The 57,671-nt window shown below is 47.6% G+C and carries 53 protein-coding genes and 1 riboswitch (1 of these 54 cut by a window edge); of the genes, 10 read left to right on the forward strand and 43 right to left on the reverse strand.

Annotated features, from left to right (window positions below; all coding sequences use genetic code 11):
* From HPY31_RS20330 to HPY31_RS20370, 9 genes are all read right to left on the reverse strand, one after another.
* Positions 1-206 carry the 5' portion of a sigma-70 family RNA polymerase sigma factor gene (locus tag HPY31_RS20330; protein ID WP_172142211.1) on the reverse strand. The gene continues 133 nt to the left of window position 1, outside the view, so only the first 206 of its 339 coding nucleotides appear in the window; it begins with the start codon at positions 204-206; its stop codon lies beyond the left edge, outside the window.
* 379 nt (positions 207-585) lie between these two features.
* Entirely contained in the window at positions 586-1,062 is a 477-nt protein-coding gene (locus HPY31_RS20335) for a DinB family protein (RefSeq protein WP_016741321.1), read from the reverse strand.
* 28 nt (positions 1,063-1,090) lie between these two features.
* Entirely contained in the window at positions 1,091-1,648 is a 558-nt protein-coding gene (locus HPY31_RS20340; RefSeq protein ID WP_172142212.1) for a DNA-3-methyladenine glycosylase I, read from the reverse strand.
* 123 nt (positions 1,649-1,771) lie between these two features.
* Positions 1,772-2,515, reverse strand: coding sequence for a type I methionyl aminopeptidase (gene map / locus HPY31_RS20345; RefSeq protein WP_172142213.1), 744 nt, complete (start codon positions 2,513-2,515; stop codon positions 1,772-1,774).
* Between the two features lie 134 nt (positions 2,516-2,649).
* Positions 2,650-2,979 (reverse strand): DUF2085 domain-containing protein, encoded by a 330-nt coding sequence (locus HPY31_RS20350; RefSeq protein ID WP_172142214.1) that lies wholly within the window; start codon positions 2,977-2,979, stop codon positions 2,650-2,652.
* A gap of 8 nt (positions 2,980-2,987) precedes the next feature.
* Positions 2,988-3,203, reverse strand: a complete 216-nt coding sequence (locus tag HPY31_RS20355) for a hypothetical protein (RefSeq protein WP_172142215.1) — start codon at positions 3,201-3,203, stop codon at positions 2,988-2,990.
* A gap of 279 nt (positions 3,204-3,482) precedes the next feature.
* A complete protein-coding gene (locus HPY31_RS20360) occupies positions 3,483-4,481 on the reverse strand; it encodes an ABC transporter permease (RefSeq protein ID WP_016741326.1) in 999 nt (332 codons plus the stop codon).
* A gap of 1 nt (position 4,482) precedes the next feature.
* Entirely contained in the window at positions 4,483-5,973 is a 1,491-nt protein-coding gene (locus HPY31_RS20365; protein ID WP_172142216.1) for a sugar ABC transporter ATP-binding protein, read from the reverse strand.
* A 93-nt stretch (positions 5,974-6,066) separates the two neighbouring features.
* Positions 6,067-7,077, reverse strand: coding sequence for a sugar ABC transporter substrate-binding protein (locus tag HPY31_RS20370; RefSeq protein ID WP_172142217.1), 1,011 nt, complete (start codon positions 7,075-7,077; stop codon positions 6,067-6,069).
* A gap of 518 nt (positions 7,078-7,595) precedes the next feature.
* A riboswitch (SAM riboswitch) is annotated at positions 7,596-7,715 on the reverse strand.
* 202 nt (positions 7,716-7,917) lie between these two features.
* Between HPY31_RS20370 and HPY31_RS20375 the strand changes: the two genes are divergently transcribed.
* A complete protein-coding gene (locus tag HPY31_RS20375; protein ID WP_172142218.1) occupies positions 7,918-9,171 on the forward strand; it encodes an ATP-binding protein in 1,254 nt (417 codons plus the stop codon).
* 46 nt (positions 9,172-9,217) lie between these two features.
* Here the strand turns inward: HPY31_RS20375 and HPY31_RS20380 are convergent, their stop codons facing one another.
* The 5 genes from HPY31_RS20380 to HPY31_RS20400 form a co-directional block, all read right to left on the reverse strand.
* Positions 9,218-9,937, reverse strand: coding sequence for a DUF421 domain-containing protein (locus HPY31_RS20380; protein WP_172142219.1), 720 nt, complete (start codon positions 9,935-9,937; stop codon positions 9,218-9,220).
* Positions 9,938-10,026: 89 nt separating this feature from the next.
* Entirely contained in the window at positions 10,027-11,742 is a 1,716-nt protein-coding gene (locus HPY31_RS20385; RefSeq protein ID WP_172142220.1) for a hypothetical protein, read from the reverse strand.
* Positions 11,726-12,271: an RNA polymerase sigma factor gene (locus tag HPY31_RS20390; RefSeq protein WP_087348914.1), complete on the reverse strand. Its 546-nt coding sequence runs from the start codon at positions 12,269-12,271 to the stop codon at positions 11,726-11,728. Before HPY31_RS20390 ends, HPY31_RS20385 begins: the two co-directional genes overlap by 17 nt.
* A gap of 21 nt (positions 12,272-12,292) precedes the next feature.
* A complete protein-coding gene (locus tag HPY31_RS20395) occupies positions 12,293-13,822 on the reverse strand; it encodes a hypothetical protein (protein ID WP_172142221.1) in 1,530 nt (509 codons plus the stop codon).
* Between the two features lie 99 nt (positions 13,823-13,921).
* Entirely contained in the window at positions 13,922-14,665 is a 744-nt protein-coding gene (locus HPY31_RS20400; protein ID WP_172142222.1) for an IclR family transcriptional regulator, read from the reverse strand.
* Between the two features lie 190 nt (positions 14,666-14,855).
* Here HPY31_RS20400 and HPY31_RS20405 point away from each other — a divergent pair, with 190 nt between their 5' ends.
* The 4 genes from HPY31_RS20405 (at position 14,856) to HPY31_RS20420 (ending at position 18,324) form a co-directional block, all read left to right on the forward strand.
* The gene (locus HPY31_RS20405) at positions 14,856-15,731 is read left to right on the forward strand and encodes a dimethylarginine dimethylaminohydrolase family protein (RefSeq protein WP_172142223.1); all 876 of its coding nucleotides are present in this window, start codon (positions 14,856-14,858) and stop codon (positions 15,729-15,731) included.
* A 226-nt stretch (positions 15,732-15,957) separates the two neighbouring features.
* On the forward strand, positions 15,958-16,212 hold the full coding sequence (locus tag HPY31_RS20410; RefSeq protein WP_015893350.1) for a FeoA family protein: 255 nt from the start codon (positions 15,958-15,960) through the stop codon (positions 16,210-16,212).
* Positions 16,209-16,940: a FeoB small GTPase domain-containing protein gene (locus HPY31_RS20415; protein WP_172142224.1), complete on the forward strand. Its 732-nt coding sequence runs from the start codon at positions 16,209-16,211 to the stop codon at positions 16,938-16,940. The genes HPY31_RS20410 and HPY31_RS20415 overlap by 4 nt, the downstream gene beginning before the upstream one ends.
* Positions 16,918-18,324, forward strand: coding sequence for a ferrous iron transporter B (locus HPY31_RS20420; protein ID WP_172142225.1), 1,407 nt, complete (start codon positions 16,918-16,920; stop codon positions 18,322-18,324). The genes HPY31_RS20415 and HPY31_RS20420 overlap by 23 nt, the downstream gene beginning before the upstream one ends.
* Before the next feature lie 83 nt (positions 18,325-18,407).
* Here HPY31_RS20420 and HPY31_RS20425 read toward each other — a convergent pair whose 3' ends face one another.
* The 3 genes from HPY31_RS20425 to HPY31_RS20435 form a co-directional block, all read right to left on the reverse strand.
* Positions 18,408-19,811 (reverse strand): hypothetical protein, encoded by a 1,404-nt coding sequence (locus tag HPY31_RS20425; RefSeq protein WP_172142226.1) that lies wholly within the window; start codon positions 19,809-19,811, stop codon positions 18,408-18,410.
* Entirely contained in the window at positions 19,808-20,374 is a 567-nt protein-coding gene (locus HPY31_RS20430; protein WP_371811750.1) for a sigma-70 family RNA polymerase sigma factor, read from the reverse strand. Before HPY31_RS20430 ends, HPY31_RS20425 begins: the two co-directional genes overlap by 4 nt.
* Before the next feature lie 111 nt (positions 20,375-20,485).
* On the reverse strand, positions 20,486-21,226 hold the full coding sequence (locus HPY31_RS20435; RefSeq protein WP_172142228.1) for a GNAT family N-acetyltransferase: 741 nt from the start codon (positions 21,224-21,226) through the stop codon (positions 20,486-20,488).
* Between the two features lie 142 nt (positions 21,227-21,368).
* Here HPY31_RS20435 and HPY31_RS20440 point away from each other — a divergent pair, with 142 nt between their 5' ends.
* Positions 21,369-22,541 (forward strand): NAD(P)/FAD-dependent oxidoreductase, encoded by a 1,173-nt coding sequence (locus HPY31_RS20440; protein ID WP_172142229.1) that lies wholly within the window; start codon positions 21,369-21,371, stop codon positions 22,539-22,541.
* Between the two features lie 45 nt (positions 22,542-22,586).
* Complete coding sequence (locus HPY31_RS20445; RefSeq protein ID WP_172142230.1) at positions 22,587-23,453, forward strand: RNA polymerase sigma-70 factor; 867 nt, start codon at positions 22,587-22,589, stop codon at positions 23,451-23,453.
* Between the two features lie 90 nt (positions 23,454-23,543).
* Here the strand turns inward: HPY31_RS20445 and HPY31_RS20450 are convergent, their stop codons facing one another.
* The 3 genes from HPY31_RS20450 to HPY31_RS20460 all read right to left on the reverse strand — a co-directional run bounded on the left by HPY31_RS20450 (position 23,544) and on the right by HPY31_RS20460 (position 26,878).
* On the reverse strand, positions 23,544-24,110 hold the full coding sequence (locus tag HPY31_RS20450) for an SMI1/KNR4 family protein (protein WP_016741344.1): 567 nt from the start codon (positions 24,108-24,110) through the stop codon (positions 23,544-23,546).
* A gap of 29 nt (positions 24,111-24,139) precedes the next feature.
* Entirely contained in the window at positions 24,140-24,712 is a 573-nt protein-coding gene (locus tag HPY31_RS20455) for a histidine phosphatase family protein (RefSeq protein WP_172142231.1), read from the reverse strand.
* A gap of 99 nt (positions 24,713-24,811) precedes the next feature.
* Positions 24,812-26,878 (reverse strand): methyl-accepting chemotaxis protein, encoded by a 2,067-nt coding sequence (locus HPY31_RS20460; protein WP_172142232.1) that lies wholly within the window; start codon positions 26,876-26,878, stop codon positions 24,812-24,814.
* Positions 26,879-27,125: 247 nt separating this feature from the next.
* Between HPY31_RS20460 and HPY31_RS20465 the strand changes: the two genes are divergently transcribed.
* Both HPY31_RS20465 and HPY31_RS20470 read left to right on the forward strand, forming a co-directional pair.
* Entirely contained in the window at positions 27,126-27,695 is a 570-nt protein-coding gene (locus HPY31_RS20465; RefSeq protein WP_172142233.1) for a DoxX family protein, read from the forward strand.
* Positions 27,696-27,930: 235 nt separating this feature from the next.
* Entirely contained in the window at positions 27,931-29,562 is a 1,632-nt protein-coding gene (locus HPY31_RS20470) for a peptide ABC transporter substrate-binding protein (RefSeq protein ID WP_172142234.1), read from the forward strand.
* A 55-nt stretch (positions 29,563-29,617) separates the two neighbouring features.
* Here HPY31_RS20470 and HPY31_RS20475 read toward each other — a convergent pair whose 3' ends face one another.
* The 21 genes from HPY31_RS20475 to HPY31_RS20575 form a co-directional block, all read right to left on the reverse strand.
* Positions 29,618-30,640 carry a vWA domain-containing protein gene (locus HPY31_RS20475; RefSeq protein WP_172142235.1) on the reverse strand — a complete coding sequence of 341 codons (1,023 nt, stop codon included), beginning with the start codon at positions 30,638-30,640 and terminating at the stop codon, positions 29,618-29,620.
* Between the two features lie 74 nt (positions 30,641-30,714).
* Complete coding sequence (locus HPY31_RS20480) at positions 30,715-31,836, reverse strand: AAA family ATPase (protein WP_172142236.1); 1,122 nt, start codon at positions 31,834-31,836, stop codon at positions 30,715-30,717.
* 15 nt (positions 31,837-31,851) lie between these two features.
* On the reverse strand, positions 31,852-33,060 hold the full coding sequence (locus HPY31_RS20485) for an MFS transporter (RefSeq protein ID WP_172142237.1): 1,209 nt from the start codon (positions 33,058-33,060) through the stop codon (positions 31,852-31,854).
* Position 33,061: 1 nt separating this feature from the next.
* Positions 33,062-33,541, reverse strand: a complete 480-nt coding sequence (locus tag HPY31_RS20490; protein ID WP_172142238.1) for a DUF6530 family protein — start codon at positions 33,539-33,541, stop codon at positions 33,062-33,064.
* 23 nt (positions 33,542-33,564) lie between these two features.
* Complete coding sequence (locus HPY31_RS20495) at positions 33,565-33,924, reverse strand: GIY-YIG nuclease family protein (RefSeq protein ID WP_172142239.1); 360 nt, start codon at positions 33,922-33,924, stop codon at positions 33,565-33,567.
* Positions 33,925-34,155: 231 nt separating this feature from the next.
* Positions 34,156-34,620, reverse strand: a complete 465-nt coding sequence (locus tag HPY31_RS20500) for a GNAT family N-acetyltransferase (RefSeq protein ID WP_172142240.1) — start codon at positions 34,618-34,620, stop codon at positions 34,156-34,158.
* Between the two features lie 12 nt (positions 34,621-34,632).
* Complete coding sequence (locus HPY31_RS20505) at positions 34,633-35,763, reverse strand: mandelate racemase/muconate lactonizing enzyme family protein (RefSeq protein WP_172142241.1); 1,131 nt, start codon at positions 35,761-35,763, stop codon at positions 34,633-34,635.
* A complete protein-coding gene (locus HPY31_RS20510) occupies positions 35,760-37,229 on the reverse strand; it encodes a serine hydrolase domain-containing protein (RefSeq protein WP_172142338.1) in 1,470 nt (489 codons plus the stop codon). Before HPY31_RS20510 ends, HPY31_RS20505 begins: the two co-directional genes overlap by 4 nt.
* A gap of 36 nt (positions 37,230-37,265) precedes the next feature.
* Positions 37,266-38,906 carry an ABC transporter substrate-binding protein gene (locus tag HPY31_RS20515; RefSeq protein WP_172142242.1) on the reverse strand — a complete coding sequence of 547 codons (1,641 nt, stop codon included), beginning with the start codon at positions 38,904-38,906 and terminating at the stop codon, positions 37,266-37,268.
* Positions 38,907-39,066: 160 nt separating this feature from the next.
* Positions 39,067-40,380: a helix-turn-helix domain-containing protein gene (locus HPY31_RS20520; RefSeq protein WP_172142243.1), complete on the reverse strand. Its 1,314-nt coding sequence runs from the start codon at positions 40,378-40,380 to the stop codon at positions 39,067-39,069.
* Positions 40,377-41,405: a dipeptidase gene (locus HPY31_RS20525; RefSeq protein WP_172142244.1), complete on the reverse strand. Its 1,029-nt coding sequence runs from the start codon at positions 41,403-41,405 to the stop codon at positions 40,377-40,379. The genes HPY31_RS20520 and HPY31_RS20525 overlap by 4 nt, the downstream gene beginning before the upstream one ends.
* A gap of 17 nt (positions 41,406-41,422) precedes the next feature.
* Positions 41,423-42,529, reverse strand: coding sequence for an aminopeptidase (locus HPY31_RS20530; RefSeq protein WP_172142245.1), 1,107 nt, complete (start codon positions 42,527-42,529; stop codon positions 41,423-41,425).
* 21 nt (positions 42,530-42,550) lie between these two features.
* Entirely contained in the window at positions 42,551-43,513 is a 963-nt protein-coding gene (locus tag HPY31_RS20535) for an ABC transporter ATP-binding protein (RefSeq protein WP_015893372.1), read from the reverse strand.
* Positions 43,510-44,499 (reverse strand): ABC transporter ATP-binding protein, encoded by a 990-nt coding sequence (locus HPY31_RS20540; RefSeq protein ID WP_172142246.1) that lies wholly within the window; start codon positions 44,497-44,499, stop codon positions 43,510-43,512. Before HPY31_RS20540 ends, HPY31_RS20535 begins: the two co-directional genes overlap by 4 nt.
* A 36-nt stretch (positions 44,500-44,535) precedes the next feature.
* Positions 44,536-45,390, reverse strand: coding sequence for an ABC transporter permease (locus HPY31_RS20545; protein ID WP_172142247.1), 855 nt, complete (start codon positions 45,388-45,390; stop codon positions 44,536-44,538).
* A 1-nt stretch (position 45,391) separates the two neighbouring features.
* The gene (gene nikB, locus HPY31_RS20550) at positions 45,392-46,327 is read right to left on the reverse strand and encodes a nickel ABC transporter permease (RefSeq protein WP_172142248.1); all 936 of its coding nucleotides are present in this window, start codon (positions 46,325-46,327) and stop codon (positions 45,392-45,394) included.
* 232 nt (positions 46,328-46,559) lie between these two features.
* Entirely contained in the window at positions 46,560-48,446 is a 1,887-nt protein-coding gene (locus HPY31_RS20555; protein ID WP_172142249.1) for an alpha/beta fold hydrolase, read from the reverse strand.
* Between the two features lie 59 nt (positions 48,447-48,505).
* Positions 48,506-49,078, reverse strand: coding sequence for a TetR/AcrR family transcriptional regulator (locus tag HPY31_RS20560; protein WP_015893377.1), 573 nt, complete (start codon positions 49,076-49,078; stop codon positions 48,506-48,508).
* 348 nt (positions 49,079-49,426) lie between these two features.
* Complete coding sequence (locus HPY31_RS20565; protein ID WP_172142250.1) at positions 49,427-50,272, reverse strand: DUF2785 domain-containing protein; 846 nt, start codon at positions 50,270-50,272, stop codon at positions 49,427-49,429.
* Entirely contained in the window at positions 50,269-50,997 is a 729-nt protein-coding gene (locus HPY31_RS20570) for an alpha/beta fold hydrolase (protein ID WP_172142251.1), read from the reverse strand. The genes HPY31_RS20565 and HPY31_RS20570 overlap by 4 nt, the downstream gene beginning before the upstream one ends.
* Entirely contained in the window at positions 50,978-52,156 is a 1,179-nt protein-coding gene (locus HPY31_RS20575; RefSeq protein ID WP_172142252.1) for a DUF4272 domain-containing protein, read from the reverse strand. Before HPY31_RS20575 ends, HPY31_RS20570 begins: the two co-directional genes overlap by 20 nt.
* Positions 52,157-52,301: 145 nt before the next feature.
* Here HPY31_RS20575 and HPY31_RS20580 point away from each other — a divergent pair, with 145 nt between their 5' ends.
* On the forward strand, positions 52,302-53,396 hold the full coding sequence (locus tag HPY31_RS20580) for a suppressor of fused domain protein (protein WP_172142253.1): 1,095 nt from the start codon (positions 52,302-52,304) through the stop codon (positions 53,394-53,396).
* A 120-nt stretch (positions 53,397-53,516) separates the two neighbouring features.
* Here HPY31_RS20580 and HPY31_RS20585 read toward each other — a convergent pair whose 3' ends face one another.
* Both HPY31_RS20585 and HPY31_RS20590 read right to left on the reverse strand, forming a co-directional pair.
* On the reverse strand, positions 53,517-55,490 hold the full coding sequence (locus HPY31_RS20585) for a M6 family metalloprotease domain-containing protein (RefSeq protein ID WP_172142254.1): 1,974 nt from the start codon (positions 55,488-55,490) through the stop codon (positions 53,517-53,519).
* Between the two features lie 352 nt (positions 55,491-55,842).
* Positions 55,843-57,534 (reverse strand): YcdB/YcdC domain-containing protein, encoded by a 1,692-nt coding sequence (locus HPY31_RS20590; RefSeq protein ID WP_172142255.1) that lies wholly within the window; start codon positions 57,532-57,534, stop codon positions 55,843-55,845.
* Positions 57,535-57,671: the final 137 nt, after the last annotated feature.

Genomic DNA, 57,671 nt, shown 5'->3' on the forward strand with positions numbered 1-57,671 from the left:
ATAATGATTCGGGCTTTTTCTGGGAGCTGCATCAACACCTCCTGAACATACAGGTCGGACAGATTATCCTCGATCATTTCCGTTCCCCGCATTCCTTCTTTGATCACCGTCTCCCTGCATAAACGCTTCTTGGCGGCGTATTGTAATCGCCAAGCAATCCTTTTGAGCACCTTTCTGCAATGCTCTTTTAACTGCTCATCTGTCATATGCTCACCTTCTGTCTTTTTCGAACACCCAACCGAAATAGGAACACTCGTTCTCTTTATAGTACAAGTATCTCATACTACGGTAATAAGTTCAAGTTCTTTCTACCAGATTTTTGGAGATGATTTCTCCGGTTAAACTTCTGCATAAATTCCGAATAAAGCATCAAAAATCACGATTCACAGTGGAGACCGTGCCTGTGTAGAAGTATGAAATTATCCTTACACAACGGATGTTCCCACTCTATAAAAGTACAAAATTCCCATACTTTTCGAGCTTTATCTGTCCATCACGCAACAAACACGATAAAAATAAAAAAGCAAGCTCCTCTTCCATTCACAACAGAAGAGCTAGCCTGCTTTTTTTATCTTTCGTACTTTTTTAATCCCAAATATTCGGTCGTTCAACGCCCATCGTTCTCATATAATCCAACAGTTGACCGGTATGTACCGACTCATGATAGGCGATTCGGAGCAGCATGTCTCCAAGTGTACGGACATAGCCTACATCGGATCGATCAATGCGTACACTCTCCAAATCGCTCTTGGACAACCCTCTGACGAAGCGAAGAAACTCTTCTCGATACGGCTTCGCAAAGGCCAAATCTTCTTCTACGGTCGAAAACTCTTTGGTTTCATAAGGATTGGGGATGTCAGACAGGGCAGCGCTTCCCCGTTGGATCAAAATCTGGTGATACAAAAACTCACCCTCCATGACATGACGAATCATCTCTCCGCACGTAAACGCTTTATCGTCAGGCTTCCAGTTCAGCATTTCTGTAGGAATTGCCTTCCACACTTTGATGCTTCTACGCCTTACTTCCTCAAAGTTTAAGATTAAGAGATCATTTTCGTTCATGCCATTCTTCCCTCCCCGTAAGCTCGTCCTAATTTTTTTGATAGAGATCACAAGTCGCTACGTGATCATTGACCATGCCGACTGCTTGCATAAAAGCGTAGCAAATGGTTGAACCGACAAAAGTAAAACCGCGCTTTTTCAAGTCCTTGCTCATTTTGTCGCTGATTTCGGTAGAAGCAGGCACATCCTTCATTTCCTGAAAATGATTATGAACCGGCTTCCCGCCTACAAACGACCAAAGATAGCTGCTAAAAGACCCAAACTCCTCCACAACACGCAAATAGGCGTGGGCGTTCTTCACGACGCCCCGAATCTTCAGCCTGTTTCGAACGATGCCTTCGTCTGTCAGCAATTGCTCGATTTTGGCTTCATCGTATTGAACGATTTTTTCCGCTTCAAAGTTATCAAACGCTCTTCGATAATTTTCCCGCTTCTTCAGGATCGTGTACCAGCTCAGTCCGGCCTGTGCGCCTTCCAAATTCAAATATTCAAAGAGCAAACGATCCTCATAGACAGGAACTCCCCACTCGTGATCGTGATAATCCATATAAATAGGGTCCTGATTCACCCAGCCGCACCGATTCATGGAATGAAACCTCCTTCACGAAATACGAACATATATTCCTATATAAAGAATATACAATCATTGGGTATTCTGCAAGTTTTTCTTCACAAAAAAAGACCTCATCTATCCGAGGTCTCTCTGCAATCAAGCAGTTAAAATAATTGGCTTCCCCTTCGTTACAACGATGGTGTGCTCGTATTGAGCTACGTAACTCTTATCAGGCGTAATGAGCGCCCAACCGTCCCTGCCATCATCCACATATTCCGTCCCCGTTGAAATGAATGTTTCAATTGCCAACACGAGACCTTCTGTGAGCAAGCGTCTTTCCTTTTTGTCATAGTAATTCAAAATGTAAGCAGGCTCTTCATGCAAGCTTTTGCCGATGCCATGGCCCGTAAGGTTTTTGATGACTGTAAAGCCCTTTTTCCTTGCCTCCTGGTGAACAATGCGACCAATTTGGCTTAGCTTTGATCCCGCCTTTGCTGCATCCAACGCCTTGTACAGCGACTCCTCTGCGCATTCGCATAAGGATTGCTTCTCGGGCTCCCCTTCCCCTACCACGATTGAAGCACCTGTATCGGCAAAGTAACCATCCAGCTCCGCCGAGACATCAATATTGATGATATCGCCATTTTGCAGAACTGTATCATCAGGGATACCATGCGCGACAATGTGATTGACACTGATGCATGTATGCCCTGGAAAATCATACGTGATATTCGGTGCAGATCGCGCTCCGTACTTTGCCAAGATCTCTCCGCCAATCCGGTCGAGTTCTTTTGTTGTCACTCCTGCCCGCACTGCTTTGAGCATCGTCTCCCGCGCTTCTGCCACAATGCTACCGATCCGCTTCAAACAAATCAAATCATGTTCATTTTGAATCGACATGTTGTTTCCCTCCTGTCTACGAATGTAATGATTCCTCTTATCTATTCCTACATTGGAACATTTTTCATCGCCAATAGCAACCTGTCGAAAAAACAAAGAACCCCAGAAACATCCTTTGCGGCCCTTATCTAGCTTCACCCCAGTCTCTCTACCAAGAACCAAACAACATTCGAAATGAGCAAAGACTGTCCGATTCCAAAACTGAATCCTGTGAAAAAACGCAGCTTATTATTGCTTGTTCGCCACTTCCAATGTTGGGTAAAGCCATCAATCAGCATAGGCAATAAAAGCAGTCCAATCAAATAGTAAGAGGTCACGATATGCATTCCTGCAAAAACAGGCGCCGGCAGGTATCCAACTAGGATCGATACACATCTGGCACATAGGGGCATTTTCTTACCACCGATAGAAAAGGAACGATCTGCTCGTCGATGACAGGGAATCCACTGTGTATTGATCATCATCAGCTCCCTCAATCTGGCTTGCAATCGCAATCTGGTGTATCACAATCCGGACAATCAACGGGAAGATGGCTGCAATCTGGCGAACCATTTTTACGCTTTTTCCGGTTTGTCGAATAATAGAGGATCATGCTAATGAAAACGAGAAGACCAAGTATGAGCAAGACTCCTCCTGTAACATAGTCCCCTTGATACAGAAATACACCTCCCGCAATCCATGTGATCATGCAAAGCGTTAATCCAACAAAAAACAGATATACCCTCTCCCTTCCTTTCTTTCTACGAGAAAGAGTATCTGCAGTTTCAACTGTGCGTGACGATCAGGCGTGAAGTCATCGCCCCGCTCCACATATTTATACCACTCTGTACGTATGTAAGCCGATAAAAAACAACATCCCTTCTCTTTATTTGAAATTGCTTTCGTATTTGTCTCACTTGAGTAAGACCAATACTAAGCTTCAAAAAAGAGAAGGGAATAATAGGAAGATGAGAAGAACGTTTCTATTCTAAGCGTTTCGTTTTCTCCGCAGTTGATAATAGGTCACAGCCAGTGCAAGCGCCAAAACCGTCCCCTTAATAATATCGTACGCGTAATACGGCAGATTAAGCATCGTCATGCCGTTGAGCAGCACCCCGATCAAGATGGCCCCCACAAATGTACCAAAAACGTTTGGCTTCCCTGCACCGAATACGGAGAAGCCTACAAAAGCAGCCGCTACTGCATCCATCAGCATGGAGCCGCCGCTACTCACCTGCCCGGTACCGATCCGCGCTGCCAAGAGCATCCCGCCCAAGCCCGCAAAAAGAGCAGAAAGCACATAAGCCAAGGTACGATAGCGATTCACAGGAATCCCTGACAGACGGGCTGCTTCCAAATTACCACCTGTCATGTACAGCATCCGCCCCTGTCTCGTATAGGTCAGATACACATGCGTGATCGCGACAAGTAAAAAGGTCAGGATAACCGGAACAGGAACAGAGAGAATTTCTCCTTGGCCCAGCCACAGGAACCATTCCTGGAATTTTCCCGGAGCTTGTGAGCCGTCCTGCATCGGCATGTTTGCGTAGATCGAGTAGCCTTGGGAATACGTCATATGAATACCGTTGACGATGTAGAGCATCGCCAGAGTAGCCAGCAAATCAGGAATACGGATTTTTACGACCAGAAAAGCGTTAACCAGCCCGACGAGCAAGCTGAGTACAATCGGAACAACTAAAGTCGTGAAGACTCCTTGTTCGTACCAAACCATCATCGAAGCAGAAACGACTGTGGTCAATGAAACCGTCGATCCTACAGACAAATCAAAGCCTCCGACAATCAGCGAGAACGTAACGCCTATCGCGACAAATGTCACAATCGAGATGGAGCGAAGAATATCCGTCAGGTTGTCGTACGTGAAGAAATATGGGTTGGTCAGACTGAATAACAACATGACAATGACGATGACTGCAACCGTTCCGTATTTGTAAACAAAATCAAACAAGCTAAACTTTTTATCTGCCACGTTACTCACCTCCGCTTGCGTAGTACATAATCAGCTCTTGTGTTGCTTCCTCGCGACTCAATTCCTTCACGATCTTGCCCTCAAACATGACGAGAATCCGATCTGCGATCCCGATGACCTCCTGAAACTCACAGGAGAAATACAGAACGCCCTTTTTCTGCGCGGCAAGATTTCCGATCAGGCGGTAAATATCGCTTTTTGCGCCGATATCCACCCCTTTTGTCGGCTCGTCAAACATAAAGAGGTGAGCACTTGTATCCAGCCATTTGCCGATCGCGACTTTTTGCTGGTTTCCGCCGCTAAGGAAACCGACCAGCTGCTTGATATCGGCTGTTTTTACCCCGAGACGCTGTACGAGCTCTCTTGCGTTAGCCGCTTCCGCCCCTCTTTTGATAAAACCGAGCCAGGATTTCTTTTTCAACGAGGCGACAGACAGGTTATTCTGCACGGACTCCTCTACGAAAATCCCTTCTTTGCGCCTTTCCTCCGGGACGAGTACGATTCCGGCATCGACGGCGTCTTTTGGCGAGCGCAGTTGGATACGTGTTCCATGCAAGCGAACAGCTCCAGCCTTTGCCTCATCCGCACCGAAGAGCAATCGGGCGAGCTCAGTCTTCCCTGCCCCAACCAGACCGACGACACCCACGATTTCTCCCTCGCGAACCTGCAAATCGACTCCGTGTACCTTGCCACCAACCACACCAGACGCCTCAAAAATCGTTTCGCCAATCGGCACTGCAACCTTCGGGAACTCCTCGTCGAAGCTTTTGCCCAGCATGTTCGCAATCACTTCGTCCATATTGGTCTTCGCCGTCTCTGTGGTCACAACATGCTGTCCATCGCGCATGATGGTTATCCGGTCACAGATTTCAAAGATTTCCGGCAGGCGATGGGAGATATAAATGATCCCAACTCCAGCTTTTTTCAACTGCGCAATGATTTGAAACAGCCGTTCGCTCTCCTTCGTGCTCAACGGCGCTGTCGGTTCATCGAAAATGACGTACTTTGCCTTTTGAACGGTCGCCCGTGCAATCAAAATCAATTGCTTTTCTGACAGTGTACATTCTTCGACGAGCATCCTCACTGGAATGGAAAAGCCGAAGTTTTTTAAAATCTGCTCGGTTTCGTTGTACAAGCTCTGCCAGTTGATCAATCCCTTGGTTTTCGCCTGGACGAGCTGGTCCGCCAGTATGTTTTCGGCGACACTCAAATACGGGATCAAGGCGGTGTCCACTTCCTGATAGACACATTGAATGCCCTGTGCTTTGGCGTCCTGCGGAGATTGAATCGACACGGCCTGTCCATCGATGGTGATCGTACCGCCATCTGCCTGATACGCGCCCGTGAGGATTTTCATCAGGGTGCTCTTTCCCGCACCATTGGCTCCGAGCAGTGCGTGAACCTCTCCTGCGCGCACCTCAAAATCGACGGATCGCAGGGCAGGAACCCCAGAAAACTGCTTCGCCATCCCTTTCATCTGCAATGTGGACATTTTTCACACCTCCTGTTAACCTGCGTGTTCCCACCTCTATAAGGAAAAATCCCGTTGACGGATACAGCTCAACGGGAAAAGCCAATTTGATTCCTACTTGCCCCACTCTTGTACGTATTGGGACAGGTCGCCCATCGTTACTTTTTTATCCTTCGGCAGGTCTTCTTGTTTCACCAGTACCGGGTTCAGCTTCACGTTGTCTGGCACTTGCTCGCCTTTGATTTTTTGGAACACGGTTTGGGCATGGATGCGACCGATATTGGATGGGTCTACCGCTGCCGTCGCTGCCCACGGAGAGTTTTCTGCCTGGATCATTTGCAGATCCTCATCGCTCAAATCGATGGAGTATACTTTGATTTCCGTACGGCCTGCTTGTTGGATGGCACGTGTCGCCCCTTTGGCAAATTCATCCCAAGCCGCCCATACTGCTGTGATGTCGCCTTTGTTCGGATACTTTTTCAAGATCGCTTCCATCTGCGTTTGTGTATCGAGTGCCGTATTGTTGGTAGCAGAACCGAATGCCGCAATTTCTTTCAAGTCCGGGTATTTCTTCTGGAATGCTTCGTACGTCACTTGGCGTTTTTCCATTGGCGCAAAGCCAGCTACCCAAACTTTTACGATGTTGCCTTTGCCATTTGTATCGGCCGCAAGCTTTTCCAAGCTCAGCTCTGCCAACTTGTTGTCATCCTGCGCCACAACTGGCACACCCGGAATGTTGATGTCTGTATCAAACAGGACAACCGGGATCTTTTTATCCACGGCCTTTTGCGTGCCCTGCTGCAACGCTTCTGCCGTTCCATGGTCGATCAGAATACCATCAAACCTTTGGTTCACAGCCGCATCGAGGTTGGACGCCATTTTTGCCAGATCGGTATCTGCGTTGAATACGGTCAACTCGCCGCCGTTTTTCTCCACCTCTGTCTTCACGCCATTGATGTATTGTGCGGAGAACGTCCCTACGTTTTGACGCATGATCAGCGCGATTCTTTTTGCCTTCTCTCCCGAAGTGCTGCCGGTTCCCGTTGTTGCCCCGCTGCCGCATGCCGTCACGAGAACAGACGCTGCCAAAACAAGTGATGTGATCAGACCGAGTTTCTTTTTCATTGAGATGCTCCCCCTTTTTCTTTTTAAAACAGATAACAAGATGAAAAATTTTTGTTTCCCCTCTATCGGTTGGGGTAGCCCTGGCACATGTCTTCCAGTCGCCTGTATCCTCTCTGCGTTCGGGCGGTCTCCTTCCAGACATGTGCCAGGGCTAACGAATAGCTGGTGTGTAATAGGAGCCTTTACAACGTTTTGTTAGTGATTCATCGAAGTTTCTTTTGATTTCACTTTCAAAAAGGAAAAAAACTTCGTAGAAGAAGCGCATTTCCAGTCCAAGCGCCTCTGGAGCCCATCTCAGCGTAGGAAGAAATGGAGGTGAATTTCAGCTTTATTTATGGAATCCTTCCTGAACCTTCTGCGCTTGAAGCGCTCCCGCCATTTCTTCCGAAGCGCACAGTCTTCACTCACAGCGGGGCGGAGGCCGAAGCGTAGACTGGAAATGCGCTTCTTTCCCACGACAGCTACGCAAAAAATCCTCTTTCACAGAGAAAGAGGACAAAAATCGACAAGATTCTCGCCTCTTATCTGTCAGGTATTCTACCTGTTGGAGTTAGCACCTTGGCGCGAAAGAACGGATTCTCTCGTGCTAGGTTGCCGGGCTTCATAGGGCCATTCCCTCAGCCATCTCTTGATAAGAGTAGTTTCTATTTTCAAAACGTTTGTATAAGTATATACAGAATATAATCTGGCAATTACCTATCTGTCAACTAGGTTTACCGAAAGAATTTTCTTGATAAATATTCCAGTTTCTTCTGTAACATCAAGAGGGATTTTGTTGTGTCTTGTCGAATTATCGTAGATTGATACAAGCCTAGCAAATATTTGCGATGGGGATGCTACATGAGTCTATTAAAAGAAGTTATTCTTCAATGGTTTTTCGCCATTATCCCGTTTGTGTTTTTCAACATTTATTACCGTGACAAAATGAGGAACTACAGCCGTTCCTTTATTGCCATCACCAGCTCAGCCTGCATGTTTCTCGCGATGACCTTCGCCCCGAGTGTCATGAATGGCATGTTTTTTGATATCCGACATGTCATCATATTTTTCGGACTAGTTTATGGCGGAATAGAGATTGCCTTGCTCCTTTTGATTGAAGCCTTGGTTTATCGGTACTACCTTGGCGGCGAAGGAACATGGGTTGCCATGCTGATCCTTACAGGCAATTTTGTCTTGTCACTCTTTTTGTATCGACACTACAAAGCCAGTTATCGGAAAACACTGTATCTTTTTATGACGAGTGCGATTTTTTCTACGGTTGCTTTAGGGACTACTTATTACTTTTTTCCCACGTATGTAACTCAACACCTCGTTTACTACACCATAGCGATTCCTATTCAAAACTTTTTCGGCCTCTGGTTATTAATGTCTCTTTTCAGCAAATGCGTTTCGGATAAGGAGCTGTTTATCCGCCACGCGCAAAACGAAAAAATCCAGACGATGAGCCATGTTGCTGCATCGCTTGCACACGAGGTTCGCAATCCGCTGACAGCAGTCAAAGGCTTCTTGAAATTAATACAGGAATGTCCGGAAAATTTGGTAAAAGTCGATCAATACATTCGCATTAGTCTTGATGAAGTTCAACGCACAGAAGCCATTTTGACCGAGTACCTTGCGATTTCCAAGCCGCTCAAGGAACGACATGAGATCATTAATCTTAGCGAGCATTTGCATGCCATCCGCGAGGTGATGCTCCCCTTTGCCAATATGCATAACGTGGAGCTTACGTTGCAAGATTTTGAGAGACCTGTGACGATCAAGGCCAATCCAGACGAGTTCAAGCAAGTGTTGGTGAATTTCATCAAAAATGCTATCGAGGCATGCTCGGATATTTCGGACGGAAAAGTCTCCCTGGACTTGCTCATCGAGCGAAACAAAGCCCTATTGGTCATCAAGGATAACGGCGTCGGCATGGATGCAGGACAGATCAGCCGTCTCGGAACGATTTACTTTTCTACGAAAACAACTGGGACCGGTCTCGGATTGACGTATTCCTATCATGTCATTCATGCGATTGGCGGAACGGTCAATGTATCAAGCAAACCACGAGTAGGAACCAAGTTCACCATTATGCTCCCGTATAAGGCACAGTGACTTCATGCAACTTTGCAGAGGGACTGTGCCTTTTTCCATTCGGTCGCTAATGATGCAACGGGGGTACTTGTGGTTCTTTTTCGTTTTTCAAGGAAAACTGCAATTCATTTTGGCGATTGATCGTCGCGAGAAAGACTTGTTCGGACGCGATCCCCTTTTTCTTCAATTCGTGCAAAAGCCATTGCTCATCGCGTTTCCGGTACGACAGCACATCCGGATAAATCTTGCCTTCCACAATGATCGGTAGCGACATTCCCGCTGAAGAAGTGTGGATGCCCAAATCTTGTTTCGTTACGACCTGCTGTTCTACTTTTTTGAGCACAGTCAACCGACCATTTGCCTCGATAATAGCCAAATCAATCTCTGCCAGGTCAAAAATATCTTTTTCGCGAAGCATATGGAGGACATTATCGAGCGAGTAGCGGATTTTTTTCAAGTTTTTGATGTGAAAAGCCCCATTGTGGAAAATGACGGTCGGTTCAAATGTAACCATTCTGCCAAACCAGCGAAAGACAATGGACAACTGCGATACGACCCGTTGCAAGATCCCCAATGTCACAATCGCTACTGCAATGGAAATATGCCGGACATCTGGCTCTGCAATGTCAGCTCCTGCCACTGAGCCCAAAGTAATAATGATGATAAAGTCAAAAACAGGTAGCTCCCCAATCGAGCGCTTACCCATGAATAAGGTGACTAGCAGTAATAAAGGAATAATCGTACATACGCGCCCGATGACGATCATGGTTTCTCCGAATCCTTCCACGTTTGTCCCTCCCTCACGCCTTACTATGCAATTTCTGGGAAGGCATTATGCAAAACAAAACACCAGGAGTCTCCCCCTGGTGTCTATCATTATTCGAGTGGCAGCCATTCTCCCGTAATGGCATCCACACCCCCATGGCTTTTTAGTATTTCTGCCGAATAAACTAAGAGCGGTTGCTCTTGAATCTTATTGTAATTGTTATCTAGCGGGAAGACATAGCGAGGACTGAGCGGATGATGTTGGAGATAAACCCGCGCCGCCTCTCCCACTGAAATCACCTTGCCCACATCTGCGAAGCTCTCCTGCTCATGAGGGAATGTCAAATTCACCCCGATAATTTCTCCTGTCTGCCCGTCGATCATGACCTTATAATACTGATCCGGCACCATTACGCCGTTTATTTCTCGGACAAAGTTCAATTCAACCTGTCTGCCCATCACATACACTTGCTCCTTCATCCGAACCGTCTTCACCCGTGAATCCAAATACGGCTCCAAAAACAAGATCGCTCTCTCCTGCAATTCTGCGACGGTACGTGTCGGATCACCTTCTCGCAGCTCAGGATAAGAGATCTTGAACGATGCCGCCCGATTGTTGACGGTAGTCAGCCGCATGAATCGCTCTCCTTTTTTGGCCTGGTATTCCCGTTCGTTGTCTCCCAGCATATATTCAGGCACATTACTCCCCGTAAATGTGAAGCCCTCTACCTTCTGACCGAAGAACTCCATGGCAGCCGCAGCCTCTTTTGCCGATGCAACCATTGTCTTCTTGCCTCCGGGCTTGACGGCAATGCTGTCGCCAAACGACTCCCCTCGCCACAAGGTCGTTTTCACTTCCTTGCCAGTATGAGCGTCGAGATACCCGGAGAAGTTCTCCCTGTAGCGAAGAACGTAGTCCACGTCCTTCTTCCCAACTCTCTCATACGTCAGCTGCATAACTTCTGCAAGGCCGCTCTCTGTTTTCTTCGGTGATGGCCTATCAGCTATTGGAGGAAATTGCCCAGCGTCCAGAGTCATTCCGGTTGAAACCCCTGAATTGATATAGCGAATATGCCCGCCATCGCTCATGCCAATCACATAGCTATCTCCTTCTACCTGCACGTCATTCACGTAGCGTTGCAAGCGGACGGCTTCATGCGAAACGGTTTCTGTTCCCTCTTGCCCATCTACTTGTTCGATCCGATACTGTTCCAGATTTTTGCCCAGGAACGGTTCCATAAATGCCTTCGCCTGTTGCTCTATTCTCTCCTTGGAAGGCGTTCCTTCGACTTTCTCTTGCCCTGGAATCTTCTCCAAATCAAATCCGAGTAAGAGCCCGCTTTTGGCGTCCAGCTTCGCTCTGGCATATAGCGACACTTCTGTTCGATCTTTGTTGCTGAACGTGCGAAAATCTATGTTGTACACCTCGCGAGGAGCTTTGGTTACGTAGACCCTCTTTTCCGATTCCCGAAAAGGAGGATATTTCTCGTACAGCTTTTCCAGCGTTCTGATCGCCGCTTGGCTTAGCTCGCTTTCTGTTATTTCTGTCGAGGAGAAGGAGCGGGGAACCAAATGCGCTTTTGATTCAACCCGAGATTGCGTGAACATCTCCGGGGTTACACCCATCATCCATACTGCTGCGGCCACCGTAGCAGCGGAAACCGTCCATGTCGCCAGCTTGAGGACGATTCTTTTCGAGCGATTCGTTTTGGTGCGCGCCCGTTGCACCAGCTTTGCTTCCAGCGCTTCGACGAATTCGCTCCTTGGCTCCGCATCCTTTGACTGAGGAAGAGCCGCGGAGAATTGCTCGTCATTTGGAGTATTCATTGGCCAATCCTCCTATCCAGTCGACATGCAAAACTTTTTTGAGTTCTTTTGTTGCCCGGTGAAAATCTACGCGGACCTTGGCTTCGCTTGTCCCGAGGATTTCTGCCGTTTCCCGAATACTGTAGGCCTTGATGCCGCGCAAAATCAGTACATTTCGATGATGCGGCTTCATTTTTTGCATTGCCTGCTCAATTTCCAGCTGTTCTTCCTTAGAAGCCAGCTCGGCTTCCGGCCTTCCCAGAAGAGAAGGCAGCCCTTTTAACAATTCCATGCCAAAAAGCGTTTGCACCCGCCTCTTCCGGTAATCATCGATGGCGACATGCTTGGCAATATGCAAAATCCATGTCTTCACACTGGAACGCTCTTCATATCTGCCCAAAGCGTCCAAAACCCGGATAAATACTTCCTGTGTCAAATCCTCCGCATGCTCGCGCTTCCCCGTGAAGTAGTAGAGATATTGATAGACATCACGGTAGTGCTCGCGATAGATCGCTTTAATCCGCGCTTCGTAATCGATTGTGTCCTGCACTGGATTCCCTCTCCCTGCTCCCTACCTGATAAATTGACCGGTAACCGCGTCAACTTTTCCGTTTCTTTCTTTTGGCTCATAAACAAGGACAGGTGTTGCCTGGTACCGTCCGTTAAGGGAAGGAAATACGTAGCTCATTGTAAGCGGGTTAGCTTTTAACAATGCTTGTACGGCTTGCTCGGGCCCAACGACATTTGAGGCATCATCATAGGATAATTTACCAATAGTTACTGGTAAACTGGCGGATACAATGTCTCCCGTATGCATATCAACTGTTACGGAATAGCCCTGTCCCTCAACCATAATCCCTTGGTGTACAGGGGAAAATAGAAACTTTTGCTTGCCTGCTTCTCTGTTAATCATTTGTGGTACCAGCTCCATTTGTGGTACCAACTCCGTTACCTCTGCGTCTACAAACGGTTGCAGAAACGCCACTGCTTTTTCCTCGGCAGCTGCCTCTGTAATCACTTTCTGCTTTGGTGGGTTTTCAACTACATGGAAATACGCAATCTGATCATTCATTGTCCTCACCGAGAACTTTTTGTTGCCAACCACGGCATCATACTCTTTTTCCCCTGCGAGAACTGGCGTACCTTTGGTCATTTTAAACATAATTCCCTCTGGCAATGGAATAAAAGTGGAGAGTCCGGTGGCTACCTCCTCATTTGTCTTGGCGAAAACCCGCTGGTTTCCAGGCGTTACCGTCAGTGGTTTCCCGTACTTTTTTTTCGCGGTCCATCCGGACTCTACCTCGGCTCCTGATCGTGCATCCAGATATCCAGAAAAATTCAGGCTGTAGACTGGGCGGAAACCAGCGCTTATGTCTCTTGCTTTTTGCTCATAGCTAAGGTGGAGCATGTCTTCTAATTGTTTGCCGAATTCGTCTGGATTCTTAACCCCTGACGGAGCGACGAATTTACTTGCGTCCATCTGCAATCCTGTTGTGTTTCCTGCGTTTATATAGTCTAGCTCGCCTACTCCATTGATCGCTACTACGTAACTATCGTCTTTTACCGGAATCTGATTCACAACCCGAACGAAACGCACATTTGCCACGGCCTCTGCACCCTCACCATCAACTGTTACCTCGTCTATTTGGTATTGCTTGATGGCGTCACCGATGAAATCCTTCAGAACACTCGGCGCTTTTTCTTTTCCCATCGCTTCCGTAGGACTTGTAGTCGGTTTCTTTTTGGGAATGTCGTGTGCAGAGAAGAATAACAGCATACCGTTGTTTGCATCGATTTTGGCATCCGCATACAGGGATACGTTCGTCCGCTCCTTGTTGCTGAAGATGCGGAATTGGATCTGGAAGACATCTCGCTCCTGATTGTTACGCGAAATGGTTTTTTCCGCATTTTTTAATTCCGGGTAGTGTTTGATCAGCCTGTCTACGGTTTTTTGGGCTGCCTTGCTCAATTGGGGTTGTGTTGATTTAACTGCCGCGGCTTGTACAGTTACTTGTGGTTGCGTAATCCACAATGGGCTTGAGAAGAGCAAAGCAGCAGCTCCTACTGTGATCATCAGCTTTTTGGTTGCATATGGTTTCATTTTGAATTTCCTCCTGGCTTTCACTTTTTTATGTTCTTAGCCCAATAGTCGAAAGCAGAAGGGAAATGTTACAAGGAAATGAAAATAAAAAAAGGCCAGTCAAGCCTTTGACAGGCCGCCTAGCCGTTGCGAGGTTTTGAGAGCGACATCCTTTACCCGTTCAATCAAATACTGGAGTCGTTCCTCCTTCAAATCATACGTGACAATTCCAATGCTTAACGCCCCGATTACCTTTTGGTTGTAATCAATCACCGGTGCTGCGACAGAGGCCGTGTTTTCGGTCCGCTCCGCAAAGCTGACCGCATGACCAACAGCTCTGATCTCCTGGAGCTTCTCCATAAAAGCAGGCACCTGCTCTTCACTCACGAGCTGGACGACCGTTTGTCTGGCTTCTTCCACAGGCATGTGTGCCAGCACGACTTTATTGGCCGCACCGATATGCATCGGAATCCGTAAGCCCAACTGGTCGTAGATGCGGATATTGTGCTGACTGTCTACGCGTTCGACGACAATAGATTCGAGTCCGCTAGGCTGACTAAAATAAACACTTTCGTTCACTTCTCTGGCGAGCTCCTCGATCATCGGCTTAATCACCTTCCGATAATCGATCCGATCGAGCACCCGCAAGCCGAACTCCATCCATTTAATCCCCAACGTATATTGCTTGGTCGCAGCATCCTGCTCTACCAGTCCATGCTTCATCAACGTGTACAACAGCCGATAAATGGTGCTGACCGGGAGCTGGCATTCCTTCGCTAAATCATTGATTGTCCACCATTTTCTATGTTCATCCGACGAAAGTGCCGTTGCAATCGCCATCGCTCGATCAAACGATTGAATCACGGTCATCCCCCCTTTCCTATCTTTCTTCACCTATGAAACTATGTTAAACCATTTGCTCTAATTTTGTGAATCGCAAAAAAACTACAGGAAGGAATCATCGATTGACAGTCAGAAATCAGAATGTGTACACTAATAATGAACATTTCGAAATATGAATAATATTCTGTAATGTGGAAAAAGGGAGGCAACTATGTTCCAAGGCAGCCAATCCATGGTCAAAAAGATGAAAACCGTCATCATCAAGCATCCCCATCAAGCATTTATCAGTCAAGAACATCTCGATCAATCGTGGAAAACCTTCAACTATACAGACCGCCCTGACTGGGATCGCGCTCTGCATGAATACGCCAAATTTGAATCGATTTTGCTCGAGCATGTGGAAAACGTCCTGCACTTGCCACAATCCGATAAAACCGGACTGGATTCCATTTACGCCCACGACCCTGTGAAATTTACTTCCAAAGGGGCAATCATCCTCAAATCTGGTAAAGAGCTCCGACAGGGAGAAGCCGAAGTATACAAAGCCTTTTTAGAAGAAAATAATATTCCGATCCTGGGACAGCTCACAGGCGATGCCCTGTCAGATGGCGGCGATCTCGTCTGGCTGGATGATAAAACACTCGCGATTGGCCTTGGCTTTCGTACGAACGAAGCGGCAATCGCTCAAATTACGGAAATGGTCAAGGATTTCACGGATGAAATCATCGTGGTACAGCTTCCGTATGATCGCGGTCCGGCGGAATGCTTGCATCTGATGTCGATTATCAGCATGGTCGATCATGATTTGGCAGTCGTCTACTCCAAGCTGATGCCTGTATTTTTCCGTCAACTGCTCATCGACAGAGGCATTCAGCTAATCGAAGTACCTGATCCTGAGTACGATAATCTCGGCAGCAATGTTCTCGCCCTTGCGCCGCGTGTGTGCATGGTCGTGGCAGGCAACCCGATTACGAAGCAACGCCTTCTCGACGCAGGTGCGACTGTGTACGAGTATGAGGGCGAAGAGATTTCTTATAAGGGAACAGGTGGGCCTACTTGCCTGACAAGCCCGGTGGAACGAATCTAGCCGTTAACAAACTGAACTGCACCTCCATTGTTAGATACCTTTGACGATTGGCGGTGCAGTTTTTCTATGACCAAAAAGTTTCCTTAAGCAAAAACTTTGTTGCCTAGGAAAGAATCTTACCTTAAACTAAAATCATGGAGATATCGAGTACGTGTACTTTTTTTTACCTTGTTTTTTGCCCTAAACCAACAGTTTGTCCTTAATGAAAAAAAGGAGAGTGAACCTCATGCCATCCATCAGTATTCCTTTGTCTGATGCCCTGATTGGTAGCCACATCTGTCTGGATCGTATTGACGTTCAGGGTATACTGCGCAGACGATTGCTGGATCTCGGCTTCGTCCCCGGCAACATCGTGGAAGTCATGCAAAAAAGTCCACTGGGCGATCCCACTGCCTTTCGGGTAAATAACACGATCATCGCCCTGCGCAAAGAAGAAAGCTCCCTCATATTCGGGGAGTACGTAGGAAGTGACGAAACATGAGTTCATACACAATTGCGTTGGCAGGAAATCCGAATACCGGTAAGAGTACATTATTCAACACATTGACGGGACTTCGCCAACATACGGGAAACTGGGCAGGGAAGACAGTCGTAATGGCTGCGGGAGAATTCTCTCGGGGAAATACGACGTTTCGGATCATCGATTTGCCAGGTACGTATTCCTTGTATTCCAACTCGGCAGATGAAGAAGTAGCGAGAGATTACATTATTTTTGAGCAACCCGATGTCACCATCGTGGTACTGGATGCAACTTCATTGGAACGAAATCTCAATTTGGCCTTGCAGGTGTTGGAAATGACCCCTCGCGTCGTCGTATGCGTCAATTTGATCGATGAGGCGAAAAAGCTTGGCATTCGTATTGATCTGGAAAAAATCTCGCAAAGATTAGGCGTTCCCTGTATCGCTATTTCCGCCAGAAATCATATCGGGATTGAGAATTTGCTCGATCAGGTGGAGAAGGTAGCGAACGGAACCATCGTGCCTACTCCTGTACAGATAACCTACAGTGATCAGATTGAATCCAAACTGGCACAGTTGGAGCCGCTCATCGAGAAAACCTTGGGTAGTCGTTTTCCGACAAGATGGATCGCTCTGCGGTTGCTCGATGGCGATGAGAGTTTGTTGAATACCTTGCGGGAGCGAATGCAAAAGCCAGCAGAGTCTTTCGGAGAGGAGCGCTTGACCCATGGCCAAACCGTTTGCCACTAATCCGTCTGATCCACTGGATGCGCTTCTTTCCGTGGCCCGCGCCTCAGTAGCAGAAAGTGAGATTCGGGACACGATTGTAAGTGACATTTACCGCACCAGTCGGAGCATTTGTAAGGAAGCTGTGACCTACGAAAACAAGCAAAAGCTGTCTCGCGCATACAAGCTCGATAAAATTGTGACGTCCAAAATATGGGGCTACCCCATCATGCTGGCGATATTAGGCGCAGTATTCTGGATCACAATTGCAGGTGCGAACGTTCCATCCGGAATGCTTGCCGACATGTTCGGTGTTATCGAGGGTTATCTAACTGCTGGCTTTCAAGCTGCACATGCACCTGAATGGCTGCATGGGATTCTGGTTCTCGGATTCTTTCGCGGAACCTCATGGGTTGTCAGCGTCATGCTTCCCCCGATGGCTATCTTTTTCCCAGTCTTTGCCCTGCTCGAGAACTTCGGATATCTGCCGCGTGTCGCGTTCAACATGGATCGTCTGTTTAAAAATGCTGGCGGACACGGCAAACAGGCATTGACCATGTCGATGGGGTTCGGCTGTAACGCAGCAGCCATCCTGTCCACCCGGATTATCGAATCTCCCCGGGAGCGAATGCTGGCGATTCTGACCAACAATTTCGTTCCGTGCAATGGTCGCTGGCCCACATTGATTTTATTGTCATCGCTATTTATGGCGACCAGCGCGACAAGTGGATGGCAATCTCTGACTACTGCTCTCATTGTAATGGGTATGGTTATTTTTGGAATCGCTATCACTCTTATGGTTTCCTGGACACTATCCAAAACAGCCTTGCGCGGAGTACCGACACACTATACGTTGGAGCTGCCCCCTTATCGCCGTCCACAGATTTGGAAAACGATTCTGATCTCAAGCAAGGATAAATCGTGGAGCGTGCTGAAAAGAGCCGTCATTGTGGCCGCCCCAGCTGGTATCATCACTTGGGTATTGGGCAATATCTATGTCGGTGGGGACAGCATCCTCGCCCATATGGCTGCCTTTTTTGATCCGTTTGCGCAACTCATTGGTCTTGATGGCTATATTCTCATGGCTTTTATTCTTGGCTTACCCGCAAATGAAATCGTACTGCCGATCCTTCTGATGGGATACATGTCCTCCGGTGCCATGGTTGATGTGGAAGGCCTAGACAACATCAAGGATGTCTTCTTGCAGCACGGGTGGACTTGGTTGACAGCACTCAATATGATGCTGTTCTCTCTGCTTCACTACCCTTGCGGCACAACCTTGTTCAATATTTACAAGGAAACGAAAAGTGTAAAATGGACAGTGCTTTCCGCACTCATTCCGCTCGCCATTGCGGTAGGAGTTACGTTCTTGACTGCCCAAGTGGCAAGGGCACTCGGTTGGGTGTAAAAAAACAGCAAAAAGCCTTTGCGCAATACCAGACAATCTGGTAGGTACAAAGGCTTTTTTGTGACTGTTCCCGTTGATTCTATTTATTTCGTAATAGGTATTACGCCTTTTAGGGGGAATCTCTCAAACCACAGACCGCTCATTTCCAGCTGATACGTATCCTGTTTGGGTACCTCGAAAGTAAGTGAAACGGTCTCCAGGTTCTCTGCGATAATAAAATCCTTGTAATACTGACCTTCTACACGCAGATTAATCTCCTCTGGTCCTTCGTTCGGGATGACGATGAAAAGCTTGCCTTTGTCGTAATACACCTTTTCGATGTTCAGCTTATTCTTTTTGCCAAATGGAATGCTTTGCGGGTATTTGGCATTCCGATCCAGCACGATGTTTTCTCTAATGGACTTATTCGCAGATACCTCGTCGAATCGGAGCTCGAGTTTTTCCGGTACGTCTTCAAAGAAGAGAGATGGGACAAACTGCATGGTATACTTGTCGCTACCCTGAACCCCGGTAGCATCGCCACCTCGAACCCGCTCCAGATTCTCATTGATTCGGTCATCTATTGCCGGATATTCCTTTCCCTTCCCATCTACCAGCTTCACATTTTCCAAGCGATACAGCTCGAATCCATCCTGCAAAGCAGCTTCCAGTTCCGCTTCCATCACCGTCGGAGAAGCCATGATCTGATTTACTTTCAGCCTCGTCAACAGGCTGTCTGTTTCTAGCACAGCATCTACTTCTGCATCCGGTTGGATTGCTTTTTCTGCTACAGTGACGGACCTTGGCAGGGGCAGCAACAGCTCGGCTACCACTTCTTCAGCTTCTTTCTTGCGCATATTTACAATTTGCACAGGCAGAACGGGCTTGGTCTGATTCATGAACTCCCGCATTTTTTTCTCGTCAATTCGGTAATTCGGTTTGATGATAAGATAATGCACACCATCGATTAATTGAAAATCTTTCGGAGCATGACCTATTTCTTTCAGCTCCCCCAAATCTACACGAAGACTCCCATAAAGCATCTCGCTTCTTTTCGATTCGTCTGGAATTCGCGCAAACTCCTCTATTTTTTCACCGGAGATTAACAGCGTAAACGTAATCCGTCTGTGATCAACCATAGCATCCCTGATTTGATAAACAAAACCATCCTTCTCCAATTTTACCTCAGGCAGAATCGGATACCCGTTCTTCAAAGCATGCATAAAGCCTTCATCGGGCGTTACCCATTCAAATACTTCCTGGCCTCGCTCTGCACCACTCAGTCCCCACAAGCTTCCATCAAAGGGCTGTGCAATCTGGAAGAAAAGGGTAGCAGCAACTGCCACTCCGGCTGCCCAAGAGGTTACCTGCCAACGACGGCGACGCTTCTCACGCTGAATTTTTGTGAGGACTTCCTGCTCGAATTTTTCCAAATGAAACGGATATTTTTCACGAACGGATTGCTTTGCTGATTGACTCCATTCTCTCCACATGCGATCGTCGCTCATCCTTTTACCTCCTTCGACATGGTTTCCTTCAATTGCTTCCTGGCTCGATGCAAACGCGTACGGACGACCTCTTGCGAAACCGCGAGAATGTCCGCCACTTCCGCAATCGACAGGTCTTCGTAGTAGTGCAGGAGAATAACCTGTCTGTACTTCGGTGCGAGGGATTGAATGTATGTGACGATCTCTTCCCGCTTTACCCGGTTTAAAATCTCTTCCTCTACCTGATTGTTTGCCTGCCGATCCATCAGGTCGCCCAAATGATCATCCATCGTCGGAAAAATGTTGCGGAACGACCACGACCGAAAATGCTTTTTGCTTTCATTCATCGCGATCTTGTAGAGCCAATGCTTGATCTCTCCGTCCCCGCGGAACTGATCGAGATGTCGATACGCTTGGATAAACACGTTTTGGGTAATATCGTCCGCCAAGGCATGATTCTTTACCGTGAGGCTTACCAGATGAAAAATCTTCTCCCCGTATTGCTGCATCAGCCATTTCAGTCTGGCTTCCCGTGTAACCTCCAGACTGGTTGGCATTGCTTCTGCTTCGTTCAACCCGTTCACCTCATCCGTTGATTGCTTGCTAGTAGGTATGATCCGTCTCACAGCAAAAAGGTGACAGAAAATGCAAAAAGAAACCGCTGTGGCTTCCACAACGGCTACTTCGCTATCGCTCTACAAAAAATGCTGCATCCAAATATTCGGCTCGATATATACCACTTCGTCCTTTTCCACGTCAGCCTGCACGGGAACCAATGCGTCTGGTATGATGTACGATCCGGACTCGGGAAATTTCATCCCTGTCCAGCTTTCCCAATTTGACAGACTGCCTCTGATCAACATGGATTCCGGCGCTACCTGCATGATCGTCGCTCCCAGTTTCCAATGCGTGCGCACCCACGGATCAAACGGAGCGTCATCGGCCGTTTTCCACTGAACATACTTGTCCATTGGCGTGAGCGGGTACTTGTGCTTGAGGGATGGACGTACGGGTGCCACCAAGTACGCCAAGCCATTTTCCTTGGCGATATCCTTCATCGCCGTAACCATCTGCTTGCTCAGTCCGAGTCCACGATAGCGGGGATCGATGGAGATGGAGAGTGCCGATAACGCATTTGGCTGTTTTCCTTGGCGGTAGTCCTCAATCCCTTGCAGAAAGACATCATCCCAGCCTCTTGGCAGCCCTTCCGCAGTGCCATCCCAATAAAATGGAATCGCATTTCCTACAGCCATCACCTTGTCAGCCTCGTCCGTCAGCATGAACTGATAAGAAGAGAACCAGTCATACAAATGATTGTAATATTCGTTCGCCACTTCATCATTGAGCATGAAGGCAGACCAGCTTGCCTCGATTAGTTCATCAGCTTGATCATCTAGATCTGATCTTTGTGCGAAAGTATAGATGTTGTATGACATGCTTGGAATCCTCCTACGAACTCAGATGTCTAGCTTTCCATCTAATCCCTATTCGTTTTTCTTCGACATTTTCCTCTTGCGTATGTCACACAATCGTTCCCTCTCTCGTTATATGGTCAAACCAAACGAGGAGCTGATTGGTATGAAAGAACGAACCTGTGTGATTGTCGGTGGCGGGTACGCAGGTATCCACGCATTAAAAGCCGTTCGGGATACATGCAAAGGACGCCCGATCCGCTTCATCTTAATCGATAAAGAGCCTCATCACCTTCGCAAAGTCCTGTTGTTCAAACCAGCCGCTGCCAAAACGGATATCTCGATTCCGCTAAAAAACCTGTTTCCAGAAGGTGTCGAATTCGTCCGAGGTACAGTTACCTCGATCAAAGGGAAGGAGAAAACCCTCTTATTCCGGAACAAAAACGACCAAGAACAGGCGTTACCCTACGACATGCTCATCCTTGCAGTAGGAAGCGTCATTCGCCAAACAGAGCCAGAACAAGGCGGTATCGCTTTGACGAGTGTAGGGGCGGCCGAGGCTGTTCGGGATAAGTGGCTTGCCAACATGCGCCAAGCCGTCCATGAGAAGCAGCCATCCGAACGTGAGCGATTGTTGACGATCGCCGTTGCGGGAGCGGGCATCAGCGGGATGGAGACCGCTGCAGAGCTGGTTTTCGCTATGCGCGAGGAAGCGAAGAACCTCGGCATCCATCCTGATGAAGTCAAAGTCTATCTCATCAACGCACAAAAGCGTTTGTTTACGGAAGGCCCTTCCAAAATGGGGCGCAAGCTGGAGAATGTACTCACGGATAGCGGCGTTACCATACTGCATGATCAAAAGGCACTTCATGAGCGGAACGGAATGCTGACGCTAGCCAGTGGGCGCACGCTTGCTGTCGGGGTGTGCGTCTGGTCGCTCGGACTCCTGCCAAATCCCGCATTACGCAGCATGGGCGTACCCCTAACCACACACGGACAGGTAGTCGTCGATGAATCCTATCGTGTAGCGGGAACGCCTGGGGTGTACAGCATTGGCGATTGTGCACACATCGTAGATCCAGCCAGCGGGCAAACGGACACGATGACATGCAGGGAAGCCTCCGGACAGGCGATACGTTTGGGCAAAATCGTGCTGGCCGACTTGGACGGAATCCCTGCCCCCACACATAAAAGCTTCATGGACATTTACTGCGTCGGACTCGGCCCTGAACGCGCAATCGTTTGGACGAGAAAATGGGGACTCGATATCATTTTGACAGGGAAAATGGGGTGGAAGCTTCGCCAGTTCACCTGGGATGTTGCCAGCATGATAAAATAGGAAAAAATAGGGACGTACGAAGACACAAGAGGAAGTGACACAGCCATGGAGGCTCTGTACAAACAATATAAGGGGCTCATGTTCCGCCTCGCCTATCAGATGCTCGGCTCAGCCACGGATGCGGAGGATATCGTGCAGGACGTATTCGTGAAGGCCCATGATGTCTCGTTGGAACAGATGCTAGAACCGAAGGCTTACCTGTGCAAAATGACCACAAACCGCTGCCTCGATTTGTTAAAATCAGCCCGCAAAAAACGGGAGCTGTATACTGGACCATGGCTACCAGAGCCCATCTCTACCCCCGATGCTGACAGCTATGATTCTGTCATTACCAAAGATTTGCTCTCCTACGCCATGCTCGTCCTGTTGGAGCGGCTGTCTCCCCCAGAACGAGCGGTGTTCGTCCTGCGAGAAGCCTTTGACTTCCAATATGACGAGATTGCCGGGTTGGTTGGAAAAACCGAAGCGAATTGCCGCAAGATTGTTAGTCGGGCTAAAAAGAAAATGGGGATTGACTCAGAAGCACCTCATCTCCCCCCAGACAAAGAGCTCGGCGAAGAATGGATTGGCCGGTTTCTGTCTGCGCTGGAGCATGGAAATGTAGAGACATTGCTCACTCTGCTTGCCACAGATGCGGTATTGCTCTCCGATGGCGGCGGCAAGGTCACCGCAGCCCTGCATCCGATCTTGTCTGGCGAACGCGTGGCTTCCTTCTTGCTCGGCTTGATGCGCAGCTTGTCGAAGCGTCCAGATTTCACTGTAGAGCTCGCACCTGTAAACGATCAAACCGGGCTTGTGATCAGACTGGACGGCAGAATCGACACCGTGGTGTTTTTGCAAATCGAACACGGGGTTATTCGTAACCTCTACTTTGTCAGAAATCCTGATAAGTTAAGATTCATAGTGTCGTAATCAGCTCCTAGCGCAGCAAACGAATCATACAAGAATCTCACAAACAAAACCCTCTTTCATCTTATAAGTGAAGGAGGGTTTTGTTTCGCTTCATGTACGTTCTAAAAAAGTGTGGTCAAAATAAGTTTTGAAATTCGGATACAAAAAGATCAGTGATTCTTTCAATTCGTTGCGTTCTGTCTTTTCTTCATCCATTTCAAACAAAATTTCATGGTCAATTTCATAGATTCCACATTTCTCCTCGTCTGGACTTTCTTGTAAATCGATACATCGTATACTGCCGTACTCCGTATCCCATGAAAAAGGAAGGTAGCCTAACTTGCAAAGCAACGGGTTGTACATATTCCGAATACGATCGAATGGCTCATCAATCCCTTGTTCAGGGATGACGTCGAAAAAATGATGATACGTGGAAATGAAGGCTTTATACCACTCCGGAAATTTCAGCCCAAATTGTTCTTCGAGCGAAGCCACATCCTCCTGACTTACAATCGAAGGAACCAGCTTCCATCTGGACCATTCTTCATCGGTATCAGCTACCTTCATGACATCAGGGACGCCTGGCCGCATCCATCTGCAAAAACCTTCCTCTGTCACTTGGTTATATCGGGCATAGTAAGCTTCAAAACCATTCTTGATATACTCGTTTCTATCCATATGTAAAGCCTCCTTTTTCCTATAGGTAGTCAGTTCCCCCATAATCGCTTCGTTTCCACGAGTACTTCATCCTCGAATTCCATTTTGTAAATATCAGGCTTGGACGTGGTCAATAAAAAATCCAAGTCGTACTGACTGTCAAAGTACCCCATCATCAATGTCATAACGGCACCATGTGTTCCGATTGCAACTTTCTGCCCTCTGTATTGCTCTAAAATGTTTCGGAACGTTCTTACCACACGATTCCGACAAACGGTGATCGACTCTCCCTCAGGCAAAGAAAAGTCTGGCTCAGTAAACATCTTCTTTACTAATGGATACAATTCGCTATCGGCCATGATTTGATTGTTTCCGATAAAAACGAGTTCTCTCAGCTCTTCAAAAACGACGATCTCTTTCCCTACGGACTGGGCTAGTTCTTCTATGGTTGCCACTGCCCTTTTATACGGACTTGAAATGAACGCATCTATCCCCTCGTCTTTTAACAATTGAGTAATGATACGGGCATCTGAACTACCTTTTTCAGTCAGTCCTCGTGTTCTTTCGTCCCCTTCGGTTTTTGGTGATTCTCCGTGCCTGACCATGTAAATATAGGTTTTCATGCCTAACCTCCGTGGAAGCTTTTTTTCCGCCTACATCCTTCCTGCAAATATATTACAACAAAACCCCCTTCCCGGTTTTCACCAGAAAAGGGGGTGCTCTTAGATTTTAAACCGATGCACGATCTCTTCCATCGTCTGCGTCAAGCCGACATTTCGCTCTGAAATAGCAGCGACCTGTTGGTTATTATCCGCAATAATGCGAGATTGCTCTGTGATCGCCTCTACACTGTGTGCACTTTTCTCCATCGAGTTCGTCACTTGCTCCACGACAGAAACCACGCTGCTGATTGTGGAATTCAACTCTTCAAAAGACGCATTGAATTCTTCCAGCAACGAATGGAAACGATACGCATCCAAATTGTACTTCTCCGATGTTTCCATCATGCTGTCATAGTCAGGAATGACTCGCGTTTCAATAAAGTCCAATACGCTCGACGAGTTGGCAGCCAGATTGTCTACGGATGCGCCCGCGACCTGGATAATACGTTGAATATCGATTACGACCTCAGACGATTGCGTAGCCAGTCTGCGTATCTCATCCGCTACGACAGAGAAACCTCTCCCACTGTCTCCTGCACGTGCAGCTTCAATCGCCGCATTCAATGCTAGCAGATTCGTCTGCTCAGAGATCGTGAGTATCGCCTCTGCCAACAGGTTGATTTTTTCCATTGATGCCTTCGAGTCGGTGATCGCTATTTCCGTTTGCGCCTTCACATTTAGATAGAGCTCTGTCGTCATTTTATCCGCAGCCAATGCATGTTCCCGCAAAACAGTTGCCCGCGAGCTGACATCCTGCGCGGTCGCAGCGGCTACTTCCGTTCTTTTCGTAATCGAGTGAATAACGGTCTCCATGTCGTTTAAGGTCGCATTCATCTCTTCTGTAGCCGCCATCGTCTCCTGCATATGGGCGAGCAAGATGCCCGTAGCCTCCGCGGTTCCGCTGGACTGCTCGCTTACTTTGTTGGTGGATTGTTTCACGCTCTGCGCATTTTCAGCGACCGAGTGTGACACAGCTGTCAGCTTTCTCACCACCTCGCTCAATTGCTCACGCATGACTATGATCGACTGTGCCGTCAATCCAATCTCATCCTGCGAGCCCTGCTCGTTCACCGCCATTTTTTCCCGCAAATCAAATTGAGCCGTCTGCGTAATGATCTCCCTCATTTGATCAATCGGGCGGGTAATCCAGCGACTCAGCAGGAAGGATAGAAGCAACGCTCCTGCCACCGAACATACCAGCTTCCAGACAACGGACTCCAGATTGTCCGCCAGCTTCTGGTTCAGCTTCGTATTGTCATACACAATCTTGATGACGCGTGATCGGCTGAGATCATTGGGATCTTTGCCTAGCTTGTACGGAACGAGGCGATACGTGAGATCTTTCTCCTCTGTTTTTTCATAAAACTCTTTGATTTCTTGTGATTGGTAGGCTTCCGTAAAAATCGGCAAGTGACTATCGATCACTCGCAAGGCTTTCCCATCGCTCCCTGTTCTCCCCAAAGCGTACCCATCATGGGAAAAGACCAGAATGTCTTTTACCATGTCGTATTTCTCCGTGATCGCCTGTGAAACAGCCAAGAAATTAAAGGTCTGGAAAAGAGCGCTATCCTGCAAATTCACACTGACTTCAAACAGGTACTTTTGGTCAGACGTAGGGAGATAAGCGAACTTTTTTATTTGACCTGTATTGACGGAGACCTCCATGCCATCGGCAGAAAACTCGTTGCCATCCATCCGCTTTTTCAACAGCTCCGTAAATGCCCCGGCCTTGCTAAAATCAAGCCCAATATCGGTTTTGACGCTAGAATGAGCGACCTTGATATTTCGGTCGATGATGAAAATATCCATCCCATACTGCTCACGCAGGGCTGCATAGTCCCACGTCTCCACCGCTGGATTTTGCCGATAGTTGTTCGTTAACACTTGCAATGTTTGCTGCATGCGAGTTTCCATGTCTTTCTCAAAAACACCGTATGCCATATCCACATTCTTCACTGCATTCGTAACATGATCCTCTACCAGCTGGTACTGTATTGCCTGGTCAGAAATAATATTCGCCTTGAATTGAACATAGTCAATAATAGACAACACAATGGCTACCAGCATCGTAAATAAAGAAATCATCAAGGTAAGCTTAGTACGAAAAGACATCCACATTCGTTTCATAAGTCTGCTCCAAGAAGTTATTTTTTTAACATAACTTAACATAATTTACCACATCTTAACTTGTCAATCCTTTCAGGAGTTTACTGTATTTTGGCAATATAGACACTAAGATTTACCATTAACACCGTGCTTATAGTGTCAATGAACACCGTATGAACTTATGCCCCAAACCGCACTACACCGCCATTTGTTATGTTAAAATCGGCACGAACAAAGATGTACAAAACGTATGTAGGAGGACACCCACATGCAAAATCGTCAAAACGAAATTATTATTCCTGAAAATCCTGTTTCACACTTCCTGTTCACCAGTACGAAATCCGCTGCGATCTGGTTGATTATCAGATTGTATGTCGGCTATTCATGGATTACTGCTGGATGGAAAAAAATCCAGTCCGATAGCTGGACTGGAGATGCGGCTGGCGGAGCGATTCAAGGGTTCGTAAAAGGCTCCTTGGCAAAAGCAGCCGAAGGAAAAGACGTAACCGGGTGGTACGCCTGGTTCCTGGAAAACGTCGTATTGCCAAATGCTAAGGTATTCGGCTTCTGCGTCGCTTATGGTGAGGTACTCGTCGGACTCGGCCTGATCCTCGGATGCCTGACAGGGATTGCAGCGTTTTTCGGCGGCTTGATGAACGTCAGCTTTCTGTTCGCAGGAACGGTCAGCACCAACCCACTCCTTTTTATTTTTGCCACTTGGCTCGTTTTGGCTTGGAAGGTTGCGGGCTGGTATGGTCTTGATCGCTGGGCGCTTTCTTATCTCGGAACACCTTGGACGAGAAAATCGCGCGACGGTGCTTTACCGATGAACAAGTAATCTTTTCTTTCCTCTCGAAATGACAAAGCCACCTTTTGCGGGTGGCTTTTGTTGTCCATTCAGATCAATCGTTACTAAAGTAACGGACAAATTGTATGAATTTCTTCCGACATGTACCTGTGATTTTTTATAGATATTTATACAGTATGTTGAATGACTGTCTGATTGCTGTGCATTATTCTTTTGAGGAACTACAAATTTTCTCATTTTTCTAATAATTTAACAGGAGGACAGTATGAACAAGTGGCTACTAGGCATTTCTACTGCTGTTTTATTATTTAGTATCTCAGTCGGCTGTAGCTCAAAGCCCGCCGACACTATCCAATCCCCCTCAGCAGAAACGACAGCAAAGCCTACTCCCTCACAGCCAATGGTCTTGCAATGGAGCATTACCGGGGAGCCGTCTACGATGGATGCCGGCATTGCAACAGATTCGACCTCGATGGACATGATCAACCTCACCTTCGAGGGACTGACCAGCGTCGACCGTCAAGGCCAGATGATCAACGCCATCGCAGAGAACTACACGCATACTCCTGACTTCACTCATTTTACTTTTACCATTCGAAAGGACGCCAAATGGAGCAATGGCGATCCTGTAACCGCTCACGATTTTGAGTACGCCATCAAGCGTAATCTCGACCCCAAAACCGCTTCCGGCTACGCGTATCAGCTCTTCTATATCAAAGGCGGGGAGGATTTTTACTCCGGAAAAGGCAAGAGAGACGACGTCGGGGTAAAGGCAAAGGACGACTACACACTCGATTTCACCTTGCGCTCACCGACACCGTTCTTCCGCGAATTGACCTCATTCACTACCTACTACCCGCTTCATAAAAAGACCATCGAGAGTAACCCCCAGTGGGCAGCAGAAGCGAAAACGATTGTCGGCAATGGCCCGTTTGTGATGGATAAGTGGGAGCACAAGTCCAAGCTCACCTTCAGCAAAAGCCCGACTTATTGGGACAGCGCCAACGTCAAGCTTGATCAGATCCATATTGTCATCATCGAGGATAACAACACCGCCCTGTCCATGTTTGAAAATGGCGATCTGGATTGGGGTGGCTACCCTTCCTTTGGCTTGTCGCCGGATGCGGTCGGTCAGCTCAAGGAAGAGGGCAAGCTGCTCGTCGCAGATAATCCCGGTACCAAAGCCGTCATCTTCAATACAAAGAAACCCCCTTTTACCAACAAAAAAATTCGCCAGGCGTTTTCGTATTCGATCAACCGACAGCAATTGGTGGATAACATCCTACAGACTGGCGTTCTGCCCGCTTATGGCTGGGTTCCTGTTTCCATGGGGTTGAATCCGGACGGCTACTTCAAAGAGGATGTGGCGATGGCCAAGCAGCTTTTGGCAGAAGGCATGGAAGAGCTTGGGCTGACTCAATTCCCTAAAGTCACGTACTACTACGACACCGGAGAAACGGACAAGAAGCTGGCTCAAGCACTCCAGGACGAATGGAAGAAAACACTGGGGGTCGACATAGACATTCGCACCTCAGAATGGAAAGTGTTCAACGAGGATGTCCAAAATGGCAAATACGACTTTGGCATCTGGCTATGGGGCGCCGATTTTAACGACCCGATCAATTTCCTCGAAATGTTCAAGGACTTGGGTGGCAACAACGTCGTTCGCTTCGAGCACAAGGAATACCGCGATTTGCTCAATAAGAGCTACTATGAGACCGACGAGCAAAAGCGCAAGAAACTGTTGTTTTACTCTGAAAGAATTCTCATGGAAGAAATGCCGCTGGCACCGCTGCACTTCCGTGGCAATGCTTATGTGAAAAACGATAAAGTGAAGGACTTTGTGATCCTCCCTCTCGGCGGTTCCTACTTTAAATACGCGTATATTGAAAAATAATCGAGCGCGGGCGTCCTCTCTATGTGAATCAGATAGAGAGATGCCCGCGCTTCCATCATAAATACCGAGCGATCATCCGAACTAACTTCGCAGGGAACTCATGTAAATTGGTAATATCCAAAAATCGTTCATTCCCATAGATTTCGCTAATCACATCCTTGTCTTGACCGATTGCGGCTGCAAGAAAGGTAACCCCTTTTCGTTCATACTCCTGTATCGTCTGTTTCATATCTGTAACCGCATAGCTTCCTGTATAGTCATCCATTGCTTTCGGTTGTCCGTCACTTATGCTAATTAGCAGTTTTGTCTTTTGGGTGGAAGCAGCTAATCGTTCTGCCATAATTCTTAGCGCCATGCCATCGCGATTATTGCTTCTGGCATGAATCCTCATTAACCGGAAACGATCATTGGCATCCGCTTTATCAAAGTCGGCATAGGCAAAGATCGACATTTGCTCCAATCTGGAAACATCCGCAGTATCGCCGTAGATCAAAATGGGAATCTGACACAGCTGACAATATTCATATACCGCGATTACTGCTCGTTTTGCTGCTTCTAATCTCCCGTAAGCTGACATCGATGCGGATTCATCAACCCTAAGACCAACCACAAGAGAGGGGGATTCCGTTGGCGGGCGTTTCTTGGCAAAATACTTGTAATCCTTGTAAGCAACGCTGTCTGCTTGAAATCTGCTGCCATAGTAACGATTCCTCGCAAAGTCGGAAGAGAGCTCATGCTCCAGATACGGAAGTGTCTTTCTGGCGATCTCCTGCACGATCGGCATGAGTCCCTGACAAAGACGAGCATATTCCTGTTGATTTTCCTCATCGTAGTCTGGACGGTGAACAATGAGCTTTACTTTTTGATGAATCGAATCGGAAATGACCTCTCTTGCCTCTCTGTTCAGCTTTTTACGGAAATCGCGTTCCTTTTGTTTGGCTTCCTCTGACATGGATTCAGGATTTGCCTGATGATAGTTGGGAGAGCCATCTTCACCCAAACCTGCACGTTCCATATGAGTAGAATCATCATTGGAGACACGGGAAGAGCTTTCGTCCCCATCGGCAGATTTTTTCAAGGCGATTCCCTTTTCCTCTATCTGGTTGTCTTTGCTAAAACCAGTATCGTCAATATCTCCCCATGTCCTAATCTCTATGGCATCGTCAGATTTTCGTTTTTTTTTTGCTCAATCTCTGCTTCTTCCAAGCTGGCAAGCAAACCATGATTTTTCAAGGCTTCTTCCAGAAGTTTTATTTCTTCCGAATCGGTTGTGATCTTGTAGATGACCTTATGATAAAGAGATTCTTTTGCAGAGGCTCCTCCGGCAATCGCATCCGCCCAGTAGAAAAAGGAACGCATTCCGGCCACGCCCTTGATCGCATTGGCCCGCGCTGTTTTGTCTAAAACGACAATCATGTCTGCTAAAATACCCAACATCTTTCCATCCTGAAAACCAGTTTTGGCTATTACACGTTCGATCATGATTTCTTTGGTCGGCAGGTCCATCTTTTCCGTATGCTGAACCCTGTCGCGCAGCGCTTCGTTTAACGGTCTGGTTCCCGCATAACTGCGGTTTGTTGTAATAACCGCGATGAAGTCCGGGTGCCTGCGTATGATCTCGGTGGGAAGATTGATGCTCCCATCCAGCTCCAAGGCAGAGTTTAATGCCATTAACACCGCCGCATCACGAATAACGTTTGGTTCTTGGATTTCCAGAAGATAACCGTTTTGATAGGCTCTGACGATCTCCGAAGGGTAAAATCGGTACTCAATCGCTTCGCCATCGTTGTTTTCCGCTGCTGCACGCTTCAGTAATTGCTTCATTTTTAAGGCTGCCTGTTCCTGTGTAATCCCCAGTGCTTCCATCAAAACTTCAGATACACTTTGAAACCCATCGCTTTCATATAAGGCTTTCCATACCGTCTGCTCGGCAAGCTCCATTTTCTCTAAACGTTCAGAAGAAATGACCGGCAAAATAGCGCCAATAATATCCGATTTATCCATATCAGCAAAACAAGTCACTTTTGTATACGGCAGCCCGAAATTAGCGGATAATGCTTTGGCTAGTTGTGTTTTCCCCGAACCAGCGTCACCTTCTAACAATAGATTAGCGATTTTCATTTCCCCGCGATGCCAGTTGCGTTTGACTTCTTTACTAATGCGCAGTTCTTCTTCACTAACCTTATGCGTGGATGGCCTTTTCCAAACGAGCCTTTTTTCTGCATCCGTCAGCTGTCTTTCGGGTGACAAATGATAGTTTTCATTTTCTGTCATCACATTTTACTCCCTTCATAGCGCTGGGCCACTCTGATCTTTGCCCTTTTTCTCAACAAGTAGAGGAAGCAGCAAAGCCGCACCGATCATAATCAAAACCCCGCTCACCACATATACCGCAACGAGGGATAACGTCTCCTTTAAATAGCCGGATATAAACATGCCAATCACCATCATCCCCATAAAAACAGGCGTGATCGTACCAGATACCCGGCCGATAAATGCCCCTTCTGTGTTCCGTACGAGCAGCGTCTGGATTCCGCTTTGAATACAAGGGAAAAAGAAACCGCTGATCACTAGTAGAATAATCATCAACCAAATCGTTGTGGTAGCCCCCATTGCCATCGTGCAAACGGCAGAGACAAGCAAGCCTACCATGAGCAACATCTGTGGCCTTACCTTTTTGGCTATCCCGATGATGAGAGCCCCTCCTGCCAACATAGCTGCCCCATTGGCCATAACCAACCACTGCAAAAATTGTTTGTCCTGTCCCAAATTCTCGATGACAAGGAAGATTTGAAGCGGCTGTGTCAGACCTGACGCCAATCCGACAGCGAAGAAAGTCAAACAGAGAGTTCGTAAGGATTGATTGGACCCGATATAGCGGAGCCCGCCCTTCAATTCCTTGATGAAACCGCCAGCATCGTCAGACTTCGGTTCCTCCGCGTCACGGGGAAGCGTCGCTAAGATAAGGGAAGACCCTAGGAACAGAACGGCCGTCAAAATCAGAGAGACTGTGATTCCAAACTGGATGAAAATAAACGTGCCGATGACCGGACCTAAAACCGTAAAGACAGCGACAAGCGTTTGGGACATAGCCATCGCGCCCTGCAGTTGTTCAGCTGGCACATGACGTTTGTACAGTTTCATGGCCGAGGGCTGAGAAAACTGAGACAGGCTGGCGGAAATAAAGGTTCCGATGAGCAGTGCCATCCATCCCCCATTCATGAGGGCAAGCAGCACAGCCCCGACGGACAAAGCAGACAGCAGATCGCTCCAAACCATCGTCCGCTTCGGTCGCCATCGGTCAGCAAAGGTTCCGCCAATCAGGCCGAATAGAAAAATGGGGGCGAATTCCGCAACCGAAATCAGTGATACATAAACCGAATTATTATTCGTCAATTCGCTAACGAAAAGAAGGACGGCATAATTCCGGACCCAAATCCCCAAATGTAGCAGCACGCGGGAGAGGATAATCGTTCGAACATACACATTGGAAAACATTTCAATACCCCATATCCTTTAATAGTTTTGATAATGTGCGCAGACGTTCGCTAATCATCTCATCGTCGTTGCTCAACGCTTGGCTGAACAGCTTAATGTCTTCATGAAGACGCTCATTGTCCGTACATATCGCTACGTTCATTGCGTCCCCTTGCAGGGCAACTCGGTCAAAGACGGGCTCCTGTGGGTCATAGTAATGCTCGTATCTGTATGCGTCGCGAAAATGGGCCAAAGACCGACAAATCAGTATGGACATATCAAGAGCGCGATGGAGAGGCATTTCCTCCGATTGTTTCGACCATTCTTCTCCCGTGTATCTCCATACTTTGGCAGATAGATCGACCTTTCTTCTGGAGCTGCCCTCTGCCACTCCCAGAGAAAGTGCTTTCGCATCTGTGTTCCTGGCGAATCGGCCATCAACACGCTCATAGTTATCCGAAACGACAACAGGCTTATGGTTCAAGTTCGTCGGTATTTTCATTTTCGTTCCCTCTTTTCGTTTGATTATTGTTCTTTCTTTTTTTCCTGGTGGTATCCGCGCTCTCCGTATGGCTGGAGCTGGTCGAGCCATTTTTGTTCCAGTTTCTTCAGGTCATCCTTTTCATCAAAGTATCCGTCTTCCTTCTTTTTCAAAACCTCCAACACTTCAAAGACGAATGCCTCTTCTCCGTACTCATTCCATTCCTGTTGAAGCTGCTTGTTTATATGCGAACCCATTTTGAGAGTGAACAGCTTTCCGTTCATCGTCTTGAGGTTGCGAGTGGCGCTGATCCAGACTTTTTGATTTTGCGTGTTTTTGATCTGATACACCCCTGCTTGCGTTTCCGATTCTTTATACAGTTGTTTCAGTTCTTCTCGATCCATCGTTTCTCCCTCACCTTTTCTTAAACGGATTTAAATAGACAAAAATAGTTTTTGTTTATTATTTAATAAACATAATGATCTATCGTCTTGTTGTTGTCAAGTGCACAAAAAAAAACACCGGAACATGTCCGGTGCCTAATTTGGGTCGGGTTACAACGAGTACAAAGCCAATGAATCTCCAATAAACAATAGTGAAAAATGTCTACGCAAATGCTTGTAGAGACTCCCCTTCTATAACGTTTTCACCATATAATAGCGATCGTTTCCATTACCATATTCCGCAATCCGTGTCTCAATAACCGCAAAGCCTGCTTTTTGATAGAGTCCGACTGCTCCAGTATTATCAGGGCTTACCGTTAGACAAATCTGACGGAATCCATCCTCACGCAGCTGCTCCAGCAATTGGTTCAAGAAAGAAAACCCATACCCCATCCCTTTACGATCTGCCCGGATGTAATACCCATACATGTAGCACTTGTCCGGCTGACGAAAATCCCTCAAGAGCTGGCATACCCCGACGGGATATTCCTCCTCTGCTTCCATGAAAAGTGCAACACAGCCATGTCTAGCGAGTGGTACGAGCACCCATTCATCAATCGCTCCATGTGGGCCAAAAGCCTCCTGCTCCATTGCCTTGATCATCTGAAGCTGATTCTCTGTCAATGCCTCGATGATTTCTATGCGCGTATTTTGCATTCAGTCCTCTCCCTATACGGGTTGCCGATTCGCTCCGATGACCTGCTCTGACTTAACCGTTATGTCAGCAAGCACCGCTTCGTCTAGCTCTACGCCTAAGCCTGGCTGATCTGTCACGACAATCTGACTTCCGTGAATCATGAGCTCGGCCACATCCCGCGAAATGATCGTAGGTCCTGCCAGCTCGTTGGAAATGATGTTTTTCTTCGCCAGTGACAAATGTGCACCAGCAGCACTGCCAATCGAGGACTCCAGCATCGAACCGATCTGACACTCCATCCCTGCCATTTCCGCCTGATTCACCAATTTGAGAGCAGGATAAATCCCTCCACTTTTCATGAGTTTGATGTTTACTTTATCTGCAGCTTTCTTCGCGATGACTTCCCGCATTTCCTTTGTCCCATGCAGTCCCTCGTCTACCATAATGGGAGTAGTCGTTTGCTTGCGAATATCAGCCAGAGCCTCAAGATCATCTGCCAAGACAGGCTGCTCCATCCAATCAATATGACAATCCTCGATCTGTTTCATAACAAGCAAGGAGTTCGCACGGTTCTCCCAACCTTGGTTGGCGTCCACCCGCAACCCTACGTCAGGACCAACTGCCAGCCGAACAGCCCGGATTCGCTGGATATCTGTCTGAAGATCAGCTCCCACTTTTATTTTGATCGAGTCATACCCGGCTGCCACTGCTTGCCTGGCTTCAGCTGCCATGACCTCTGGCTCTAAAATGCTTAACACATACGGGAAGGAAAGAGTCGTGTGATATTTCCCGCCCAGGAAATGGTAAACGGGTTGACCAGCCGCCTTGCCCATTAGATCATAGCAAGCGATATCGATGGCGGCTTTTGCTGCTGGTACTCCCCATACAGCCTGGTTCATCTTCTCGTGGATTCTCTCGATATCAAACGGATTCTCACCGATCACAACAGGCGCCAAGTTATGAACGAGCATTGTATAGGTAGACTCCCATGTCTCTCCGGTGACATTTTGATCCGGTACCGCTTCTCCTAGTCCGACCAGGCCATTGTCTGTCTCCACTTTTACAATAATGGACGGCATATCCTCATAGGAGGCGTACGCGATGATAAATGGACGTTTTAGCGGCAACCTTATGGCATGAACACATACTGACGTTATTTTCATACTCGACTCCCCTCCGTAGCAGCTACTCGTGGAATGATTCGATAATAAAGAGACATGGCTTTTACAACGCCATCTTCGCCTTTTACAAAGCCAACTGTCAGCTCGCTGCCCTCTCTATCGGTGATAAATTGATGCTCCCCAATTGGTCGCAATAGACAGTTCAGTTGTTTTCCTCCACCAAACACATCCGACGTTTTATCTATCATCATCAAGGCATCCTCTACCACATATACGATGATATCCACGCCTTCCCCACTAACGTATCGACCGACATACTCTCCTAATTGGGCAGTAGGGACGCTGTATGTCTCGAATTGGTACTGCGGCGTATTCAATGGACGCCCTTCTACAGCATGGAGTGCTGTCAGTGTGGCTTTTTCGACTGGACTTCCGATCAAATTGGCTAGAGCCATGGATGTAATGCCCCGCTCTGGAACAATCGCTAAATGGGCAGCGACACCTTTGATCGCTCCACCGTGCTTGATCAAGGTACCCCCATAGTAGTCGGGTTGAATGGATAAGCCATATCCGTAATACCTTCCGTAGCTGATCTGGACATGCGGATAGATCATTTGTTTGACGCTCTCCTCAGATAAAATCCGTTCCTTACCCACGCATCCGCCCGTACGGAATATTTCAGCGTAGTTCAACATGTCATGCACGGTTGAATTCAAATGCCCCGATGCCGCTACGAGTAGCCCATCCTCCCAATTGGGATCAGGGTAAATCTCGGACACGCCATTGTTCTCTTTGAAATGATAGATGGTAGTTACATCCGGCAGGTGTGGCAGATCGCTCAGAAGAAAGGTGCTGCTCTTCATGGCTGCTGGTTCCAAAATATGCTCTTTGACATACTCGTCATACGACTTCCCACTCACTCTGGCTATGACCGCTCCCAAGAGAGAGTAGCAATCATTCGAATAGCTGAACAATTCCCCTGGAGAGCCCACCAGCTCATATTCCGCCAGGGCAAGAGCTTCCATTAGCTCTTCGAATGTGTAGATCGGTTTCTGGTACTCCTTTTTCAAGTACCGGTGAATCGGGTTATCCTCGTCAGGCATGTCATCGAGCATGGAGTTGCGAATTGCCAGATTATCAATAGGCAGAGGCGGTATGCCCGTCGTGTGCGTCATAAAATGGTGGATCGTCATCTGCTCCGTTTTTTGACGATCCGGGGTACGAAATTCGGGTAGGTATTTGATCACCGGATCATGAACAGAGAGCTTCTTCGCTTCCTGTAGCTGCATGATCGCCATGCATGTAAAGGACTTCGTAACGGATGCCAATCCCATCACGGTATCAGGCGTGATTTCGAGTTCCTTTTCACGATCACGATAGCCAAAGCTTTTTCGAAACAGGCTCTGTCCATTCAAATTCACACCCATGACGAAGCCCGGAACTCTGCCTTCCTTCATTTCTTTTTCAACCAGTTCTTCCCATTCTACTAACCAGCCTTGCTGTCTCATTTTTTCCACCTCTTTCGAATGTTGTCATACCATGCCCTACTCGTTCACCCACATGTCCTGAATAATTAAGGAGGCTAATGGATTTGGTTTGACGCCTTGAATCCGGTTACTGACGACCACGAATGTTTTTGCGGAATAGAGCGGAATCCAATAGGCCTGTTCCACGATTCTTTTTTGAATGTCTGCAAAAACCTGCTCTCGCAGTACTTGATCTGTTTTCGTTCGTCCTTTATCTAGCAGGCTATCGAGCTGTTGATCATTGAGACGAAAGAAATTCAAGCCCCCGATCTGACTCGAATGCAGTAACAAGTGCAAAATATCTGGATCGACACTGCCATGACTCGTTGAGAACAAATCGAACTCGCCCTTCAGTGCCTGTTCAAGAGCTGTCGCTGATTCATACTTTTGGATATACACTTCGACACCAATCTCTTTGAACATGCTTTGCACCAGCTGATGTCCGGGATTTGAATCTTCGATGAGCATCGTCAGGCTGAGTGTTTTCCCATCCTTTTCCCTTATTCCTTGCGCGTTTGGCTTCCATCCTGCTTCATCCAGCATTTGTCTGGCTTGCTCAGCATTGTACTTGTAGCCGTACTGCTCTACTGCCGCATCGTATCCGATCATTGTTGGTGGGATCGGTCCGTAGACAGGCACCCCCTCTCCTTGCAGATCTGCCATGATCAATGCGTCTTTGTTGATCGCCAAGTTCAGTGCTTTTCTCACGCGGACATCCTGCAAGATTTCATTTTCCAGATTCATCCCAATGAAGAACTCTGCAGGCTGCATCCCTTCCAATACCGTAAAATCTTTGTGATCCTTGTATTTCTTCGCGTCTTTCGGGGGTACAGTGGCAATATCAATCGTCCCACTGTCGAGAGCAGCCATCATGGTTTGGTTGTCTTGAATAAATTTCAGAACGAACTTGTCAGGTCTTACAGGTCCTTGATTCAGAGCAAAAGGAGCTGCCCATTTATACTCGTCGTTTCGTACCAGTGTGATTGATTCGCCTGTTTTCCAGCTCTCGAATTTCCACGGACCTACCCCCACAGGATTGCGTCCCAGCTCATTTCCGTATTTGTTTCGTGCCTCTATGGAAATAGGTTGCTGGTAGCCGCTATATGTTAAGTTAGAAAGTAACGAAGGGGAGGGCTCATCCAAATGAAAGATCAATGTGGAATCATCAGGAGCTGAAATGGATTTGATCGAAGATACGTCCGGTCCCGTAACCGGTGAGGCTGTTTTCGGATCGAGTGCACGTTCATAGCTTTGCTTAAAAACTTCCGCAGTGAGCGGTGTTCCATCATGGAACTTCACGCCAGAACGTATTTTGAACGTCATGGTCTTGCCGTCTTCCGAGATCGTGTACGATTCAGCCAGATGCGGCTTCAACTCAAACGTAAAGGGATCGAGGATCAGCAGAGCTCCTCCCAACAAGCCCCCAACAAAATTTCCCGCTGGCAACGACGTCTTTTGCGGGTCCAGCGTATCTGGCTCCATCTGGTAGCCCATAGTGATCGTCCCCCCCTTTTTGGGCTGGGAGTTTTTTGCTGGTTGATTTGCTTGCTTCCCGTCTGTAGGCGCAGTGGGAGCAGAGCTACAGCCAACGATGGAAAAGACGAGTACACATATGAGTAAAACGCTGCGAATTTGGCTCTTTAACCGCTCTGATAGCATGTCGCGACCTCCATTTTTCGAGTCTTTTCCATTTGAAACCTATTTACGTCGGTATATAGTCGCTAATTAGGTCGGATTGCTTCTTAGATGAGGGATGTGGGGGTCCCGGATTCCCTTCGCAAACGGAAAACCGGGACGGGTTGATGTTACATGAGGAGAATCATGGATGATTAAGGCGATACACAGCCCGCGGGCGTCCTTGCTGATACGGCTGTTCTTCTCCGACGATCTCTACGACCTGATGCTCGATCAGCTTTTTCAAGGTTCTTTCCGAGCTACGGCGACTGATCTGGAGGTACTCGGCTAAATCGGAAGCGGTGAAGCGGTTATCGCGGCGAAGCTTGACATACTGCATAATTTTCGTGATGGTAGCGACACTTGCGCCAGTCTTCTCCGCTATCTCCAGCACCTCCTTGTTCTCGCTTTTTAATTGGAAGGTCTTCGATTCAGTGTTCAACGGCCCAATCACTTCTTTTTCATCTGTTACCAAGTACGCACTGCTTTCCTTTGTTTTCTGAGCATGATAAATCGCAATTCGTGCGTTGGCTTCGGCCTCTTTCGCAGTTAGGCCAAAACCAAATCCGATGGCAACCGTCACTTTGGCAAGCAGATCGACATTGCCCACTACTTGCATGATCTTCCCATATTCAATCATTTGCTCGATACTGCCTCTCGTGCCATAAATGATAAATTGATCCATTCCCAACTTTTGAATGGAAGCATCCGTCTCTTTGACCAGCTCCAGCAGCTCTTGCAGCAAAATAATCGTCGCATCCTGCCACTGTGTTTCTACTGGCGGACCATCATTTTGCTGGATCGCTGCAATTCCTACAGCAATCTGTGAATTTTTGCTAATTTTCAATTGACCATAAGCAATCGCTTGATTGACGGCATCGCGAATATTTTTATCGGGACCAACCAGCGATGCCGAAGGGATGTTCATCTCACGCAATTGGCGGTATACGTAATCAACGCCAGTCAAAGCAAAATGGCTCTGTTTCTGTTCCCAAAGCTCCTTGTGGAACAAAATAATCTCCTCTACGTCAAATCTCGTCCCGCCTTCTTCAATAATCTCACTGTAGTCTTTTACATACCAAGGCTTAGAAATAATGCCTAGTTCATCAGCGACCTTCTCAATATACTCCGCTTTTGGCAAATCTATCGAGATGCGGTCCAGTCCTCCTGGTACGTTCAGCAAGGTATGAAACAAAGAGAGGGAAATGGTATATTCATCGATCGGGATGTACACGGCAGGCAGCTTCTTTTGCTCTACCTTTTCCTTGGCAAAAAAATAAGGAAGTGGGCCAGCAAAAAGCAGCACGTCGCAGTCATGGATTTGATCAAGCAACGCAGCGCTCTCTTTGGGGTTCTGGTATGTATACGAGGTCAGTTGAATGTAATCAATGGATTGGGTATGCTTCAAGATCCTTGGCAAAAATTCTTCCGAAGAGATTACCGCTATCGTAATGGTCAATGCTCCACTTCCTCATCTCTCTTTGATTTCCAGACGTCCTTAAACACGCGGATGAAGTTTTTGCCCAAAATACGCTCAATCGCTTCATCCTTGTACCCTCTTTTGGCAAGGGCACGTACAAGCTCTGGAACCTTGGTATGTCCTTTTACGACATCAAAATCTTTGCGTCCTGCTTGGATAAACACATTGGGAGAATCGTATTTCATAAATGGCTCGATGATGTCCAGACCAAGTCCTACGTGTTCAACACCAACCAGCTTCACGATGTGATCGACGTGGTTGATCATGTGCTCGATATCAGCCTGGTCGTCTTTGTCCGCTACGAACAGATTGACGCCATTGATGCCGATTACGCCGTTGGTGAATGCGATCGCTCTGATTTGCTCATCTGTCAGATTGCGCATGGAGCTGGCTAATGTCCGACAGTTGGAATGAGAAGCGATGATAGGTTTACGCGCTACCTCGATCAGATCCCAGAAGCCTTCGTCATTCAGATGACTGACATCAATGATGATGCCCATTTCTTCAGCCTCTTCAACGACGCGGATGCCGAACTCCGTGAGCCCTCCCTTGCGCCCTTCCCGTACCGGACTAAAATAACTGCCATCTCCAACGAAGTTTCTCCTGCTCCACACGAGACCCAAAAGGCGTACGCCCAGCTCGTAAAAAACACGGAGCATACTCAGATCATTATATAACGGTTCCGCGCCTTCCAGAGAGAGCACAAAACCAATTTTCCCCTGTCGCTTCGCGGTCTCGATATCGCTCACACTTTTGCAAACCATGATTTTATCAGGCGATTCATCTGCCTCTGCGTGCAACGCACTGATTTGTTGCAGTGCTTTTCTCAAGCCCATCTCCGGCAGGAATTTGTTATCGATATAAATCGCTGCGACAACCGTATGCACCCCGCCCGCGACGAAATCAGGCAAATAATCCGTTTCAATCACTTTTCGTCTGCCATGCTCGCGCTGAATGGCAACATCCAGCAAAAGGTCAAAATGCCCGTCGATTCCATGTGTCATGCATCATGCTCCCCCTGTTATTTCAGGTTTTCCGGGTTAAGTGGTTCAAGCTCCGGTAAAAGAAAGCGTCCGTCTCTGCGAATCAAGTGGTCATCGAACCAAATCTCACCGCCGCCGTACTCCGGGCGTTGAATCATGACCATGTCCCAATGAATGTTTGACTTGTTGCCATTGGATGCCTCGTCATAGCATCGTCCCGGGGTAAAGTGGAAGCTGCCGTCGATTTTTTCATCGAATAAAATGTCCTGCATAGGCTCCCGGATGAACGGGTTGACCCCCAAAGCAAACTCCCCAATGTACCGGGCACCTTCATCCGTATCCAAAATGTTGTTCAAGCGCTCTGTGTCATTGGCAGTGGCATGAACGATCTTCCCGTCGACAAACTCCAACCGTACCTTTTCAAAGGTAAAGCCTTGATAAGGCGAAGGAGTGTTAAACGATAGGACACCGTTCACCGAATCGCGAACAGGGGCTGTAAATACTTCACCGTCTGGTATGTTATATTGCCCCGGACACGGGATCGCTGGAATGCCTTTGATGGAGAAGGTCAGCTCTGTGCCAGGTCCCGTGATTTTCACGCGGTCAGTTCGCTCCATCAGTTCCTTGAGCGGCTGCATGGCTTTTGCCATTTTGGCATAATCCATTGTGCAGACATCAAAGTAAAACTGTTCGAACGCTTCTGTACTTTTATTCGCCAGCTGCGCCATGGAAGGCGTCGGATACCGGAGATAGACCCATTTCTTTTTGAGACGCACAATACTTACTTCTTTGAAAAAGGACGTAGCCAGCTTCATCTGCTCATCCGGGACATCAGACATTTCGTTGATGTTCAGCCCACCCTCGATGATGATACACGCTTGCATTTTTTCCATTCGTTCTTTGTCCATCTCTGCCTCTAGACGCAATTGCTCCTCTGTTCCCGCTAGCAATAACTGACGGCTAATCGAGGATTCACGCAGGTTCACAAAGGAATGTCCGCCTGCTCGCGAAACTGCTTTGACAAGCTCCTTTATCAGAGCAGCGTCAACCTCCATCGCATCGATCAGCACGTTATCTCCCGGCTGCACAATTGTAGAGTAATTTACCAACACATCCGCCAGCTTCGTAAGACGTGGGTCCAACATCTATCTATCACTCCTGTTCCCTTATTTTTCATAGAGATGACACGCAACTAGTCTGCCGTCTGCTTCTGTTAATAGAGGGGCTTCTGTTTTGCACACGTCCATGCATGCCCAACAACGCGGATGAAACTTGCAGCCCTTCGGTGGATTGGATGGAGACGGTAGATCCCCTGTTAACATGATCCGTTCTTTTTTCTCGTCAGGATCTGTGATAGGAATGGCGGAGAGAAGCGACTGTGTGTAGGGATGCATCGGACGTTGAAACAGCTCTTCTTTTTTCGCCAGCTCAATCACTTCTCCCAAATACATCACCGCTACACGATCGGCTATATGTTCGACAACACTCAAATCATGCGAGATAAAAAGATACGTGAGCGAAAACTGCTCCTGCAAATCCTGAAGCAAATTGAGAATTTGCGATTGGATCGATACATCCAAAGCGGACACAGGTTCGTCAGCTATGATGAGCTTTGGTCTGAGCATCAAGGCGCGAGCGATCCCGATTCTTTGCCTTTGTCCTCCGGAAAACTCATGGGCATATCGCGACAAATGACTTTTGTTCAAACCGACGATCTCCAGCGTCTCTTCGATCATGGCTGTTCGCTCGCGTTTTTGAATACCATGGGCAATCAATGGCTCTGACAAAATGTGTTGGATCGTCAGCTTTGGATTGAGGGTATCAAATGGATTTTGGAACACCATTTGCATATCACGCCGCAGCTTTTTCATGTCTGGCTTCTGTAAGCTACGGATATTTTGACCTTCGAACACGATCTCGCCGTCTGTCGGCTCGATCAAGCGCAAAATGCATCTGCCCAGTGTTGACTTGCCACATCCCGACTCTCCCACGATTCCCAACGTTTCACCTGCGTTGACCGTCATGTTCACTCCATGAACGGCATGCACGTAACTCGGCGGCTGAAACCACCCTTTGCGGACAAGGAACTTCTTATTCAGGTTCTTCACTTGCAAAAGAGGCGTCTTCATCCATTCACCGCCGTGTTTTCCCTATTCTCTCGATACAGCCAACAGCGGCATTCCGACTGTTGATCCACATCCAGTAACGGGGGATTTTGTTCCAAACAGATAGGCATCGCCTTCTCGCATCGCGGAGCAAAACGACATCCTTTTGGGTAATGATCAGGGGTCGGCACACTTCCCGCGATACTATGCAATCTCTTCAGGCCTTTGGCGTTATGTGGCGTTGATTTGATCAAGCCCATGGTGTACGGATGCTTGGGGCTGCGCAGCAATGTGCGAACATCAGCGGCTTCAATGACCTGCCCGGCATACATCACGAGTACCCGGTCGCATGTCTCGGCGACGACGCCCAAATCATGCGTGATCATGATGAGCGACATGCCCAGCTCTCTTTGGATTTTTTTCATGACATCCAATATTTGCGCCTGGATCGTTACGTCTAGTGCAGTCGTCGGTTCGTCCGCTATCAGCAGCTTTGGATGGCAGGCAATCGCCATCGCGATCATCACGCGCTGTCGCATCCCCCCTGACAGACGATGCGGGTACTCGTGATAGATTTCATTGGCACGTGAAATACCTACCTGCGTCAACAGCTCGACCACTCTTTGTCTCGATTGAGCTCGGTTCATGCCCTCATGCTTTTCCAGTCCTTCACTCAATTGCTTCCCGATAGTCAGTACGGGATTCAGCGAAGTCATCGGCTCCTGAAAGATCATGGCGATCTCTTTTCCTCTGATCCTCTGCATCTCTTTTTCGCTATAGCGCAAGAGATCGGCTCCGTCCAGTTGAATACGGCCTGCAATGCTTCCGTTTTTACTGAGCAAGCGCATCATGGATAGGGAGGCAACGCTTTTTCCACAACCCGATTCTCCGACGATCCCGACCGATTCACCTTTTTTGACCTGCAAGCAAAGATTGTCCACCACCTTGAAAGCCCTTTCATTTTTTAAAAACGTGGTAGTCAATCCTGTCACTTCCAACATGTTTGTCACGTTACTCACTCCTTTTCGAGAACGGAAGCTCGTCAACTATGCTTTGGGATCAAAGATATCGCGCAAAGCATCCCCCAGCAAATACACCGTAAAAACGACTGCCGTAATCGCAAGACCGGGAAAAGTAGCGAGCCACCAAGCTTCTCGCAAGTAATTTTTCCCTTCATTCAGCATCGTTCCCCACTCCGGTGTAGGAGGCTGCGCACCCAAACCGATAAAACCCAATGCCGAGGTCCCCAAAATGGCACTACCTATAAACATGGTCGTATAGACGATCAGTACGTTCGAGATGTTCGGAATGAACTGGCGCGTAATGATCCACCAATTCGAGCTGCCGATGGAGCGACTTGCTTCCACAAAACCCGATTGCTTGATCGAGAGTGCCGCACCACGGATCAGAATCGAAAAGGCCGGGATCGATGATATTCCGATCGCGATCATCGCGTTTTCCTGACTCGGTCCGAGTACAGCGACAATGGCTAGAGCCAGCACAATGCCGGGCAACGCCAGCATGATGTCCATGATTCTCATGATCACATTGTCAACAATTCCTCCGAGGTAAGCGCATGTCACACCAATCAGCGTTCCTGCTACAAACGTCATGACAGACGCCAGCACAGCTACGGTCATTGTCACTCGTGTTCCGTACAGCATCCGGGAAAAAATATCGCGGCCAATCGCATCTGTCCCTAGCCAAAAGTCTTTCGACGGGCCTTGCATAAATGCTTCGTAGTACGTTTTCGTGGGATCATGCGGAGCAATCCACGGCCCGATGATTCCAAGCAAAACAATGCAGAGCATCATCAGGAAGCTGTATTTCGCTTTCTTTTGCTGCATGATCTTTCCCCATAATTCGAAACGAGGCAAGGACCATTGTCTGCTCCAGAACATGCTATACCCCCTCCTTCGCGGCGTAATCAATGCGAGGATCGAGAACCGCGTACAGGACATCAATCAAAATGACAACGAGGACATACACCGCTCCGATAAACAGCGTCGTTCCTTGAATCATCGGAAAATCTCGCGAGCTAATTGCTTGAATCGCCAAAGTCCCCACTCCCGGCCAGCCAAAAACCTGCTCGATAATCACAGCCCCACCAAGCAAGCCAGCGAGTTCCAAGCCAATGACAGCCACAATTGGAATCATCACATTGCGAAAAGCGTGCCGCAGCAGCACAACTCGTTCATTCATCCCTTTCGCACGTGCTGTTCGGATATAGTCATTGGACAAAACCTCTACCATGCCAGCACGAGTGAGTCGGCTGAGTGCCGTCGCCGTCAATGTCCCCAGGGTAAACGCTGGAAGAACCATGTCTTTTAACCCCGTTCCTCCCGCAATCGGAAACCAGCCCAAATGGACGGAGAATACAAGGATAACGAGTAAACCTAACCAAAAGCCGGGTATGGACATCCCAAAGGTGGAAAAGGTCATAATCGCTCCATCGATGGGTGTATCCTTGTATTTTGCCGCTAGGATACCCAGCCCGATACCGATCACAACTGCCACTATGAGGCTGGCTACTGCCATTTTTGCTGTCGCTGGAAAGCGATCAGCAATTTCTGTGCTGACAGGTCGACCCGTTTTCAGGGAAGTGCCGAGATCTCCTTTTAAAACGCCAGAAGCATAGTCGAGATACTGGACTACCAAAGGCTTGTTCAAGCCCAGCTCTCCTCGAAGCGACTCGATTTGTTCTACAGTCGCCCGCTGCCCCAGCATGATCCGCACAGGGTCTCCGGGGATGAGATGAATGAGCAAAAACGTAAAAACGGAGAGTCCAAACAGGACAATGATGCCCGACAATAGGCGCTTCACAATATACTGCTTCATGAGGTCTTCACCCAGATGTGAGAAACGGTATGAACTAGCTTCTTCTTGTTGCGCTCCTGCACTTTGCTCTCCTCCCTCTTTCTCCACTAACGTCAGATGTCGTTATAGTGTCGTTATTAGTTAAAAATAGTCTATTCTAAATTAACAGAAAGTTCAACTTGTTTTTTCTCGCCCCATTCAAAAAGAGCATGGTCGCTTTCTACCATGCCCCTTCTGAAGAATCGTTCCGTCGTCATTCCTTGCCGTGCCTCATCTGTAGCAATACGTTTGCCGTTAGCTGTGGGTGACTGAGCGGAAAATGATGAGCAACGGGGAGCCTTTCGATCTCTACATTTGCTTTCCTGAATGCATCCTCTGCTCCTTTTGTCAGCTGATACGTTTTATCTTGCGTCCCCCATACGATCTGGGCTGGAAAAGGGAGAGGCTGTGTCGCTACCGCCATTTGCCGGAATTCGTTCATAAAGTAGCGCAGCACGTCTGTATGCGTCTTGCTGATGCGCGGGGATTGCAGGAGCTTCCCTGCCTTTTCTACATAGCCTTTTGGCATTTCCTTCGTAGACTGAAATACCCCTTGTTCAAGCATTGCTTTTTCCAATTTGGCTGACGTTAACTGCTTTTGCAAAAAAAACTGAAGGAGGGCTGGACTCTTCCCCAATCCCGCCTGCAGCCAAGAATACTTCGGGGCATGCAGGGGTGGCTGCAAAAGGTATAGCTTCTCGATTTTTTCCGGTACTCGCTTTGCTGCCTCCCATGCCAAAAGCCCGCCAAATGAATGTCCTGCAAGATGAACCGGAGATGGCAGCTGTCGCAATGCCTCGGCCACTGCCTCGATAAAGCCCTCGAGCGGTTTTTCGTGATGGTGATAGGGCGATCTGCCAAATCCGGGCAAATCCAGTAACCATACTTCCTTTTCACCCAGCTGTTCAGCGAGCGGGAGTAAATCGCTCATCTCACTGAAAAGCCCGTGCACGAGCAGCCACGGAGTACCCGAGCCTTCTTTCTTGTACGCGGCCATGCCTGCGATTTGCTCTCGGTGAAAGCAAGGAGGTACTTTCTGATCCTTGACCGACAAACGGTAGTCGAGATCGGCAATCACACTGGGAAGATACGCCGCTACGTCGTATGCATCGATGCTTTTTTTCGCTTTCATTTGCTGAAAGGGAGCGAGCGGGAAGTCTTTCTTTACGAGAAAATCCATCGAATTGGCAGGTACCCCGAGCAAGCGGCTGCCGCCGTTATGGAGAATTTTTTTCAAGACCGATACCGGGAAAGGAATGGTTGGTGGCTTCATCCGTAATTCTTTAGCCATCAACGAAATCAGCTCTGAAAAAGCTGGCGTGGCACTCCGCTCATTTAAGGCGTAATACGTTTGATGCTCGATGTGATTTGTCTCTACAATCCCCACAATGACCTGGGCAAAATCGTCGACGGAAAGCAAGGGCAGCCACCACTCCTTACCACCGGGAAGAACAGGGATCTTACCACGCCGCATGGAGCTGATCACGAGCCCGAATCCATCTGTTTGTTCTGTGTTCCCGGTGCTTCGCGGGCCTATGATCGTACACGGATTTACCACGACCAGCGGCATTCCTTTTTGATACGCCTCTTGTCTGAGGTATAGATCTGCCAGAAACTTGTATTTCTCGTAGCCCCCTGCCTCTTGATAAAAATCGGTTGGCGCAAAAACATCTGTCGCCAGCTTTCCACTCTCATCGTCAAACGGACTCATGTAGCCAACGATATGAATCAGCTTTTGTAGACGCTGTTGTTTATGCAATTCATTCGCTAGTGCTGCAAGGTGACTTGCTCCTTGTAAAATCAATTCCCTCGCCACCGTTTCATCCAGCGAAATATCCATCGGGGCACCTGCATGGATGATAATAGTTGCGCGCAATACCTGCTCGTAATCGCTCGCTGATAATCCCAAGCCCTCCTTTCGCAAATCACCCCGCACGGCCTTGCAATTAGACCTCTCTGTAGGTGTCATCTGCATCAGCAATTCATCCCACTTCTCGGGCGAACGAACCAGCGCCAGTACGGTATGACCGGACCGGGCCAGCTGCTTTGTTAACTCCTTGCCGATAAATCCAGTCGCACCTGTTACAAAAACGACAGCCATTGTTTCTGCCTCCTTTATATTTATAGAACTAGTCAGTACTAATTCACTTCAAAAAAATCCTACACTTGAATCAAGTGTAGAAGTGTCTGACCTGCGCCTACGAGTACCTGTGCATGACCCTGCGATTCAGCCATGAGCATCGCTCCCTCCATAATGGTCACGAACAAGACTGCCGTTTGCTGAATCGAGATATTTTCCTTGAATTCTCCACGGGCGATTCCCTCCACGAGCAGCTTTTCCGCTAGGTTCTGCCATTCGATCAGGAACTCGTTGATTCGCGCTTTGACCTCTGGTATTTGTGCCGACAGCAAGGAAAGGATCGGACAGCCTCCTACACAGGAGCGGCCCTCCAGTTCTTCTGCGATGGTGGTAAAAATCAGCCCTACCCGTGCGGAAACAGACAGGTCTGTCCGTTGCAAGATGGCTTCCAGTGCTCCTCTCAGGACGTTGATTCTGTAGCCGAGTACAGCTACGACGAGCTCCTCCTTGCTTTTGAAGTGGTAGTAAATGTTGGACTTGGAGACTTTGCTCTGTGCTACGACGTCATCCATGCTGGTATTCATGATTCCTTTTTGCAAAAACAAATTAGATGCAGTGGCGATGACATGGTCACGGTTTGAGGTTCGTTTCATGATTAGTACTATATAGTACTAGTAAGGGATTGTCAATCAGTGGAGGAGAAGAAAAAGCGCAGTCCTTTTCGACTCTGACACGCCCGCAAGGGAGATTGACTGTTCGTCTCCACTTCAAAAAGGGGACCGTCGAGCCAAAGCCACCCTACGGGCGGAAGGTTCTCGAAGAAGAAGTGTTCGACAAGCGTGGTCCCCTTTTTGAAGTTCCGACTGGGTAAGCGTTGTCAAGGTCTGCGAGCCCTGCGCTTTTTCTTCTTGCCAGCTTTGTTGGTTCAATCGCTACCTTTTAAAACCTCGTATAAAAAAGAAAAGGTTGATGCCGTCTGTCACGGTATCAACCTTTTCCCATTAATTGATCGCAAACCTGTTACATTTCGTTACGGCTGCAAGCATAGCTGCCGCCAGCTCATTTTCCCGGCTATCTCGTGCCCTTCTGAGATACAGGCAACGCAAAAAGTTTTTGCTATTCACTCTAGCGATAACCTGAGTACGATTTTTCGGCAGTTCTGCACAGCTTGCCAAGCCATTGATCCAGTCAGCGAGTTCCTGCTCTGGGAGCAAGCCTTTGTCTATCATGGTATCTACGATGCTCGCAAGTCGTTCGTCCTCTTCGTCATTGAAAATGTGCTTTCCGTTATGCAGCACGTCCTGGATCGCTTGAAGAACGTCTCGCTGTACGGCTTCGTCGCTCTCTGGGCACAGCACTAGCTCTACGAATACGTCTGCTCCGTGAGCGGTACTGTGCGCCCAGCCTCCCTCGGACAAATAGCCGCGCAAGTCCTTCTCCTCTTGAAAATAGCGGAGCATGGCATTCTTCACATGCTGGAAATCAGCGAGCTCCAAAAAAGGCTTCTGCCTGTGGCGTCGCATGATCAAGGCAATCGGCAATGCAGAGAATGTCCTCGTAAATACAGATTGATCACCCTCGCTGCCGATCTGATAGAACAAATGCGTATCGTCCGTCAATTCTCGGAGAAGGCTGCGCAATTGCTCATCCGTCAGATGTTTCTCATCAAGAATCCAGTAATAAAATGCCGGGTAAATGAGATTATCACGCAGCTCTGGGTCAGGGTCCCCGATGTATTGCAGCAACAGCCCGACGAAATCCTGTAGTTGCTCCCCTTCACGAATCAGGTATTGTTCCTGCTCCAATCTTTGCAGGTCCAGCATGAGCTGGGTTCTTGTATCGCTCACTTGTTCATCCCCCTTACCATAATCAAAATTTCCTCCATCACCATTTCCGGTTCATCGTGATGAATATAATGCCCGCTACGAGTAGCCATTCTTTGTTTGCTTGAGGTTGAAAGCCGCTTGAAATCAGCTTGCAGATGTTGTTCGATTGCTAAGATTTCCTCGTTCGGCCATTCCTCGTCCCACACGTCCGGCAAGCCTCTCGTAATAATCGAGACCGGAATGTTGCTTTGCCGATAAGAGTCAACAATCTCTTGATAGCTCCGTATTTTATCGATCTTCTCGCTGTTTCGCATCGGATTCTCGTAATATTCTCGATTGGCTGCGATCAGGTTGTCAGGCAACACCTTTTCATAGGCGAGCTCCTTATATTCCGGAGCAGCGTCAACCAAAACCAGCCCCGAAACAAGCTGCGGATATAGACTAGTAAAGAGTCTCGCGACCAAACCGCCAAAAGAATGTCCGACCAGAATACAAGGCGTCTCCACCTCAATCTCCCGTAGCAAGTCATACAGCTCCTCAACCAGATCCCGGCAAGTCCTTGGGACGACCGCAGCCGCGGGACTCCTGCCAATCCCCGCCCGATCATAGGATAAGGTAGACGCTTCCTGCGAGATGCGGTCTTGAACGATCTTCCATGTCTCACCGCTATCGCCCATTCCTGCTAGGAAGATTACACTAGGTGTCCCACTTTTTCGCGAATACAGCCTATGTATCCGTCGAGACATGATCCCAGTCATCCTCCATGTAACGAACCAGCCAATTCAATGCTCTGTGTCTTTCCACAACTACTTCGTCATTCAAACCACCCGCAACCATACGATTGTTGATGCGCGCATCCACACACGCCCAGTCATAGCGGTAGATTAAATCTGCTTGGTCGAGAATCTCTTGTTTGCTTCTCACGACCGCATTGCTATAGAAGGTATCATAGTCGCCTGCACTTCTGAGAGCGTCAATCGCGGTGTTCACATCACAAATCTCATCCGGGAAATGGAGCTCTTCCACATAGCCGAGTGCCCACAGTAGTACCCAGTAGCATTCGTACATCCAAACCATTTGAATCATATCGGTTCGGTCTGGCTGTGGATCATTCAAGAAGTCTCTCTCTTTTTCCGTAAAGAATTCAGCAGCGCCAAACTGCTCAATAATGCCCTCGATGAACTCCCGCTCTTCCTTGATTTGTCCATTTTCGGCAATCCCTCCGGCATATACCGCAATCAGACACAGAGCAATCGCTCGCTGAACCATCTCATCCTTGCTCCTGATGACAGCATCCTCATCCCCTACGATGACAGGAAGATGCGGGATGTACGGAATGCCTTGCTCCTGCAATAGCTTGATGCTCCGCTCCTTGCGCGCTTCGCCTGACTGGGATGGCTGAATATGTCCGTCGATCAGGTCTACACTGACCGTCACCAGAAAATCGTCCACTTCGGATTCTCCTGCCGTATTGAGAATCAGCCTTCCTTGTTTATCGAGCATGTCTCCGGTAGGGAGAAAGACGATCCCATGTACTTCTTCGGCAATCGCCATAATGGACGCAAACGCCTTCTGATCAATTTCGTTGCTCGCCACGATTCCTACCGCCACATTGAGCGCTGTAATTTGGTACAACAGCTTTTGCTGGACCTTCTCGTGGGTCGTTTCAATCTGTGCGAAGTAGCCGTACATCCCTTTTTTCATCTGGAGAAAAGCTTCTTCGTCATCGTCCTCGCGCATAAGATTGAAGGTGATCTTGCTCTTGCTAAACCATTTTTTATCTGTCACGGTCACGGACCGTTCGTCTGCGGATACCTCTACCAATTGATCACGAAAAGCCTCGACAATTGCAGCGACGACTTTCTCGCATTGTTGGATGGAGACATAGATAGTGCATTGATTCATCTGGTAACCTCCTTTGCTGGGAAAACATTTTCAAAGTACCGAATTTTGTAATCAATATTCAATTATGGTATTCTAACCCTGTTTAATCAAGCACAAATCTTTATAGTTATCGGCGAATCTATCACGACGATTGAAGGTGAAACCTATGAAAAACGTTCTATTAGAGGAGTTCTCCCCCATTTGTCCGATTCAGGCTTTTGTCGAAGAGGATGAGAACGGTGTCTTTTTTTATTTGTGGGATTATCCAGGCGAGGAGCATGCCAGCATTCGCTCTTGTTGGGTAAGAAATTACGGACCTGCACCGGACTCGATCGATTTCGCTGCCATGCAGGATGGTCAAGCTCCCATGCTTCCACGCGATTGCTGCGCTCATCCGGATGGAGCAGACAGGCTGGACCCGGAGCAGCTCTCAATCGTTTGGCTGGAGGAAGGCGATGCAGCGGCACTTTTGTATGAGGATGAGGTACTGTGTGTGATTCCCAGCTGGGCTGGCCCTTCCCCGGACGGCTCGCACTACCCTTCGTATGCGCGAGATTGCACCGGAGAATCTCATTTATGCTTTCCGCTGGGAACACCGGAGTCGAACGCCATGTATGCTCGCATCGAGGCTGCCCAGCATTTTTGGGCGAGCTGGGACGGCAACCCTTGGCCTGACATCCAGCAGCAGTTCATGGACGCGATTACCTCGACTCTTGGGCCAGTTAAACAGTATTACGGCATCGACGGCGGGCACTGGCCCCCGAAAGCATTGGTGACCATCGAAAAAGGGGACGTCACCTATGCAATGACTCTCGGCGTGTCCATTTTGCGTCAGCCAAAAGTCGAGCAGTATACAGAAGAACCGGAGCAATTACGCCGATTCGAGCTGGCCTTTGCCTGCGAAACCAAATGGCTCGCCCAAAACGAACAGCAATTGCTGGCCTACGTTAGCGGCCAAACCTCTCTGCCGTGGTCATATATGACCTTCCTCGCACAGGGTCACACCATTCCGTGCCAGGAAATCAGTCAGATTAATAGCCGCTTCTCCTCTATGCTGCTCGCAAAACCTGAGGATGCCCCGCGCATTCCACTTCCGCTCATGGCGAGTGATCCTGTGAATCTATTATGGATGATTCCGATTACCGCGGAGGAACAGCAGTATGCAGAAATACATGGGTCTGAGCAATTGCTTCAGCACTCTGCGGGAGATGGTGCAAGCTGGATTTTTAATGGGGTTGCGAAATTTAGGAAGGAAGCATGAAGTTAGAAAACAGTTTCTAGCGGAATAAAAAGGTTATCAAATGCTGAACGAAGCTCTCAGCAGATGATAACCTTTTTGAGTAGCGTATCAATGATGGCAATAGCTACCCTTTACCATACATTATTGCCCAAATACATTGAGTTCAGCCACACTTGTCCATGGGTTATTGTTTACCTCGCTTAAGGCACGCAGTTTAATATAGCGACCTGTCTTGGCTGCAAAGCTGGTTTCTTTCAACGTAGTATCATTTGCAAAGCTACCTGTGGCTACAGCTGTTCCCCAATTCACTCCATCACTGCTGACGTAGAACTCATAGTTCTTGATCGTTCCGTTCACTTGACCATCTTGTCTGGGCAGGTAACTAAATTTGGAAATGCTATACGTTGCACCCAAGTCAATTTGAATCTCGTGCGGCATTGGAGCTACGGGGCTCCATTTCGTGTGCCAAAACGTGCTGTTGTTTCCATCAAAGGCTTTCGGGGCTTCATTGTACAATTCATCGCTGTCTACATATTTTAGCGTCCAATTCGTTTGCGGAATCAGACTGGCTCCTCCTGCTGTGACTGCTACATTCACATTCATGGCAGAATTACTTGTGCTTGTCGTCGTAATCGTTACTCCCGAATTTTCTCCAGGGTAGGTATTACTGTTCGGATTGGTGTTTGGACCAAAGGAAGCAGCATGATTATTATTCGTATAATAGAATGGGTCTTGGTATTCACTTACGGATTGCTCTATGTCAATGAAAGGATGAGGATCATTCGTATTATTACTCATGGATTCATCAACGTGCCAAACCGCTATGCCTCCAGAAACTGTTTGCAAGCTAGCATCGTATCCAACTTTCTCGCGATTCTCAACTAAAAAATACGTATTATCCTTTATAGGAACCTTTAAAACATTATAATTATTCGGGATGGCTTGAAGCGTAAAATTGTTAGTGGCATTTACTACAGTTGGTGTGACAAATCCTAATTTTGCTTTTGACCAGGCATCCATATGAGTGGGTGTCGTTCCAGGTTCCTCCCCTTGAAGATTATTCCAGGTTCCGTTTGCCATTATACTTAGACCACTCACATGATTATTAGCACCATACAGATCCGGAAGGCCCAAGGAATGACCGAATTCATGAGCAGTGATACCCATCGTTGCCATATGACCAAATTGTTTTTCACCCTGCGTCGTATACATACCTGATACCGTAACACCATCATGATTTGTGTTGGGAGCATACCACTGATGTGCCCAAATATTTGGCACTGCACCACCACTAGCCTCTTCATTACCAGCAAGAACAGTTACAATGTAGAAGCTATCTTTAGCGTCGATGACTTGATCATTATTTGTATCAAAACTAGCAAAGTTCACCACAGGATCCGCTTTATCCAGTGCATCTGTTATAACCGTCCTAATGTCTTTTCCCGATGTATCCGGATGGGCGTAATCTAATCTTACTTTCACAACTCCATCATTTTGCGTACCATATATTTCGGATGCTGGGGTGATCTGTGCTTTTCCATTACTCACTTCATTATAGTAATTCTTTACCGACTTTTGATTTGCAGAAAAGAATTTGTTGCTCCAATCGTTGTCGTTATATGCGATATCAACATCTGTAAATCCAATTAACAAAACAAGCAATTTTTGGGTTCCTGAAACGGGCGTGATACTTCCGTCAATATTTTTTTCTGGCGATCCCGAAAATTCTTGTTGAAGCTCATTCATGAACTCCTGTTTTTTGTTTGCTTGAGGGTCGTACTCATTTATCCATTCCATTAAATTTTTCTCATTTACCGCTTCTGAAGGTTTTTCGTCAATTTTATATTTTATCCCCGTCGATTGCAGATCATCTGATGTAAGTTCAGCGTAATTCCAATATCCCTCCTGATCTTGTAAAAGTACATCGCCATCCTTTGTGCTCGCCCAATGGAACCATTCATCTCCATGCATCACGGCTTGAAACGATTCACCAGAGGGTTGCTCCATTTTGACAACTCCATCGTATGCGGGTGCGGCAAAAACATCCGTTTGAAAGTACAAAACACAAATCAAAGAAAAAACAGACGTGAACAGGCCTTTAAAACTTCTTTGCATAAATGTTCCTCCCGATTTAGAAGTTGTTATCCTGTTGGAATGGTTTCCTCTATAGATTCATGAAGATCGCCCCCCTTTTTATGGCATCCTGAATATTCCGTCGATAAATGGACCTGATTCATACGTAGAATGAATCGACAGATCATCTATACAGAACTACCAGAATGCCCTTACCTACATTATTGGTAATTTTTGGTAACATGTTAACTTTTTCTATAAATCGGGGATTTTTTTTTATCATTAACTAATAAAGCGCCCCCGTTCGGGACTTTCACCCTAGAGCGACGCCCATGCTAGGTGTACTAAAAAAAAAGCCGATATTGCTGCGAGAGCAAATCGGCTGTTACGTCATCTATTGGCGGGACACCTTGACCAGCTTCCCTGTCGAAGCATCGATAAAGCTATAGCCACTCTTCCATTTCTGTTGATAGACTAGTTGCGGTTCGGGAGCTCTTTGACCATCATACTGCTCCCACACATAGACCAGTTCCAGGTCAATTTCTTGTTGGATCGTTTCTTTTGCTTCTGCTTCACTTACAATTTTCTTGGAATCTGGAAGGGTATTGCCCGGGTTGAGAGGGTGGAGGTTTAACTCTGTAATCGTGCCCGTTGCCTTGTCTACACCCACCATATAAAACTCGTCAGACACTTCGATCCCGTTGCGTATTGCGTGAAAAGTGAATGAATACACCTTATCTTCTTCCTTATCCAGCTTGTTCTTGTCTACCCACTCCGGAATATTTTCTCTAGGAGTCTCTACAATAAGCGTTAACTCCGTTAACGCCGGGTCAAGATAAGGTACGAGTGCTGCGATCGCTTTTTTCTTCGCTTCCTCTACACTGATTTTCTGCTCTGTTTTTCGTTCATCTGGGAAATTCAGATCGAAGTCGATGAGCCGATCACTCTGTTCATCTGTAATGAGGCTAACCATCTCAAATGCAGGCGTACCTTTATTTGAATCGTTCATCCACCGATAGGATTCGATTGTCTGAAGTCCTTCTAAAAGATTGTCCTTGTGATCATCGTATTCGAAGGTCGCACCAGAAACATCAATACCAAACTGTGTTTTCAGCCATTTCTCTCCTTGTTCGCGGGAAGCTATTTTGATGCTTTTCCCTTCTCCTTTTACATGAACACTCTCCCCTGCCATTTCGGTTTCTTCCCCTGTGACTTTGCCGGTCAGAGCATCGATCCAACCAATGGTATTCAGTTGATAAATAAGCATTGGTTTCTTTTCTGCCGATTTTCCATTTTGAGCATAGGAAATCGGTTGCTCCCATACGTATACCAGGTCCATCTTAAGCTTGTCCTTATAGATTTTGCTTGCTTCCTCAAGTGTTATCACTTTTTTCGGATCAGGCCAGTTCACTTTGCTAGAATCGATGAAACGATACGCTTCATAGCCAATAATATGGCCAGCATGATCAACGGATACGGAGATAGAGTTGTTGGACAGAGGGAGGTTATTGATGAGAGAGTGGTATTGCACAGTGGAGTGAGCCCATTCCAGCTTGTTGCCCTTCCCGTCACCTGATCCTGCTTTTCCCCTGCTAAGTTTTTGAGCGGCTTTCAGCTGTTTTGCTTCTGTACCGAATAAGTCCTCGATAAAAGTTGCAGCCTTGTCTCTGGCAAGCTTTTCTTCCGGATAATCAGCTGAAGCCCATGCTGGATTTTGGATATCCATGAGCAGTAATCGGCCCGTCTGTGCATCCAGCTCAAGGCTAACGGATGAGTATGCGTCATACTCTTTTTTTTCATCTGTTTTTGGTCTGTTGGTGAAGTGCAAGCTCCAAATTGGTCCTGGATAACGGCGAAAGCTGTCTTCCTCATAATGCTTATGAATTAGTCGATACCCTTTCAACTCGGGAATCACCTCGAATAGATTGTCCAGAGAATTCTGAACATCTTGGGAATAATTTTTTTGAGACTCTTTCTTTTTCACATCACTTGCAGCTTGTACTGTTGGTTGATGGGTAGTCCAAGCAGGTGCAGAGGCTAGTAAGCACGCCGCTATAACCGTCATCATGGATGAATTGAGTTTCATTGGGCACCTCCAAATTGTATTCAGATTTGCGGATAAGTTCGGTTTGACCTTACCAATGGAAAGACGGAGGGGCAATTATCTTCGTCACATATTATTCCATTTTTATCATATAATCCCTACTTCCTTGGGTAGATATG

Source organism: Brevibacillus sp. HB1.3 (assembly GCF_013186635.1).
In the GTDB taxonomy this organism is placed as follows: Bacteria; Bacillota; Bacilli; order Brevibacillales; family Brevibacillaceae; genus Brevibacillus; species Brevibacillus brevis_D.

Bases quoted from the DNA above. Each gene is read 5' to 3' on its own strand.
- HPY31_RS20335 (WP_016741321.1), bottom strand. From the start codon at position 1,062: ATGAACGAAAATGATCTCTTAATCTTAAACTTTGAGGAAGTAAGGCGT.
- HPY31_RS20340 (WP_172142212.1), bottom strand. From the start codon at position 1,648: ATGAATCGGTGCGGCTGGGTGAATCAGGACCCTATTTATATGGATTAT.
- map (WP_172142213.1), bottom strand. From the start codon at position 2,515: ATGTCGATTCAAAATGAACATGATTTGATTTGTTTGAAGCGGATCGGT.
- HPY31_RS20350 (WP_172142214.1), bottom strand. From the start codon at position 2,979: ATGATGATCAATACACAGTGGATTCCCTGTCATCGACGAGCAGATCGT.
- HPY31_RS20355 (WP_172142215.1), bottom strand. From the start codon at position 3,203: ATGATCACATGGATTGCGGGAGGTGTATTTCTGTATCAAGGGGACTAT.
- HPY31_RS20365 (WP_172142216.1), bottom strand. From the start codon at position 5,973: ATGTCCACATTGCAGATGAAAGGGATGGCGAAGCAGTTTTCTGGGGTT.
- HPY31_RS20370 (WP_172142217.1), bottom strand. From the start codon at position 7,077: ATGAAAAAGAAACTCGGTCTGATCACATCACTTGTTTTGGCAGCGTCT.
- HPY31_RS20375 (WP_172142218.1), top strand. From the start codon at position 7,918: ATGAGTCTATTAAAAGAAGTTATTCTTCAATGGTTTTTCGCCATTATC.
- HPY31_RS20385 (WP_172142220.1), bottom strand. From the start codon at position 11,742: ATGAATACTCCAAATGACGAGCAATTCTCCGCGGCTCTTCCTCAGTCA.
- HPY31_RS20395 (WP_172142221.1), bottom strand. From the start codon at position 13,822: ATGAAACCATATGCAACCAAAAAGCTGATGATCACAGTAGGAGCTGCT.
- HPY31_RS20405 (WP_172142223.1), top strand. From the start codon at position 14,856: ATGTTCCAAGGCAGCCAATCCATGGTCAAAAAGATGAAAACCGTCATC.
- HPY31_RS20410 (WP_015893350.1), top strand. From the start codon at position 15,958: ATGCCATCCATCAGTATTCCTTTGTCTGATGCCCTGATTGGTAGCCAC.
- HPY31_RS20415 (WP_172142224.1), top strand. From the start codon at position 16,209: ATGAGTTCATACACAATTGCGTTGGCAGGAAATCCGAATACCGGTAAG.
- HPY31_RS20420 (WP_172142225.1), top strand. From the start codon at position 16,918: ATGGCCAAACCGTTTGCCACTAATCCGTCTGATCCACTGGATGCGCTT.
- HPY31_RS20425 (WP_172142226.1), bottom strand. From the start codon at position 19,811: ATGAGCGACGATCGCATGTGGAGAGAATGGAGTCAATCAGCAAAGCAA.
- HPY31_RS20435 (WP_172142228.1), bottom strand. From the start codon at position 21,226: ATGTCATACAACATCTATACTTTCGCACAAAGATCAGATCTAGATGAT.
- HPY31_RS20440 (WP_172142229.1), top strand. From the start codon at position 21,369: ATGAAAGAACGAACCTGTGTGATTGTCGGTGGCGGGTACGCAGGTATC.
- HPY31_RS20445 (WP_172142230.1), top strand. From the start codon at position 22,587: ATGGAGGCTCTGTACAAACAATATAAGGGGCTCATGTTCCGCCTCGCC.
- HPY31_RS20450 (WP_016741344.1), bottom strand. From the start codon at position 24,110: ATGGATAGAAACGAGTATATCAAGAATGGTTTTGAAGCTTACTATGCC.
- HPY31_RS20455 (WP_172142231.1), bottom strand. From the start codon at position 24,712: ATGAAAACCTATATTTACATGGTCAGGCACGGAGAATCACCAAAAACC.
- HPY31_RS20460 (WP_172142232.1), bottom strand. From the start codon at position 26,878: ATGAAACGAATGTGGATGTCTTTTCGTACTAAGCTTACCTTGATGATT.
- HPY31_RS20465 (WP_172142233.1), top strand. From the start codon at position 27,126: ATGCAAAATCGTCAAAACGAAATTATTATTCCTGAAAATCCTGTTTCA.
- HPY31_RS20470 (WP_172142234.1), top strand. From the start codon at position 27,931: ATGAACAAGTGGCTACTAGGCATTTCTACTGCTGTTTTATTATTTAGT.
- HPY31_RS20480 (WP_172142236.1), bottom strand. From the start codon at position 31,836: ATGACAGAAAATGAAAACTATCATTTGTCACCCGAAAGACAGCTGACG.
- HPY31_RS20485 (WP_172142237.1), bottom strand. From the start codon at position 33,060: ATGTTTTCCAATGTGTATGTTCGAACGATTATCCTCTCCCGCGTGCTG.
- HPY31_RS20490 (WP_172142238.1), bottom strand. From the start codon at position 33,541: ATGAAAATACCGACGAACTTGAACCATAAGCCTGTTGTCGTTTCGGAT.
- HPY31_RS20495 (WP_172142239.1), bottom strand. From the start codon at position 33,924: ATGGATCGAGAAGAACTGAAACAACTGTATAAAGAATCGGAAACGCAA.
- HPY31_RS20500 (WP_172142240.1), bottom strand. From the start codon at position 34,620: ATGCAAAATACGCGCATAGAAATCATCGAGGCATTGACAGAGAATCAG.
- HPY31_RS20505 (WP_172142241.1), bottom strand. From the start codon at position 35,763: ATGAAAATAACGTCAGTATGTGTTCATGCCATAAGGTTGCCGCTAAAA.
- HPY31_RS20510 (WP_172142338.1), bottom strand. From the start codon at position 37,229: ATGAGACAGCAAGGCTGGTTAGTAGAATGGGAAGAACTGGTTGAAAAA.
- HPY31_RS20515 (WP_172142242.1), bottom strand. From the start codon at position 38,906: ATGCTATCAGAGCGGTTAAAGAGCCAAATTCGCAGCGTTTTACTCATA.
- HPY31_RS20525 (WP_172142244.1), bottom strand. From the start codon at position 41,405: ATGACACATGGAATCGACGGGCATTTTGACCTTTTGCTGGATGTTGCC.
- HPY31_RS20530 (WP_172142245.1), bottom strand. From the start codon at position 42,529: ATGTTGGACCCACGTCTTACGAAGCTGGCGGATGTGTTGGTAAATTAC.
- HPY31_RS20535 (WP_015893372.1), bottom strand. From the start codon at position 43,513: ATGAAGACGCCTCTTTTGCAAGTGAAGAACCTGAATAAGAAGTTCCTT.
- HPY31_RS20545 (WP_172142247.1), bottom strand. From the start codon at position 45,390: ATGTTCTGGAGCAGACAATGGTCCTTGCCTCGTTTCGAATTATGGGGA.
- nikB (WP_172142248.1), bottom strand. From the start codon at position 46,327: ATGAAGCAGTATATTGTGAAGCGCCTATTGTCGGGCATCATTGTCCTG.
- HPY31_RS20555 (WP_172142249.1), bottom strand. From the start codon at position 48,446: ATGGCTGTCGTTTTTGTAACAGGTGCGACTGGATTTATCGGCAAGGAG.
- HPY31_RS20560 (WP_015893377.1), bottom strand. From the start codon at position 49,078: ATGAAACGAACCTCAAACCGTGACCATGTCATCGCCACTGCATCTAAT.
- HPY31_RS20570 (WP_172142251.1), bottom strand. From the start codon at position 50,997: ATGTCTCGACGGATACATAGGCTGTATTCGCGAAAAAGTGGGACACCT.
- HPY31_RS20575 (WP_172142252.1), bottom strand. From the start codon at position 52,156: ATGAATCAATGCACTATCTATGTCTCCATCCAACAATGCGAGAAAGTC.
- HPY31_RS20580 (WP_172142253.1), top strand. From the start codon at position 52,302: ATGAAAAACGTTCTATTAGAGGAGTTCTCCCCCATTTGTCCGATTCAG.
- HPY31_RS20585 (WP_172142254.1), bottom strand. From the start codon at position 55,490: ATGCAAAGAAGTTTTAAAGGCCTGTTCACGTCTGTTTTTTCTTTGATT.
- HPY31_RS20590 (WP_172142255.1), bottom strand. From the start codon at position 57,534: ATGAAACTCAATTCATCCATGATGACGGTTATAGCGGCGTGCTTACTA.